General features: G+C 33.8%; 64 protein-coding genes, 1 tRNA gene and 2 pseudogenes (2 of these 67 only partly in view). 29 read left to right on the forward strand and 38 right to left on the reverse strand.

The annotated features are described in order from the left end of the window. Positions 1-370, forward strand: the 3' portion of a protein-coding gene (locus tag DSQ20_RS06795) for a hypothetical protein (protein ID WP_179365061.1). It extends 11 nt beyond the left edge of the window; 370 of the gene's 381 nt are visible here — the last part of the coding sequence; its start codon lies beyond the left edge, outside the window; the stop codon is at positions 368-370. A 72-nt stretch (positions 371-442) separates the two neighbouring features. Beyond that, positions 443-730, forward strand: a complete 288-nt coding sequence (locus DSQ20_RS06800; protein WP_007550878.1) for a hypothetical protein — start codon at positions 443-445, stop codon at positions 728-730. A gap of 4 nt (positions 731-734) precedes the next feature. Here the strand turns inward: DSQ20_RS06800 and DSQ20_RS06805 are convergent, their stop codons facing one another. Both DSQ20_RS06805 and DSQ20_RS06810 read right to left on the reverse strand, forming a co-directional pair. Continuing rightward, positions 735-1,670: an ABC transporter ATP-binding protein gene (locus DSQ20_RS06805; protein ID WP_179365062.1), complete on the reverse strand. Its 936-nt coding sequence runs from the start codon at positions 1,668-1,670 to the stop codon at positions 735-737. A gap of 70 nt (positions 1,671-1,740) precedes the next feature. After that, positions 1,741-2,238, reverse strand: a complete 498-nt coding sequence (locus tag DSQ20_RS06810) for a pentapeptide repeat-containing protein (RefSeq protein WP_179365063.1) — start codon at positions 2,236-2,238, stop codon at positions 1,741-1,743. A gap of 175 nt (positions 2,239-2,413) precedes the next feature. Between DSQ20_RS06810 and DSQ20_RS06815 the strand changes: the two genes are divergently transcribed. Genes DSQ20_RS06815 through DSQ20_RS06825 form a run of 3 tightly spaced genes read left to right on the forward strand, consistent with a single transcriptional unit; the run spans position 2,414 to position 4,507 of the window. Continuing rightward, on the forward strand, positions 2,414-2,929 hold the full coding sequence (locus tag DSQ20_RS06815) for a hypothetical protein (RefSeq protein ID WP_007550881.1): 516 nt from the start codon (positions 2,414-2,416) through the stop codon (positions 2,927-2,929). Positions 2,930-2,934: 5 nt separating this feature from the next. Then, on the forward strand, positions 2,935-4,221 hold the full coding sequence (gene aspS / locus DSQ20_RS06820; protein ID WP_179365064.1) for an aspartate--tRNA(Asn) ligase: 1,287 nt from the start codon (positions 2,935-2,937) through the stop codon (positions 4,219-4,221). Positions 4,222-4,258: 37 nt separating this feature from the next. Next, entirely contained in the window at positions 4,259-4,507 is a 249-nt protein-coding gene (locus tag DSQ20_RS06825; RefSeq protein ID WP_007550883.1) for a hypothetical protein, read from the forward strand. A 423-nt stretch (positions 4,508-4,930) separates the two neighbouring features. Here DSQ20_RS06825 and DSQ20_RS06830 read toward each other — a convergent pair whose 3' ends face one another. Genes DSQ20_RS06830 through ilvB form a run of 4 tightly spaced genes read right to left on the reverse strand, consistent with a single transcriptional unit; the run spans position 4,931 to position 9,666 of the window. Next, a complete protein-coding gene (locus DSQ20_RS06830; RefSeq protein WP_179365065.1) occupies positions 4,931-5,944 on the reverse strand; it encodes an isocitrate/isopropylmalate dehydrogenase family protein in 1,014 nt (337 codons plus the stop codon). Between the two features lie 31 nt (positions 5,945-5,975). Next, on the reverse strand, positions 5,976-7,490 hold the full coding sequence (locus DSQ20_RS06835) for a 2-isopropylmalate synthase (RefSeq protein ID WP_179365066.1): 1,515 nt from the start codon (positions 7,488-7,490) through the stop codon (positions 5,976-5,978). Next, positions 7,487-7,969, reverse strand: coding sequence for an acetolactate synthase small subunit (gene ilvN / locus DSQ20_RS06840; RefSeq protein WP_007550888.1), 483 nt, complete (start codon positions 7,967-7,969; stop codon positions 7,487-7,489). Before ilvN ends, DSQ20_RS06835 begins: the two co-directional genes overlap by 4 nt. An 8-nt stretch (positions 7,970-7,977) precedes the next feature. Further along, entirely contained in the window at positions 7,978-9,666 is a 1,689-nt protein-coding gene (ilvB, locus tag DSQ20_RS06845; protein ID WP_179366349.1) for a biosynthetic-type acetolactate synthase large subunit, read from the reverse strand. Positions 9,667-9,896: 230 nt separating this feature from the next. On the opposite strand from ilvB, the gene DSQ20_RS06850 reads away from it, so the two are divergent. After that, entirely contained in the window at positions 9,897-10,304 is a 408-nt protein-coding gene (locus DSQ20_RS06850) for a nuclear transport factor 2 family protein (RefSeq protein WP_179365067.1), read from the forward strand. A 16-nt stretch (positions 10,305-10,320) separates the two neighbouring features. Here DSQ20_RS06850 and DSQ20_RS11015 read toward each other — a convergent pair whose 3' ends face one another. The 4 genes and pseudogenes from DSQ20_RS11015 to DSQ20_RS06865 all read right to left on the reverse strand — a co-directional run bounded on the left by DSQ20_RS11015 (position 10,321) and on the right by DSQ20_RS06865 (position 12,789). Next, positions 10,321-10,656, reverse strand: a complete 336-nt coding sequence (locus DSQ20_RS11015; RefSeq protein WP_370464202.1) for a pentapeptide repeat-containing protein — start codon at positions 10,654-10,656, stop codon at positions 10,321-10,323. After that, positions 10,619-11,392 (reverse strand): annotated as a pseudogene (gene lsrF, locus DSQ20_RS06855) (3-hydroxy-5-phosphonooxypentane-2,4-dione thiolase); the annotation flags it as partial. The pseudogene lsrF and the gene DSQ20_RS11015, both read right to left, overlap by 38 nt. A 37-nt stretch (positions 11,393-11,429) precedes the next feature. After that, entirely contained in the window at positions 11,430-12,458 is a 1,029-nt protein-coding gene (locus tag DSQ20_RS06860; protein ID WP_179365069.1) for a zinc-dependent dehydrogenase, read from the reverse strand. 37 nt (positions 12,459-12,495) lie between these two features. After that, positions 12,496-12,789, reverse strand: a complete 294-nt coding sequence (locus tag DSQ20_RS06865) for a V-type ATP synthase subunit F (RefSeq protein ID WP_179365070.1) — start codon at positions 12,787-12,789, stop codon at positions 12,496-12,498. An 89-nt stretch (positions 12,790-12,878) separates the two neighbouring features. Between DSQ20_RS06865 and DSQ20_RS06870 the strand changes: the two genes are divergently transcribed. Beyond that, on the forward strand, positions 12,879-13,178 hold the full coding sequence (locus DSQ20_RS06870; protein WP_048109860.1) for a hypothetical protein: 300 nt from the start codon (positions 12,879-12,881) through the stop codon (positions 13,176-13,178). Between the two features lie 2 nt (positions 13,179-13,180). On the opposite strand, the gene DSQ20_RS06875 is transcribed toward DSQ20_RS06870, so the two are convergent. Then, positions 13,181-13,432, reverse strand: coding sequence for a hypothetical protein (locus DSQ20_RS06875; RefSeq protein ID WP_007550897.1), 252 nt, complete (start codon positions 13,430-13,432; stop codon positions 13,181-13,183). A gap of 50 nt (positions 13,433-13,482) precedes the next feature. Continuing rightward, entirely contained in the window at positions 13,483-13,785 is a 303-nt protein-coding gene (locus DSQ20_RS06880) for a hypothetical protein (protein WP_007550898.1), read from the reverse strand. Positions 13,786-13,819: 34 nt separating this feature from the next. On the opposite strand from DSQ20_RS06880, the gene DSQ20_RS06885 reads away from it, so the two are divergent. Further along, positions 13,820-14,569 carry a metallophosphoesterase gene (locus DSQ20_RS06885; RefSeq protein ID WP_179365071.1) on the forward strand — a complete coding sequence of 250 codons (750 nt, stop codon included), beginning with the start codon at positions 13,820-13,822 and terminating at the stop codon, positions 14,567-14,569. Positions 14,570-14,639: 70 nt separating this feature from the next. Here the strand turns inward: DSQ20_RS06885 and carB are convergent, their stop codons facing one another. The 5 genes from carB to DSQ20_RS06910 form a co-directional block, all read right to left on the reverse strand. Beyond that, complete coding sequence (gene carB / locus DSQ20_RS06890) at positions 14,640-17,774, reverse strand: carbamoyl-phosphate synthase (glutamine-hydrolyzing) large subunit (protein ID WP_179366350.1); 3,135 nt, start codon at positions 17,772-17,774, stop codon at positions 14,640-14,642. A gap of 116 nt (positions 17,775-17,890) precedes the next feature. Beyond that, positions 17,891-19,003, reverse strand: coding sequence for a glutamine-hydrolyzing carbamoyl-phosphate synthase small subunit (gene carA, locus DSQ20_RS06895; protein ID WP_179366351.1), 1,113 nt, complete (start codon positions 19,001-19,003; stop codon positions 17,891-17,893). Positions 19,004-19,124: 121 nt separating this feature from the next. Next, positions 19,125-20,318: an AAA family ATPase gene (locus DSQ20_RS06900; RefSeq protein WP_179365072.1), complete on the reverse strand. Its 1,194-nt coding sequence runs from the start codon at positions 20,316-20,318 to the stop codon at positions 19,125-19,127. Continuing rightward, a complete protein-coding gene (locus DSQ20_RS06905; protein ID WP_179365073.1) occupies positions 20,319-20,813 on the reverse strand; it encodes a hypothetical protein in 495 nt (164 codons plus the stop codon). Beyond that, positions 20,801-21,358: a hypothetical protein gene (locus DSQ20_RS06910; RefSeq protein ID WP_179365074.1), complete on the reverse strand. Its 558-nt coding sequence runs from the start codon at positions 21,356-21,358 to the stop codon at positions 20,801-20,803. The genes DSQ20_RS06905 and DSQ20_RS06910 overlap by 13 nt, the downstream gene beginning before the upstream one ends. Positions 21,359-21,517: 159 nt before the next feature. Here DSQ20_RS06910 and DSQ20_RS06915 point away from each other — a divergent pair, with 159 nt between their 5' ends. Together DSQ20_RS06915 and DSQ20_RS06920 are read left to right on the forward strand one after the other, a co-directional pair. Further along, positions 21,518-22,678 (forward strand): TrmB family transcriptional regulator, encoded by a 1,161-nt coding sequence (locus tag DSQ20_RS06915; protein WP_179365075.1) that lies wholly within the window; start codon positions 21,518-21,520, stop codon positions 22,676-22,678. Between the two features lie 25 nt (positions 22,679-22,703). Continuing rightward, positions 22,704-23,156, forward strand: coding sequence for a RidA family protein (locus DSQ20_RS06920; RefSeq protein WP_179365076.1), 453 nt, complete (start codon positions 22,704-22,706; stop codon positions 23,154-23,156). Between the two features lie 20 nt (positions 23,157-23,176). On the opposite strand, the gene DSQ20_RS06925 is transcribed toward DSQ20_RS06920, so the two are convergent. Both DSQ20_RS06925 and DSQ20_RS06930 read right to left on the reverse strand, forming a co-directional pair. After that, positions 23,177-24,229, reverse strand: a complete 1,053-nt coding sequence (locus DSQ20_RS06925; protein ID WP_179365077.1) for a DHHA1 domain-containing protein — start codon at positions 24,227-24,229, stop codon at positions 23,177-23,179. Between the two features lie 46 nt (positions 24,230-24,275). Next, on the reverse strand, positions 24,276-24,470 hold the full coding sequence (locus tag DSQ20_RS06930) for a hypothetical protein (protein WP_179365078.1): 195 nt from the start codon (positions 24,468-24,470) through the stop codon (positions 24,276-24,278). 116 nt (positions 24,471-24,586) lie between these two features. Here DSQ20_RS06930 and DSQ20_RS06935 point away from each other — a divergent pair, with 116 nt between their 5' ends. After that, entirely contained in the window at positions 24,587-25,750 is a 1,164-nt protein-coding gene (locus tag DSQ20_RS06935; RefSeq protein WP_007550913.1) for a citrate synthase, read from the forward strand. Between the two features lie 3 nt (positions 25,751-25,753). Here the strand turns inward: DSQ20_RS06935 and DSQ20_RS06940 are convergent, their stop codons facing one another. Next, on the reverse strand, positions 25,754-25,960 hold the full coding sequence (locus DSQ20_RS06940; protein ID WP_007550914.1) for a hypothetical protein: 207 nt from the start codon (positions 25,958-25,960) through the stop codon (positions 25,754-25,756). 76 nt (positions 25,961-26,036) lie between these two features. On the opposite strand from DSQ20_RS06940, the gene DSQ20_RS06945 reads away from it, so the two are divergent. Then, positions 26,037-26,417, forward strand: coding sequence for a hypothetical protein (locus DSQ20_RS06945; RefSeq protein WP_179365079.1), 381 nt, complete (start codon positions 26,037-26,039; stop codon positions 26,415-26,417). Positions 26,418-26,734: 317 nt separating this feature from the next. Continuing rightward, on the forward strand, positions 26,735-27,349 hold the full coding sequence (locus DSQ20_RS06950) for a plastocyanin/azurin family copper-binding protein (RefSeq protein WP_179365080.1): 615 nt from the start codon (positions 26,735-26,737) through the stop codon (positions 27,347-27,349). A 21-nt stretch (positions 27,350-27,370) separates the two neighbouring features. Here the strand turns inward: DSQ20_RS06950 and uvrC are convergent, their stop codons facing one another. The 4 genes from uvrC to DSQ20_RS06970 all read right to left on the reverse strand — a co-directional run bounded on the left by uvrC (position 27,371) and on the right by DSQ20_RS06970 (position 34,633). Then, positions 27,371-28,957: an excinuclease ABC subunit UvrC gene (gene uvrC, locus DSQ20_RS06955; protein WP_179365081.1), complete on the reverse strand. Its 1,587-nt coding sequence runs from the start codon at positions 28,955-28,957 to the stop codon at positions 27,371-27,373. Between the two features lie 11 nt (positions 28,958-28,968). Beyond that, positions 28,969-31,785, reverse strand: coding sequence for an excinuclease ABC subunit UvrA (uvrA, locus tag DSQ20_RS06960; protein ID WP_179365082.1), 2,817 nt, complete (start codon positions 31,783-31,785; stop codon positions 28,969-28,971). After that, a complete protein-coding gene (uvrB, locus tag DSQ20_RS06965) occupies positions 31,772-33,724 on the reverse strand; it encodes an excinuclease ABC subunit UvrB (RefSeq protein ID WP_179365083.1) in 1,953 nt (650 codons plus the stop codon). The genes uvrA and uvrB overlap by 14 nt, the downstream gene beginning before the upstream one ends. Before the next feature lie 276 nt (positions 33,725-34,000). Further along, entirely contained in the window at positions 34,001-34,633 is a 633-nt protein-coding gene (locus DSQ20_RS06970; RefSeq protein WP_179365084.1) for a pyridoxamine 5'-phosphate oxidase family protein, read from the reverse strand. Positions 34,634-34,707: 74 nt separating this feature from the next. Between DSQ20_RS06970 and DSQ20_RS06975 the strand changes: the two genes are divergently transcribed. Further along, positions 34,708-34,932: a hypothetical protein gene (locus tag DSQ20_RS06975; RefSeq protein ID WP_179365085.1), complete on the forward strand. Its 225-nt coding sequence runs from the start codon at positions 34,708-34,710 to the stop codon at positions 34,930-34,932. Positions 34,933-34,980: 48 nt separating this feature from the next. Beyond that, entirely contained in the window at positions 34,981-35,406 is a 426-nt protein-coding gene (locus DSQ20_RS06980; RefSeq protein WP_179365086.1) for a hypothetical protein, read from the forward strand. Position 35,407: 1 nt separating this feature from the next. Here DSQ20_RS06980 and DSQ20_RS06985 read toward each other — a convergent pair whose 3' ends face one another. The 3 genes from DSQ20_RS06985 to DSQ20_RS06995 form a co-directional block, all read right to left on the reverse strand. Continuing rightward, positions 35,408-35,644 carry a hypothetical protein gene (locus tag DSQ20_RS06985; RefSeq protein WP_179365087.1) on the reverse strand — a complete coding sequence of 79 codons (237 nt, stop codon included), beginning with the start codon at positions 35,642-35,644 and terminating at the stop codon, positions 35,408-35,410. Positions 35,645-35,694: 50 nt separating this feature from the next. Beyond that, entirely contained in the window at positions 35,695-36,798 is a 1,104-nt protein-coding gene (locus DSQ20_RS06990) for an LLM class flavin-dependent oxidoreductase (protein ID WP_007550924.1), read from the reverse strand. Between the two features lie 100 nt (positions 36,799-36,898). Continuing rightward, a complete protein-coding gene (locus DSQ20_RS06995; protein ID WP_007550926.1) occupies positions 36,899-37,843 on the reverse strand; it encodes an iron-containing alcohol dehydrogenase in 945 nt (314 codons plus the stop codon). 36 nt (positions 37,844-37,879) lie between these two features. Between DSQ20_RS06995 and DSQ20_RS10810 the strand changes: the two genes are divergently transcribed. Together DSQ20_RS10810 and DSQ20_RS10815 are read left to right on the forward strand one after the other, a co-directional pair. Beyond that, on the forward strand, positions 37,880-38,626 hold the full coding sequence (locus tag DSQ20_RS10810; RefSeq protein WP_255458185.1) for a glycerate-2-kinase family protein: 747 nt from the start codon (positions 37,880-37,882) through the stop codon (positions 38,624-38,626). A gap of 110 nt (positions 38,627-38,736) precedes the next feature. After that, on the forward strand, positions 38,737-39,171 hold the full coding sequence (locus tag DSQ20_RS10815; RefSeq protein WP_255458186.1) for an MOFRL family protein: 435 nt from the start codon (positions 38,737-38,739) through the stop codon (positions 39,169-39,171). A 230-nt stretch (positions 39,172-39,401) separates the two neighbouring features. On the opposite strand, the gene DSQ20_RS07005 is transcribed toward DSQ20_RS10815, so the two are convergent. Then, the gene (locus tag DSQ20_RS07005) at positions 39,402-39,821 is read right to left on the reverse strand and encodes a universal stress protein (RefSeq protein ID WP_179365088.1); all 420 of its coding nucleotides are present in this window, start codon (positions 39,819-39,821) and stop codon (positions 39,402-39,404) included. Positions 39,822-40,185: 364 nt separating this feature from the next. Here DSQ20_RS07005 and DSQ20_RS07010 point away from each other — a divergent pair, with 364 nt between their 5' ends. Then, complete coding sequence (locus DSQ20_RS07010) at positions 40,186-40,431, forward strand: Lrp/AsnC family transcriptional regulator (RefSeq protein ID WP_179365089.1); 246 nt, start codon at positions 40,186-40,188, stop codon at positions 40,429-40,431. Further along, positions 40,432-40,671, forward strand: coding sequence for a hypothetical protein (locus DSQ20_RS07015; RefSeq protein ID WP_007550932.1), 240 nt, complete (start codon positions 40,432-40,434; stop codon positions 40,669-40,671). Here the strand turns inward: DSQ20_RS07015 and DSQ20_RS07020 are convergent. After that, on the reverse strand, positions 40,664-41,626 hold the full coding sequence (locus tag DSQ20_RS07020) for an exonuclease (RefSeq protein ID WP_179366352.1): 963 nt from the start codon (positions 41,624-41,626) through the stop codon (positions 40,664-40,666). The genes DSQ20_RS07015 and DSQ20_RS07020 overlap by 8 nt on opposite strands. Before the next feature lie 76 nt (positions 41,627-41,702). On the opposite strand from DSQ20_RS07020, the gene purN reads away from it, so the two are divergent. After that, entirely contained in the window at positions 41,703-42,320 is a 618-nt protein-coding gene (gene purN / locus DSQ20_RS07025; RefSeq protein ID WP_179365090.1) for a phosphoribosylglycinamide formyltransferase, read from the forward strand. On the opposite strand, the gene DSQ20_RS07030 is transcribed toward purN, so the two are convergent. Then, positions 42,317-42,637, reverse strand: a complete 321-nt coding sequence (locus tag DSQ20_RS07030) for a cupin domain-containing protein (protein WP_048109880.1) — start codon at positions 42,635-42,637, stop codon at positions 42,317-42,319. The two genes, purN and DSQ20_RS07030, sit on opposite strands and share 4 nt — an antisense overlap. A gap of 1 nt (position 42,638) precedes the next feature. Beyond that, positions 42,639-42,923 (reverse strand): antibiotic biosynthesis monooxygenase, encoded by a 285-nt coding sequence (locus DSQ20_RS07035; protein ID WP_179365091.1) that lies wholly within the window; start codon positions 42,921-42,923, stop codon positions 42,639-42,641. Positions 42,924-43,024: 101 nt separating this feature from the next. On the opposite strand from DSQ20_RS07035, the gene DSQ20_RS07040 reads away from it, so the two are divergent. Both DSQ20_RS07040 and DSQ20_RS07045 read left to right on the forward strand, forming a co-directional pair. Beyond that, complete coding sequence (locus DSQ20_RS07040) at positions 43,025-43,888, forward strand: bifunctional 5,10-methylenetetrahydrofolate dehydrogenase/5,10-methenyltetrahydrofolate cyclohydrolase (protein WP_179365092.1); 864 nt, start codon at positions 43,025-43,027, stop codon at positions 43,886-43,888. Further along, positions 43,878-44,447, forward strand: a complete 570-nt coding sequence (locus DSQ20_RS07045) for a 5-formyltetrahydrofolate cyclo-ligase (RefSeq protein WP_048109883.1) — start codon at positions 43,878-43,880, stop codon at positions 44,445-44,447. Before DSQ20_RS07040 ends, DSQ20_RS07045 begins: the two co-directional genes overlap by 11 nt. On the opposite strand, the pseudogene purD reads toward DSQ20_RS07045, so the two are convergent. Beyond that, a pseudogene (purD, locus tag DSQ20_RS07050) lies at positions 44,433-45,694 on the reverse strand (phosphoribosylamine--glycine ligase). The gene DSQ20_RS07045 and the pseudogene purD sit on opposite strands and share 15 nt — an antisense overlap. Before the next feature lie 192 nt (positions 45,695-45,886). Here purD and ileS point away from each other — a divergent pair. From ileS to DSQ20_RS07080, 6 genes are all read left to right on the forward strand, one after another. Next, entirely contained in the window at positions 45,887-49,084 is a 3,198-nt protein-coding gene (gene ileS, locus DSQ20_RS07055) for an isoleucine--tRNA ligase (protein WP_179365093.1), read from the forward strand. An 86-nt stretch (positions 49,085-49,170) separates the two neighbouring features. After that, positions 49,171-49,755: a DNA protection during starvation protein gene (gene dps, locus DSQ20_RS07060; protein ID WP_179365094.1), complete on the forward strand. Its 585-nt coding sequence runs from the start codon at positions 49,171-49,173 to the stop codon at positions 49,753-49,755. Between the two features lie 98 nt (positions 49,756-49,853). Continuing rightward, positions 49,854-50,183: a hypothetical protein gene (locus DSQ20_RS07065; protein WP_007550975.1), complete on the forward strand. Its 330-nt coding sequence runs from the start codon at positions 49,854-49,856 to the stop codon at positions 50,181-50,183. A gap of 40 nt (positions 50,184-50,223) precedes the next feature. Next, positions 50,224-51,330, forward strand: coding sequence for a succinate--CoA ligase subunit beta (locus tag DSQ20_RS07070; protein ID WP_179365095.1), 1,107 nt, complete (start codon positions 50,224-50,226; stop codon positions 51,328-51,330). Further along, positions 51,327-52,244: a CoA-binding protein gene (locus DSQ20_RS07075; protein ID WP_179365096.1), complete on the forward strand. Its 918-nt coding sequence runs from the start codon at positions 51,327-51,329 to the stop codon at positions 52,242-52,244. The genes DSQ20_RS07070 and DSQ20_RS07075 overlap by 4 nt, the downstream gene beginning before the upstream one ends. A gap of 31 nt (positions 52,245-52,275) precedes the next feature. Further along, complete coding sequence (locus DSQ20_RS07080; protein WP_179365097.1) at positions 52,276-52,443, forward strand: 50S ribosomal protein L40e; 168 nt, start codon at positions 52,276-52,278, stop codon at positions 52,441-52,443. 1 nt (position 52,444) lies between these two features. Here the strand turns inward: DSQ20_RS07080 and DSQ20_RS07085 are convergent, their stop codons facing one another. Further along, positions 52,445-52,693: a hypothetical protein gene (locus DSQ20_RS07085; protein ID WP_179365098.1), complete on the reverse strand. Its 249-nt coding sequence runs from the start codon at positions 52,691-52,693 to the stop codon at positions 52,445-52,447. Between the two features lie 92 nt (positions 52,694-52,785). Between DSQ20_RS07085 and DSQ20_RS07090 the strand changes: the two genes are divergently transcribed. Next, positions 52,786-52,875, forward strand: a tRNA-Val gene (locus tag DSQ20_RS07090). A 118-nt stretch (positions 52,876-52,993) separates the two neighbouring features. Here DSQ20_RS07090 and DSQ20_RS07095 read toward each other — a convergent pair. The 5 genes from DSQ20_RS07095 to DSQ20_RS07115 all read right to left on the reverse strand — a co-directional run. Next, positions 52,994-54,130: a site-specific integrase gene (locus tag DSQ20_RS07095; RefSeq protein WP_179365099.1), complete on the reverse strand. Its 1,137-nt coding sequence runs from the start codon at positions 54,128-54,130 to the stop codon at positions 52,994-52,996. Between the two features lie 146 nt (positions 54,131-54,276). Then, the gene (locus DSQ20_RS07100; RefSeq protein WP_179365100.1) at positions 54,277-54,828 is read right to left on the reverse strand and encodes a hypothetical protein; all 552 of its coding nucleotides are present in this window, start codon (positions 54,826-54,828) and stop codon (positions 54,277-54,279) included. Positions 54,829-54,833: 5 nt separating this feature from the next. Beyond that, entirely contained in the window at positions 54,834-57,020 is a 2,187-nt protein-coding gene (locus DSQ20_RS07105; protein WP_179365101.1) for an ATP-binding protein, read from the reverse strand. Then, positions 57,013-57,543, reverse strand: coding sequence for a hypothetical protein (locus DSQ20_RS07110; protein WP_179365102.1), 531 nt, complete (start codon positions 57,541-57,543; stop codon positions 57,013-57,015). Before DSQ20_RS07110 ends, DSQ20_RS07105 begins: the two co-directional genes overlap by 8 nt. Positions 57,544-57,610: 67 nt before the next feature. After that, a protein-coding gene (locus tag DSQ20_RS07115) for a hypothetical protein (protein ID WP_179365103.1) crosses the window boundary here: on the reverse strand, positions 57,611-57,671 show its 3' end. It continues 209 nt past the right edge of the window; the window shows 61 of its 270 coding nt (coding positions 210-270); its start codon lies off the right edge, out of view — the gene reads right to left on this strand; it ends in the stop codon at positions 57,611-57,613.

Genomic DNA, 57,671 nt, shown 5'->3' on the forward strand with positions numbered 1-57,671 from the left:
AGAATATGTAAAAATCTGTGATGAAATATCAGGAATTAGTCCGTTTATTAGATTTGTAGGCATAGTTGGAAAGGGAGGAGAGCTCTTAGCATACAAAAGAAGACCAGAGTTGATCCCACTTTTAGATGCAAAAAATACCCAGTACCAGTTTTCACACATTGCAATAAAAACAGACTTGGAAGAATTCTTTGATAAAAATCTTGGAGAAGTTGAATTTGTATGGGAGGAAAGAAAAAAAGTTCAGACAATATCATTTGCGATTAAAAAAGTTAGAGTATGGATATCAATTGATAAAAAAGTAATACGTTCAGAGATGCTACGAATAATTGATTCATGCTTGCCAATTGTAAAAAAACATGCAAAGGTATAGACCACAATTTACAAAAAATAGATTTTAGAATACGACCATTAACTTTTTTAGAATATTTATTTTAAGAAACCCATGGAAGAAATTGATGAAATTAAAGAGGTAATAAATAAAATAAACATGAGAAATTCAGGTTCTAAAGATTATCAAAAAATGAAAATTGAGGAGTTAAGTGCAAATATGAGAGAGGTTATGAAGTTTCAACAAGATATAATTCAAAGAATTGAAGATTTTGAGGTAAAAGGATTACAACATGATTTAACAAATTATGCAAAGACTATTTGCAAAAACACAACAGAAAGAGAAATACTAAAAATTCAAGACGTTTATCTAAAAAAAATTGAAACGGAATATTTAAAATAAAAAATCATAGTGGAACATCATACAACCAACAGCGAACATAGCCAGTATCTGTTTTAAATTTGGGTGGAACCATTTTACATTTATCTATTGCAAGTGGGCACCTCTCAATAAATCTACATTGAGTTGCAGGTTCCATAAGACTAGGAGGATTACCTTTGATGTATTTAGGAATATTTCCTTTTAATGTTGGAATTGATTCCAGTAGCCCCTGAGTATAAGGATGCTTTGGATTTTTGTAAATTTCATAAGAGGAACCAAACTCTACCATTTGCCCACCATACATGATTCCAATTTTATCAGCAATTTCAGATAAAACTGCCAAATCATGTGTGATTAACATAATTGACATTCCGTCTTTTTTGAGTTTTTTCAAGAGGTTAATAATTTGAGCCTGAATCAAAACATCAAGTGCAGTTGTAGGTTCATCAGCAATTACAAATTTTGGTTCAAGCAATAATGCCATAGCAATTATCACTCTTTGTTTCATTCCTCCACTTAGCTCATGAGGATATTTTTTTAAAACAATATCATCCAAACTGACAGAATGCAGTGCGTTTAGAATTGTATCATCAAAGTTTCCTGTAAAATTATGTTGGTTTAGAACTTCAACAAATTGTTCACGAATGGTAAACACAGGATCAAGAGAATTCATAGCTCCTTGAAATATCATTGAAATTTTTTTCCATCTGAATTTTCTAGTAAAGTCAGATTCAGATATATCCAATATCGAAGTATCGTCTAGAATTATTTTGCCATTTGCTTTACCTCCCAAAAGCATTCTAACAATAGAAAGACCCAAAGTGCTTTTTCCACAAGCACTTTCACCTGCAATACCTATAGATTCGCCGTCGCTTAAATTAAAATCAACGTCATCTACTGCATATACTGGACCCTTTGATGTATGATATTGAGCTGAAAGCCCATTGACGATTAATACCACGTATTTAGTAAAATCAAACTAGAATTTCTGTCTTGCACTAAATAGTTAAAAAATTTAGCCATAAAAAATATCACCATAATTTACCATATTTTTGTAATAATGTTTTTGCATCACCAATTAAGGTATCTAATGTATGAGAATCATAATTTGTACCTGTAAAATCAGTGTCAGTAAGAATTGCACCATCAAAGTTAGTATGTCTTAGATTCACTCCGCTAAGATTTGCATTGGTCAAATTAGCACTTCTCAGATCAGCATAAAACAAGTCAGCCCCTCTAAGGTCAGCATCTTGAAGATCTGCACCGTATAGTTCGGCGTCCCAGAGTTTTGCATTGGAAAGATTTGTGCCTCTCATATTTGCACCTCGTAGTTTGACATAAAACAAGATTGCATTATGGAGATTAGCCTCGCTTAAATCACTACTACTCAAGTCAGCATTATGGATATCTCTATTTTGAAGATCAACACCACACATAATTGAATCAGACATATTTCTTCCAATGAGATCTTCATAATCAAAATTAATGTTGGTAAGATTTCGTTTTCGAAAAACATCAGATGAATTCATACAACATAGCAAAAGACATCACATTTGAATTTAGATAAAAACATGTTAGAGTGATTTTTTACTAAGGCGATCAATTAACCAAATTTGCTTATGAATAGATGAATGATTCAAAGATCAGTAATTGGATTCGCTAAGGGATATAAACAACTTTACAGAAAGAAAAAAATCGATTCAAATGAAACTACCAATATGTAATTTTGATGCAAAAAATGCAGTGCTTTGCCCAAAATGTGAAAACAATGTAGAAACAGGGATAATTACAAAGGCAGATGCAGATGCATCAATTATTCTTGCAAAGTTGGCAAAATCAAATCCAACTATCGATAAATTTTCACTTTATTCATGTAAAGAATTCAATGGAAATTATGTACTGGCACTAGCCAAGAACGACATTATGGTGATTCGACAAAGCCGTGTACTCTATAGATTACTTCAAGATCAATTCAAAGGAAAAATATGGCTTGTAGAAGCTGATGAAGATGATAAAAAATTCATAGAAGATTTATTTTTTCCAACAAAAATTTTGTCAATTAATTCAGTTTGGGCGCCTGGTGGAGTCCAAAAGACAAAGGCAGTTGTATCTGGAAAATGGACCCCAAGATTTCCAATCGATACAAATAAGATAATTCAAATTGTCAAAAATGCCCGAAACCTTGACATTGAGATAGAATTTGAAGAAAAAAGACGGTGAAAATAGTGGGATTTGTTAAAACTCATGATATTATAGAACTAGACACCACACTCATTGGAAAAGAAGTGGTGCTTGGGGGATGGGTAGAGGATCTCCGAAAATTAGGAAAAATGACATTCATCACACTAAGAGATGTTTCTGGAATTTCTCAAATCATAGTAAAGGGTGAGTTAAATGATAATCTAGGAGAAATAAACCGTCAAAGTGTAATTAGTGTAAAAGGAATAGTACAAGAAACAAAGGCAAGAGATTTTGCTTTTGAAATAAAGGCAGAAGAGATAGAAATTTTAGCAAAAGCGATTCACCCATTGCCAGTTGATCCAATTGGAAGACTAGAAAGCAATATCGATACAAGATTGAATCATCGTGCATTAGATATGAGAAATCAGAAAACTGCATCAATTTTCAAATTAAGACATTTTGTTTTAGAAACATTACGTAAAACTTTATCAGAAAAAAAATTTATCGAGATCACAACGCCAAAAATAATTGGCAGTGCAAGTGAAGGGGGTGCAAATTTATTCTCATTGGATTATTTTGGCAAGACAGCATATCTTGCACAAAGTCCACAGCTATACAAAGAACAAATGACAATAGGGTTAGAAAGAGTGTATGAGATTTCAAATTTCTATAGAGCGGAAAATTCACATACAGGTCGTCATCTTAGCGAGTTTACAAGTGTGGACATTGAAGCTGCGTTTATGGATTACAATGATGTAATGGATATTTTAGAATCACTAGTAATGGAAGTTTACAAAGTAACTTCCGAGAAATGTAAAAAAGAACAAGAAGAAATTGGACATATAATTGAAATTCCAAAATTCCCTTTTGAAAGAATAACATACACTCAAGTTATTGAGGAATTAAAAAAAGCAGGGGAAAAAGTAGAGTTCGGCGATGACTTGCTTGATTCACATCTAAGAATAATTGGAAAGAAACACCCAGGATTTTATTTCCTAACAGATTGGCCAATGAAGTTAAAACCATTTTACATTAGAGAAAAGGATGAAGATCCAAAATTGTCACGCTCATTTGATCTTCAATTTGGATATCTAGAGTTATCTTCAGGAGGAACAAGACTTCATAATACCGACGTACTAAAAGCAAGACTCAAAGAACAGGGTCTTGATCCTGCTCAATTTGCTGACCATCTGCAGACATTTGATTGGGGAATGCCTCCACATTCAGGTTGGGGAATGGGTTTGGACAGATTAATGACCACATTAATTGGCATAGATAATGTTAGAGAAGTTGTACTGTATCCAAGAGATCCAGACAGATTGAGTCCATAAATTCAGATTTTTATTATAAAACAACAACAGAAATTACATGATAGAACAAACTGATGCAAAAAAAGTAGTAGAAGTGATAGGAAATAATCTGATAGGAGTCTCACATGACTCCAACAGCTTTCAAAAATTACCAGATTCTTTTTGGGGCTATTTTGCAAGAGGGCATGATACAAAAGGGACATTTGGCGTGATAGTCACTTATTCAGAAGACGGAAAGGATGTGGATGAGTTAATCAAAATGTATGAAGAGTGGGCTAACAAAAATAAAAGTAAAGAATCCAAATGAATTATTTGGTTTCTTTTAGGAGCTTTCTATACTCATGACACTCTTTACAAATAGGCTTTCCCTTGTACTTTGGATTTCCATCTGTGATTTTTAAAGTGCCTTGATTTATTTTACAAATAACACAAAGAACCATCATTAGATTTTGGAATCAGCAATTTATAAAAATTGGCAATTTGTTTAATTATGAAATAAAGTACGCTTACAAAAGAAGTAACAACTCTGAAAATGGATAAACAAGTTAACAAAATAGACATAAATCAATCTTTAAAGTTTTTAAAAATGCCAACCAGATAATCAAATTATTTACACATTTGAGAAGTTAATTAAAAATAAGAGTATCATTTATGGATACAAATCAACAAGCATTTTTGTGGATGGTAAAAACTCAGAAAAAAATTCATGAAGAATACATTGAGAGAATATCTAAAGCATATTAGTAATTGCCTGAGTAAATTCGGATGTAGATTTTGTACCACCTATATCTTTAGTTTTAACACCAGTTTTTACTAAATTAAAAATCGTAGATTCTAATTTTTGTCCAACTTCAAGACATTTTGAATCATTATTTTTTGCACCAAGCCAATCAAGCATCATTTTGATAGATAAGAGAAACGATGAGGGATTTGCAATATTCTTTCCAGCAATATCAAATGCGGCTCCATGAACTGGTTCAAATAAGGCAAAATTATCGCCAATATTTGCTGCAGGTGCCATACCTAATCCACCAACAACTTGAGAAGATTCATCAGATAAAATATCACCAAACAAGTTAGTAGTTACTATAACATCAAATTGTTCAGGTTGACGAATTAGATTCATTGCACATGCATCAACATACATTTGTTCAAATAAAATGTCAGGATAGTTTTTTGAAACTTCAGTGCATGATCTAGCAAATAACCCATCAGTAATTCGCATGACATTTGATTTATGAACACATGTAACTTTTTTCGTAGAATTTCGTTGTTTTGCAGTTTCAAATGCATATTTTGCAATTCTCTTAGATGCATTTTCTGAAATTATTCTTAATGCAACAGCTGAATCCCCCAAGCTAAATTCCTTACCAGTGTAAAGATCCTCGGTGTTTTCTCTAACAATCACCATATCAATATCATCTCGCAATGCAGGCATATGTGGGTAAGATTTTGCAGGTCTAATGTTGGCATACAAATCAAGTATCCTTCGTAAAACAACAATGACATCAGCAGCTGATTCGCCAACTGGGGCCTTCAAACATGCATCTGATTTTTTTATAGTATCAACTGTTTCATCAGGTAATGCTTTACCTGATTCTTTAAGGGCTTTATCGCCAGCTGATAATTTTGTAACATCGAATTTTAATCCGAGCTTGTCATTTATGGCATTAATCACAGAAACTGCAGATTCAGATAATTCAGGACCAATTCCATCACCAGTAATTAATGAAATTTTATACATAATAGAACATTATCTCAATACAATTTTAGGATTATCTTACCTGTTTTTCCTGAAGCATTTTTTTGAGCATTATTCTATTAATCGCATCAATCACTGCCTTAACAGATGTTGTTACAATATCTTCACCAACAGATTTTGCTGAGACTTTGTTTCCAAAAGCATCCTCTACTTTTACTGTAACCTCACATAATGCACTAGAACCACCAGAAATTGATGCCAATCCATAATCTTTAATTCTAATTTCAGAAATCTTTCCGGTAATTTTTTGAATGGCATTTAATGCAGCATCTACTGGACCGACTCCATAATCAGTTCCAATGTGATCCTGACCGTCAATGTTTAATTTTACAAATGCATAAGGCATTGTTCCAATTCCAGTTGAAACTGAGAATCCAGTTAGCTGAACAATTCGTTTGAGTTCTTTTTCTCCCAATACATCACTTGCAATTGATAACAATTCAACATCTGTGATTTGTTTTCCAGCATCACCTAATGTTTTGACTTTGTCTAAGATTTGTTTAGATTGTTCTTCTGTAGGTTTTACTCCATATTCTGCAAGCATCGCATTCATTCCATGAATTCCAGCATGTTTTCCAACTTGGAGCCATCGCTTTCTTCCAACTAATTCAGGACTGATTGGCTCGTATGTAAGCGGATTGCTTAGTACACCGTGTGTATGAATACCGGACTCATGACCAAATGCGTTTGTTCCAACTATTGCTTTGTTTGGTTGAACAATAATTCCCACAGTCTTTGAGATGAATCGTGATGTATCATAAATTAATTCAGATTTGATATTAGTCTCATATTTTTTCTCAAATGGAAGACATTTCAAAGCCATTGAAAATTCTTCTAATGATGCATTTCCTGCTCTTTCTCCAATTCCATTAATTGTTACATGTGCACAAGAAGCTCCAGCATGAATTCCCGCTAATGAATTTGCAACTGCCAAACCAAAATCATTATGACAATGAACACTTACCGGAAGTTTTGTAACCTCCACGGTATCTTTTGTTAATACTGCCATGTATTCAGGAGTAGAATATCCAACTGTATCAGGAATGTTGACTCTATCAGCTCCTGCTTTTGCAACATCACCAAATACTTTTTTTAAGAATTCTCGGTCAGTTCGGGTAGCATCTTCAGCTGAAAACTCTACTTGAAGACCTCTTGATTTTCCATACTCTACTGCTTCTATTGCTTTTTCAAGTGCTTGTTCTCTTGTCATTTTGAGTTTGTATTGTAAGTGAATATCAGAAGTTGCAATGAATGTGTGAATGTAATTTAATCCTGCATCAACTGCAGCATCAATATCATTTTTAATGGTTCTAGTCAATCCAGCAATCTCACACGATAATCCTGCAGCAACAATCATTTTGACAGCTTTGAATTCACCTGCAGAAATTACTGGAAACCCTGCCTCAATTGCATCAACCCCTAATTCATCTAGTTTTTTTGCAATTGCTAGTTTTTGATCTGGTGATAAGGAGACTCCAATTGTTTGCTCTCCATCTCTTAATGTTGTATCAAAAATTCTAATTTTCATGCTCCGCTCCTCTGTAAAGCGGCAACACCAGTTCTGGCAACATCAATGATTCCAAATGGTTTTACCAATTCTTCAAATGCTCTAATTTGATCAGGTGTAGCAGTCAATTCTACCATCATGGAGTCTTTTCTGACATCATGAATTTTGCCACCATACGCATTTGCTAATTTGTTTACTTCCATACTATCATTAGCATTACCGAGTTTTATCTTAAAAATACTTAGTTCACGATATACTGTTTTGTGCTCATCTAAGTGCCTTACTTCTAATGTATCAATCATTTTATCAAGTTGCTTTACAATTTGTTCAACTTGTTTTTCATCACCATACGTGGTAATTGTCATTCTTGAATATTCAGGATTGTCAGTGACACCTACGGAAATGCTATCAATGTTGAAATTTCTGGATCTGAAAAGATGAGTAACTTTAAACAAGATTCCAGGTTTGTTTTCAACTAATAAAGTAAGAATTGCCCACATGATGATCACTAAGATGGTAGAATCATATCCGCAAGAGAAGTTCCTGGAGCTACAAATGGTAACACATCTTCTTCAGGATCAATTGGAATATCAATAACAGTTGCAACATCACTTTTCAATGCTGTCTTTATTGCTTTATCTAATTCATCCATCGATTGTGCACGTATACCTTGAGCACCGTATGATTCTGCAAGTTTAACATAATCTGGACATTTTCCTTGATCAACTCCAATCATTCTTCGATTATAGAAAGTTCTTTGCCATTGTGCGACCATTCCCAATGTAAAATTATTTAATAAAAATACAATGACTGGAATATCCTCTAACACTGCAGTTGCAAGTGAATTTTCGGTCATACTAAAACTACCATCTCCTGCAATATCCACTACAGGAACATCAGGTCTTGCAACTTTAGCACCGATTGCAGCTGGAAATCCCCATCCCATAGTTCCAAGTCCAGTAGAACTAAAGAAAGTACCAGGTTGAATTACATCATAAAATAAAGATGCCCACATTTGATGTTGACCTACTTCAGTAGTTACAATAGAATCACGTGGTAAAACTTCTCTAAGTTTTCTCAATATTTTTGCAGCACCCATTTCACCTGGATGTAATTTTAAATGTTCTTTCCAGTATGCTTTGGTTTCTTTAACATGTTTGATCCAAATATTTTCTTCGTTTCTTTTAACAGCTTTTTGCATAAGCATTTTAACCATGATTCTAAGTGATGCACGTACATCACCTACCACTGCAACAGATGTTGTTTGATTTTTACCAATTTCAGCTGGGTCCACATCCATATGAATAATTTTTAGCCTCTTCTCAAAGGCTTCGAATGTTCCAACAGACCTATCAGAAAATCGTGTGCCTATAGCTAAAACACAATCAGCTTCAGTCATCATTTTATTTGCTTCCGCGTGACCATGCATTCCGATTGGACCTAATGATAACGGATGATTTTCAGGAAATGCACCTTTTCCTTTGAATGTAGTAACAACTGGGATCATAAGTAATTCAGCAATAGATTGTAATTCAGCAAATGCTGATGAAATAATTGTACCACCACCAGCTAAAATAATTGGTCTTTCTGCACTAAGCAACATCTCAATTGCTCTTTCAACATGCATGATATCAGGATCAGTCCATGGATGATAACCACGAATTTTGAATTCATCAGGAAAAACCATGGATGCCTCTTTTTGTTGGACATCTTTTGGGACGTCAATTAAGACAGGTCCTGGTCTACCTGTCTCTGCAATGTAAAATCCTTTTCTGACCATTTCTGGGATATCTCCAGGAGTTCTTGGTTGAAATGCATATTTTACAACAGGGTTTGCCATACCAATGATATCACTTTCCTGAAAAGCATCTTTTCCAATCATTGCTACTGGAACTTGACCTGTAACTGCAATCATTGGAGAAGAATCAGCTTGGGCAGTGGCAATACCAGTTAGAATGTTAGTAGCGCCAGGTCCAGATGTAGCAAAACACACTCCTGGTTTTCTACTTACTCTACCAAATCCATCAGCCATATGTGCTGCAGATTGCTCGTGTCTTACCAAAATATGTCTAATATCACATCTTGCAAATTCATCATACATTGGAAGGTTTGCACCGCCAGGTAAGCCAAATACTTCTTTGACCCCTTCTTTTTCCATAGCTACCATTAATGCTCTGGCGCCTGTCATAGTTTCCATTTTATTCAATCAAATCTTTCTCCATAATTTTAATGTGTTAAAATTCTGAGCACGTTTTACAGCACTAGATTAACTAGTGATAAAACACCCAACTTGTAACTTGTCTTTGTGCTCATTGAAATTCAAAAGTATTGTGGCATAGATAATTAATAAAGATTATCAGAAAAGTACCAGTGTTTTTAGACGTAGTTACTCCAGAAGACTTAAACTGATAATTTCTTACATCATAAATGACAATTTTGTCTGAAAATGAAGAAATCATTAGAATAATTGAAACACTTTTTGAATCAGGAAAGACAAAGGACTTTACATCACTTAGAAATATTCATCTTAACGATTCTAAATTTTCAAGTTTTAGTGACTTACCACCATATGATCTAAAAGATTTTCAAACTACAATTGAATTAGAAGAATTAAGATTTGTAAGTATTTCAGATTATGACTATCAAATAAAAAATCCAAAGATTAGTGTATTTGGAGATACTGCAGTGGTTGCATTAGAATTAAAACAAAAAGGAATGTTGGTCGATAACAAAGCATTCACAGGAGAGCATATTTCAATTGATGGGAGAGCAACTTTCGTGTTGATAAAGTATCCAACATGGAAAATTGCACATATTCATTTATCTAAAATATAAAATTATTTTTTATTTACTACAGGTTTGTTTTGATTAGGTTTGTTTTGATTAGGTTTGTTTTGATTAGGTTTGTTTTGATTAGGTTTGTTTTGATTAGGTTTGTTTTGATTAGGTTTGTTTTGATTAGGTTTGTTTTGATTAGGTTTGTTTTGATTAGGTTTGTTTTGATTAGGTTTGTTTTGATTAGGTTTGTTTTGATTAGGTTTGTTTTGATTAGGTTTGTTTTGATTAGGTTTGTTTTGATTAGGTTTGTTTTGATTAGGTTTGTTTTGATTAGGTTTGTTTTGATTAGATCTTTCATTTCGAAGTGATTGATATAATTTGTAGGCTTGATCAACATTTGAATTTCCATGTACAATAGATCTAACTGCTCTAATCATTGCTACGGGATTATCAGATTGCCAGATATTTCGACCCATATCAACACCTACTGCGCCGCCTTTGATTGCATTGTAAGTTAATTGTAAAGCATCTCGTTCAGGAATCTTTTTTCCACCTGCAACGATTATTGGGACTGGACAAGATTGAACTACTTTTTCAAAATTTTCACAATAGTATGTTTTAACAATATGAGCGCCTTGTTCTGCAGCAATTCTACATGCCAATGAAAGATATCTAGCATCTTTACCAAGTTCTTTACCTACGGCAGTAACTGCAAGTACAGGAATTCCGTATTCTTCAGCTTCATTAACTAATTTTCCAAGATTTACAATTGTTTGATGTTCATATTTTGATCCAACAAAGATAGACATTGCAAGGGCACTGGCATTTAGTCGGATAGCATCTTTGATACTAACGGTGATCTCTTCTTTTGACAAGTCTTCACCAATAATACTAGAGCCTCCAGAGACACGTAAAACCATCGGTACATTAGTAGAGGTTGGAACTGAAGTTCGCTGTACACCACGTGTGAGCATTAGTGAATCACAATATTTCAATAGTGGTTCAATTACTTTTTTCGGGTTTTCTAATTTTTCAGTTGGGCCTAAAAAGTATCCATGATCAACTGCTAACATTAATGCGCGATTATTTTGTGGTTTAATTATTTGTGAAATTCTATTTTTTAATCCCCAATCCATGTATCTTCGTTTTTGAAAGAATAAAAATACCTTTCTTAAGCCTTTCTTATTTTGTGATAATTATTTTCATTGCATTATCTCCACTTTTAGCATGATCAAATGCTTTTTGAGACTCCGAAATTGTATATGTATGAGTAACCAATTGTTTCACATCTATTTCAGATGACTCTATCAGTTTGAGAGCTTCCTTAGTATCATTATCAGATGCAGCATAACTTGTTACCAGAGTAATTTCTTTAGAATAAATTTTATTCATATCTAAAATGATTTTAGAGTCTTTCGAAGGAACACCAAACATCATAACAGCGCCACCTTTTCGTACCATGTCTATTGCATCGTCTAATGCTTTTAGACTGCTAGTTGCAACAATTGCAACATCTACACCACGTCCTTCAGTATGATCTAAAATTTTTTCTTTTCGTTTTTCGTCAAGAGAGTGGATTGAATCAGTAATGTTAAATTTTTTTGCAAATTTCAATCGAAATTCATTAACATCAAAGCAGAAAATCTTTGAGAATTTTTTGGATTTAGCAAGCATTACGTGCATCATTCCAGTTGGTCCAACGCCAAAAATAGCAACAGAATCTCCTTCACGATAAGAGTATTTTGTCCATGCCCTAACACAACATGCTAATGGTTCAATCATTGCAGCTTCTTCAAAACTCATAGAATCAGGAATATTTAGCACACCACCGTGGTCTACATTCCATTGTGGTACAACATACTCTTCAGATAAACCACATGGAGATAGATTTGTTTCATAATATTTTGGACACATTGTTTCATTACCATGATTACATAAGTGACAAGAGTAACATGGTACATGATGATGAGTAAATACTCTATCTCCTTTTTTAAATGCAGTAACATTAGAACCAACGTCCAGCACAATTCCTGCAGGTTCATGACCTAGTCGCATTGATGGTTGTCCATATTCCCCAAATACTTTTTCCAGATCAGACCCACAAATCCCACATGCATGCATTTGAACCAAAATATCACCAGAACTCAAAAGCGGCTGTTCTGTTTCGTTAATTGAAATAACAGATGGTTCCTTGACAGATGCAGTTTTCATATCAAAACTTTAGAATATTGAATATAAGTAGATTAAATTATACACCAAGTATCTTTTTGAGCATTAATCTATAATCAACTTCAGATTTTTCACTTCCTGCTGAAGGTAATGCAAAGACTAGAGTGGATTTTTCTGCACGAAGCTTGGTTAGTTCATCACTGATAGATTCAGTCATGTCATCACTTACCAATACTAATCCAACGTCAGAATCATCAGTTAGTTTTTTGATTTCGTCTAATGTCTTTTTAGGAGAATCAGATATCACACCAGGTACACCAGCTAACTGAAAGCTCGTAACAAAGGATTTGCTTCCAACAGTAAATATCTTCACAGTACAAAATTTTGTTTATTCTAATTTAACCCTTTTTGGTAGGCAGTGGATCAGGAAAGATTGATTTAGCATAAGACTTCAAAGAAGATATGGTAGAAATTGACAATCAAAAAAACGTCTATCTATTCACACATGGACGAATGGATCTACAAGAAAAAGCAATCACAGCCCTAGTCTCAAAAGGATTCTCGAAGGAGAAGATCATAATGGCAGTTCCAAACAAAGTTGGAAATGTTGGTGATTACATGGCTATGCTTTGGATGCCACCTACACCAGATCATATAAAAATTCAACACATAACCAAAGTTGAACAAGTAAAACCAGAAGGAATGATAGGGTTATGGAAAGGGGTTTCTAAAGATGATATCGATACTGTTTCACTAGGATAAACTTAAGAAAATCCAGCCCCAAACTCATCGCCTTTTTGAAGTGGATCACCAGAATCAGAATTTTTTAATTTTAAATAAAGTAGTGATTCGTAAACCAATTTTAATGAATCATCTTCGTTTAGATTTGAATTTGATTTTACATCGTCTTTGTATTTTTGAAGTTTCTGAACATTTTGTTCATCAACAGAAATTCCATCAGATTCCATCATTGTTGCAATTTTTTCAATTAATGAATTGTATTGATTCTCATCCATAATTATTTGGTATTTTTTCCTGGTTATTAACAAGTTCTAATTTAGTATTATTATAAATCAGAAATCAATCCTGAAAGAAAAACACTATACTCATCATCAGAAAAGATAATTTTTTCAATTTTGTTTTCTCGTTGTGCTAAATACACAGATTCCAAATGATAGCAAGTTGTTTTTTCATTTAATCGTCCAAAATAATACCCATTGCATGAACAATACTCGGCATCAGGATCTAACCAATGCTCCTTGCTTTTTCCTACTACTGTCCAAATCTTTCTTTGACTTGGTTCAAAGAGATGTAATTTAACTCGATTTTCAGAAACAACAGATTTAATTCTCTCAGAATCTTTGTTCACAAGAATTTAATCCAAAGTCCATCGTATATCTTTGATGCCAAAAACAAGAATAATGCCATTAAAACCAATAATGGTTTTAGAAGGAGAAAAAAAGAATCTCATAATAACAGATATCCATATTGGTTTTGAAAGCATATTTGCATCAAATGAAATTTTTATTGGAAAGAATTCTTCTATCAATGAAACAATATCAGAATTATTAGATGTAATTGAATTAGAAAAACCAGATTCTCTGATTTTACTAGGGGATGTAAAATCAAGTATTAAAAATATTTCAAAGAGCGAATGGGATGATGTTCCATTATTTTTTAAAAAAATCCAAGAAAAATGTCACATAACATTAATTCCTGGAAATCATGATGCAAATATTCAGAGACTTATTCCTGAAAACATTTCAATGATCAGTGCTACTGGAATGGTAGAAGAAAACATTTTACTTACACACGGACATACAATGCCTTCAAAGAATTTTTCTCATGTTGACAAAATTATAATGGGTCATGTACATCCAGTATTTTTTCAAGAGGATTCATTATTAAATGGACAAAGAGTTTGGGTGACAATGAAAACAGAAAAACAAAATATTTTTCCAAACAAATCGGGAGACATAGAGATTACGATAATTCCATCATTTAACAGATATTTTTATGCAACACATAAAAAAAAATATAAAAAATCCATTTCACCAATAATAGAAAGAATCAAACATGTATCAACGGCTAAAATAATTACGTTAGATGGGACGATTATTGGGGACGAATCAATGATTGATCAAGTATTATGAAATATACATCAAGAAAATATTTCAACATAAATGAAATTCAAAATAAAATTATAAAATTCATTTCTTAAGATTAATCAATTTTATCATATGGTTCTATTGGGTCTCTGGTTGTTTTATTATCTTTAAGCCATTCCAGAGTCTTTACAAAAGAATCAGCAAGTTCAATGGTAGTAAGAACAGGAATCCCTAATTCCAAAGATTTTCGTCTAATTTGATATTCATCTTCAAGCATTCCAACATATTTTTCAAGTGTTGATGTACTTGGAATATTTATGATGAAATCTATCTTTCTATCATAGAGTAAATCCGCAATGTTTGGTTTTCTTGTAGGCTCAGATATTTTATGTACAACTTCAATATCACCTATTTTTTCTTCAAAAAATTCTGCAGTGTGTTCTGTTGCTACGATTTTAAATCCAAGACCCTTTAATCGCGCAATAGGTTGTAGTAATTTTTCTTTGTTTTGAGAACCACCAACAGTTACTAGCGCAGTACCTGTTTTAGGAAGAGTATACCCTGCAGAAGTAAGTCCTTTGGCTAGTGCATCGTAAAAACTCGTACCAAAGCATGCAACCTCACCAGTTGATTGCATCTCGACACCTAATGTAATATCTGCTCCCTCTAATTGCATAAATGAGAACTGTGGTACTTTGATTCCAAAGTTGTGAATTTTTTGCCATTTATTTTCAGGCATTTTAGGTAGTGGCTTACCCAAGATTGCCTTTGCCGCAAGCATAATTAGATTTGTCTTAACAAGTTTAGATACAAATGGCATAGAACGTGATGCTCTTATGTTTAATTCAATTACATAGACATGATCATCATGGATTAAAAATTGTAAATTGAATGGCCCCTTAACATTAAATGTTTTTGCAATCTTTATAGAATATTCAGTTATGGTATCAATAGTTTTATTGTTTAATCGCCATGGAGGAATACACATCATAGCATCACCAGAGTGAACGCCTGCGCTTTCAATGTGTTCAACTATTGCTCCAATTATTACATCAGTGCCATTACTAACTCCATCAACATCAACTTCAAGTGAATTTAACATGAATTTTGAAATCACTACAGGATGATCAGGAGATACATCAGTTGCTTCCTTAACATATTTTTTTAGTTCATCTTGAGACCAGACAACTTTCATTGCAGCTCCAGACAACACATAGGAAGGTCTAACAATTACGGGGAATCCTACATCATTTGCAAAGTTTTTGGCTTCTACAACATTTGAAAATGCCTGCCATCGAGGTTGTTGAATGTGTAATTTATCTAATTCAGCACTAAATTTAGAACGGTCTTCTGCTCTATCAACATCATTTGCACTAGTACCCATAATGTTAACACCCAGTTTTGCAAGACCCAATGTAAGATTATTTGCAGTTTGGCCTCCAACACATGTGATAATTCCTTTTGGGTTTTCAAATTCAGCAATATCTAAAATTCTCTCCAAAGTCAATTCTTCAAAATACAATCTACTGCAAATATCATAATCAGTTGAAACGGTTTCAGGATTACAATTTACTACTGAAACATTTTTTTCTCCATTTTCTTGCAAACCCCAAACCATGTTTACAGTGCCCCAATCAAATTCTACACTACTGCCAATACGATATGGTCCAGCACCTAGTACAATTACTCCTTTTTCATCAGGATTAACGGTAATATCATTTTGATTCCCACCATATGTCAGATATAGGTAATTTGTGACCGCTGGCCATTCAGCTGCAAGCGTATCAATTTGCTTTACAGATGGTAAAACCCCTGCTTTTTTGCGTATTTCACGTACTTCTTCAGGAGATTTATCTTTAGCACGAGCAATTTGCTTATCAGAGAATCCCAATTTTTTTGACTCCCAAAGTAAAGGAGTTGAAAGTTCTTCTTGTTTTAATTTAGATTCTACATCTACGATGTTTTTGATCTTTTCAATAAACCATGGATCAATTGAAGATAATTTGTAAATTCTTTCAACTGAAATTCCAATTTTGAGGGCAGCTGCAACATAATACAAAATCAAATCATCAGGATGAGATAGTTTATCTTCTATTTGCTCTTCATCAAATGTTTTCATGTTTGCTCTGTTTAAAACAAGTCCGTCATTTCCAATGTCAAGCATACGTATTGCTTTTTGTAATGATTCCTCAAAGCTTCTTCCCACTGCCATAACTTCACCAACTGATTTCATTGTAGGACCAAGTTTTCGTTTTACAAGATCAAATTTACCAAAATCCCATCTAGGATGTTTACACACAATATAATCTAACGATGGTTCAAAACAAGCAGTAGTGGATTTGGTGATTCTATTAACTAATTCAGGGAGAGTATATCCCAATCCAATTTTGGCAGACATGTATGCTAATGGATATCCAGTTGCTTTGCTTGCAAGTGCAGAAGAACGAGACAATCTTGGATTAATTTCAATTGCAACATATCGGTCAGAATCAGAATCTAATGCATATTGAATATTACATTCTCCTACAATTCCAACATGTTTTGTAGCACGTAATGCTGCTGTTCGTAGCATATGATATTCGTGATTATTAATTGTCTGAGAAGGTGCAACGACAATATTATCACCGGTGTGAACTTTCATAGAAAGAACATTTTCCATATTACACACAATAACATTATTTCCATCCCAATCTTGCATTACTTCATACTCTATTTGCTTCCAATGTCCAATGTATTCTTCAACTAGAACTTGTCCCACAAGACTTGCACGTAATCCACGCTCTACAATTTCATGTAATTCAATTTCATTGTAAGCTACTCCACCACCCTTACCTCCAAGTGTATATGCTACTCGAATAATTACAGGATAACCTAGTTCCTGAGCTATTTCCTTTGCATCTTTAAAATTAGTAACAGTTCTACTTTTTAGAACTGGAACATTACATTGGGTCATAGAGTCTTTGAAGAGCTGACGATCCTCAGTTCTTTGAATTCCGGGGATTTGTGTACCTAATACTTTCACGCCATACTTTTGCAGTATACCTGCCTCTGCAAGATTAATACCACAATTTAGAGCAGTTTGACCACCATATGCCAACATAATTCCATCTGGTCTTTCCTTTTCGATAACAGATTCTACATACTCAGTATTAACAGGTAACAGATACACATTATTTGCAAATCTAGTATCTGTTTGGATTGTTGCAATGTTTGGATTGATTAGAATACTTTGCAGTCCATCTTCATGTATTGCTTTGAGGCATTGGCTTCCGGAGTAGTCAAATTGACGGTCGTTTTTAGCGACTCTCGCCGGCTTCTCCGATTTTTATTGCCCCACTACCAAGTACAAGAATTTTTTTTATCGACTCATTTTTTGGCAGATTTGCCTTCCTCCATAAGGTTCTTGAGCTCTTCAAAGACGAATTTACAATCATAAGGTCCAGGTGCAGCTTCAGGATGAAACTGAACTGCAATACAATTTTGTTTTTTGTGTTTGATTCCTTCGACTGTTTTATCGTCTGCGTTTGTAAACCATAAAGTAAATTCAGATGTTTTCAATGATTCAGGAGTTATTCCATAACCATGATTCTGACTTGTAACATAGACTTGATTATTTTCCAAATTAACACACGGTTTGTTTTGTCCTCTATGACCATATTTTAATTTGTAAGTTTGAGTGTTGCCTGCAAGACCAATAATTTGTGCACCTAAACAGATTCCAAGAGTAGGAATATTTTTTTCAATTAATTTTTTTGCAGTTTCAATAGTATCTGGACAATTTTGAGGATCACCAGGACCATTGCTAATTACAACACCGTTAGGATGATATGACATTATTTTTTCAAAAGATGTATTCCAAGGCAATCTTATCACTTTGTATCCCAATTCACGGATGTTTCTTAGTATAGCATTTTTTGTACCAGTATCAATTACAACAACAGATTTTTCTTCAGAACCATAAACTACTTCGTGTTTTGTAGATACTACATCCATGAATTGTTCAGAATTATAATGAGTTGCATTGGCAAGTTGTTTTTTGACTTCTTCTACATTAATTTCAGTATCAGAAACTACTAATGCTGCCATTTTCACTCCACCTTGACGAAGATTTTTTGTTACTGCTCTAGTATCAATTCCTGAAATTCCAGGAATTTTTTCATTATACATCCACTCATCTAAAGTCATAGACATATTCCAATGGCTAGCAGATAAAGAAAGTTCATGTACAACTAAGCCACGTATTTGGATTTTATTAGATTCAAAGAATGTTGAAATTCCATCTTTATCGGTAAGTGATGGATCAGGAACACCATAATTTCCCACAAGTGGGTAAGTAAGAGTAAGAATCTGACCACTGTAGGATGGATCAGTTAGAGTCTCAGTATAGCCTACCATTCCAGTATTAAAGACAATTTCACCAAAAACAGTCGTAGAATAACCAAATCCTTTACCATCTAAAACCGTGCCATCATCAAAAATTAGCTTCCCAAACTTGTTTGCGTGGACTGATTTCTTTGTAGTAATTGTGACCCTCGACGAGTACTTTTGATTCTGGATTTAAGTTTTTTGAAGGTTGATCGCTAAAAAAATAAAATAGATCTTAAAGGGCGCGGAATTCTTCACTCCACTTGTGGTATGCACGTACCATTTCAAGTGAAACACTTGGTTTTCTTCTTTCCATTATTGCCTTAAAGTCTGCAGTTGTGAGTTCACGTGGTTGTATTGGAGCTTCACCTTCTACTGGTTCATGATAATCAGGAGAATTGAATATCTCATGAACTGCTTTGATTTGTGCTGCCTGACAAACATCTTTGATATCACTTGCACTATAACCGTCAAACAATTTTGAGAGTTCTGCCACGTTGACTCTAACAGCGTTTTTTAGTGGAGCAGTATATTGTTGAAATAGATTCTCTCTTGCAGCTTGAGTTGGAAGTGAAACATAAATTCTTTTTTGGAATCTTCTAAGAAATGGCCAGTCAAGACTCCATGGTTTGTTTGTAGCGCCAATTACGTAAAGCATTAAATCCTTACCTTTTCCATTAACACCATCCATCTCAGTTAAGAATTGATTTTTAGTTCTTACTTCTCCACCAACTTCACTATTTCTAGAACCTAAAAGAGAATCAACTTCATCTACAAAAAGAATAACAGGTTTACCTTCTTTCTCTGCATATTTTCTTGCCATTACAAATAATTTTGAAACATTCTTTTCAGCTTCTCCTAACCATTTACTCATCATAGATGCTGCATCAACATTAATGAAGTAACCGTCCATTTCATTAGCAGTTGCAGCAGCTAACATAGTCTTTCCAGTTCCAGGTGGACCATAAAGTAGCATTCCTTTTGGCCAGCCTAAAGGAAATAGGTCGGGTCTTTTTGTTGGATAAACAATGGATTCACGTAAAGCATTCTTTGCATCATCCAGCCCAATAACTTCACTCCAAGTAACATTAGGCTTTTCTTTCATTACAAGATCTTCAAAGTCATTTTCATCAGTTTGTCTTTGTACAGAAGCTTGTTGTTCTTTAGGAGAAGCGTTAGGGTCAACTGCAGGCTCGACACCGCGTGATTCTTGAAGTGCGGTTATTCTGTTATGGTATGAATTACATCTATCTTTGTAAATTGGATTAAGTTTGCTAGTAGGATAAAGTTGTATTAGTTTTACAAGCGCATCGATTGCATGTTGGTAATGAGTAATAGCCATGCCTCGTGCTCCTTGGGAGTCAAACTTGATTGCCTCAGAAGCATACTTGCTTGCATTATTTTCTAATTCTTGTGGGGCTAAACTCATCTATATCACTTGTACAGTATCCCCTTGAGATTTTTCTTGGTATTTGGAGGTGTTAATTGGTGTAGTAAAATTGGTTAAATTAAATGAACCATTTTTTGATTCAACATCAGATTCATCAAGATATGATTTTTCAAGATCAGATTTTTCTGAAATTTTTGAGTGCATATTTTTGACTTTGTTAATAGAATCTTCAGCGGATAAAATTAATTCAGAGATATCATCATCAACGCTTTCCATGGACTGTGCAGAGTCGCCTATTATCGAAACAAAATGCTGTAAAATTAAACGCGTTTCTTTTTTATCTTCATATTTACAAAGCATAAAGTTAGCCAATCCAACAATTTTATTTATATCCTGTAATTCCTCCAAAGTCAATTTATCAATTTGAACACCAGATTCAGATAGTTTTTTTTCAATTTTTGCAGATATTGATTGAATATTAGAGATGTCTTTTGGTAAATCAGTTTTAGGGTTAAGAAAATTCAAGTATTGCATGCTTTAGAAAAATCAAGATTAGGATACTGCTTATTTATTTTAGAGTCCACCATCAATTTTACTTCATTTAGGATCAAAGATGATTCAGTATTTGACTGGCTAAAATCAAATCTAGCCTCAGTAAGAATTGCAGAATCTAAAATTATACTACCTAAGTGGACTGATAACTCTGAGAGATTTTTACTGCAAATAGGAAGTAAAGTATAAAGCTGAGCGCTGACAGTTCGCATCATAGGGATTAAAGGTAAAAGTTTAGGAATACTGGTAATACCAGAGATAGAGTTAATTTTCTTGTGTATTTTAGAGAGAATTTCTAAAGAAAATGAAATTGTTCTTTCAAAATCAAGTGCTCTAACACATGTATGGTCATCATTATCTAGTTCTAGATATACTCGGTTTGATTTTTTTATCTCTGCCTTTTTTCTTTTTAAAGTATCCATTATATCACCCAACAAATAATTAGAATATTCCAGTCTAGGAACAATAGTAACTGTCTGGAATACACCAGAACATTCGTTTCTAACAAGATTAGGATTAACCATCATGCCATATTTTCAACGTAGATTTGATATTTCAGGACGGTGTCACAATTTTACCAGTAACCGCAGTAACACCACCAAAGAGTTACAATTTTGAATTTTTTTGAGTATTTGTGTAAAGGAATTTAGCTTTCAATATTACCTAATCAGATGTAAATGGGAATCATGGTAAATGAACAAGCGTTAACTGTAAGTCTTGAAGAATTTGGACTAAGCAAATACGAGGCTCAGGCATATGTTGCCCTCATATCAAAAGGCACGATATCCGCAAGCGAGCTTGCATATTATTCAGATCTTCCAAGAACCAAGATATATCCAACTCTATTAAAGCTAGAAAGCAAAAAATTAGTTATTATTTCAAAAAGCAAACCAATTATGTGTACAGCAACTGCACCTGAAGACGCTTTTGATTCAGTAATTCATGAACAAATTAACAAAGTAAATGCAATGAATGCTTTGATTTCAAATTTAAAAAAGGCAAGTGAAGAAAGCAGAAAATCACGAGGGTCAGAAGAAAAAAGATATGTCCATATTAGCGCAAACAACGTACTTGAACAATTAAGAATGATGGTTGATGGATCAAAATCTTCTATCAACATCATGGTTGATCAGTGGGGTTTAGGATTACTTGCAGAATGTAAAGAACAATTACTTTCAGTGCTACGTAGAAATTTAGAAGTAAAGTTATTGTTACCGTCAACTCAAATTGGTTCAGAATCATACAGAGCAATACCAAACGAAGTAAAAATTAGATCATCAGATATTATACAAAATTGTTTTGTATTTGATGAAACAGAAGTATTAATGATTGATGATGAAAATGGAAAAGGGGCGATATTTTCCTCTACTGAAGTATTAGGAGCAAATCAAAATAGAGTTTTTGCAGATATTTGGAGGAATTCAGTTAAAACAGATGCTCTTGCAGATATGACAAAAAATGAAGCACAGGAAGTATACAAAATTATTCGAATTATAAATGAAAATGGATTGACATACATTCTAAATTCAATCATGGTTTCAAAAAAACCCGATCTAGATATGCTCAAACTACTTGAAAAAAACGGGATTCATTTAAAAAACAAATCACTAGATGAAATTATCGAAATTATTGATGCGGCATTACAAATTATGTGTTCAGGACATGTAAATTTTGATGCAAATACCAAAAACATAACAATTGAATCAAAATTAAACAGCGGGCATTCTTTGCCATGGGCATATGTCTTAGACGGTTGTCTTCAAAAACAAGGATTCAAAACAAGAACAGTATATCAAAATAATCAAACCAAAGGCGAAAAGGTCATCATAAAAATAAGTAAAAACTAAAATCATCTGAATTAAACCATAATTCATGATAGAGGAAAAAATAAAATCAATTGGAATAAACATTCCAGTTCCGCCAACCCCCGCTGGTTCATATATCCCACTAGTAAAAACTGGGAATTTGTTATATGTTTCAGGACAAATTCCATTACAAGATGGAAAAGTAGTATTTACAGGAAAAGTGTCAGATGAAAATATTGAAACTGCACAAAAATCAGCAAGAATTTGCGCAATAAACATACTAGCACAATTAAAAAAAGAGCTAGGAGATCTAGAGAAAATTTCTAGATTTGTAAGACTATCTGGATTTGTGAATTCAGTACCAGAATTCACACAACATCCAAAAATAATCAATGCTGCATCAGATTTACTTTATGAAATATTTGGCGATGTTGGAAAACACACCAGAATTGCAGTTGGCGTATCAAGCTTGCCACTCAACTCAATGACAGAAATAGATGCAATAGTAGAAATTAAATAAAAAATAATTAAATTTTAAATTTAGTTCAATTTTTTATTAAATTCTGTAAGGAATTTTTTAATTTTGGGTTTTGGAATTACTGCGCCACATGCTTTATCATGTCCCCCACCAGAGCCTCCAAGTTCAGTTGCAAGCAGATTAACAATTTGACCCAAATGAATTTTACAAGATTTTGAACCTCTAACTGAAACAGCATAGATGCCGTGATCAACTCGTTCTTTGTATGCAACACCAACATCTTTTCCAGATAATCCTAAAACAAAATTAACAGCACCGCTTGCTCCAGAGTCCATAATTTCCATATATCCAATATTTTTCATGGTTTTCATTCCTTTTTTGACTTTGGCAATTATCTGAGCTAATTTGTCAACCTGAATTTGTGCAAACTCAAAAGTATTGGGAATTTCATGTGGGAATTTAGATTCTGCCAATTCCTCTACTAAATACAACAAGTAATCAGGATCTTTTTGATGTCCCACTATGTTGTAGGTAAGAACAGTTGCGTTGATTAAAGCAAATTGCCTATCATAGATTTGAAGTAATTTGGAACCAATTGGCCTATCTTCCATATAATCGGTAATAGCTGCACATGCTGCAATGAATGGAGCATGATCAGAGAGTTTTGATTTAAATGCATTATAGACTTGAACTGTGGTACATTCGTTGATGTCATGAATCATTTTAACTTTAATTTTTTCTAGAGCTTTTGTAATTTCTGGATCAATATCATGATGATCAATGTAGGTTACAGATACATGATTCTTTTTTAGAGTTTTTAGTAGTTCAACAAACTCATCTTGATTCTTTTTGCTCAGGCCTAAATCACAAATGTATAGAGACTTTAATTTTTCATCTGCACAAACTTTCTGGATAGCTTCCATCTGGCCTGGATAATCAACTAAAACAGAATCACCGCCAAATGCTTGTCTAATCAAAGCTGCTGAACTAATTCCGTCTGCATCTTCTTTATGAGATATACAAATTACTTTGGTTCTTTGTTGAGTAGGTTTTGTTTTTTTCACTATTTTTTTCTTTGTAGGTTTTACAATTTTTTTTGTCTTTGATGAAACCATTATTGTCGATTCACTTACATGCCCTCATTTAAATCAAGAATGAAATCTACTGAGATTCACGTGATTCTTGTTTTATGCTTTGATTTGCTAAAGATGTGGAATTTACAAATGCATCATAAAATGATACACCATCTAGTTGAGTTTGAATATCAATCTCTTGAATTTTTAGTAATTCGTCTTCAGATGCAGTTAAAACAAGATTATCGAGTTTCTCTAAAAGTTCTCTTTCTGAGGGATTCATAATTTTTATCAAAAAATAATCATTTATGAGCCAGAGTTGTCAGATTAGACTAATTACTAAATTTCATAGACGTGTTTTTCGCATAAATATAATAAAAGATTTCACAAAGTAAAGATGTGGAGACAAAAAACATAGGCTTACGTGGAATTGAGGTTGCAGATACCAGAATCTCAAACATAGATGGAGAAAAAGGCAAGCTGATTTATCGTGGCTATGACATATTAGAACTCACAAAAAGATCAAGTTTTGAAGAAACAGCATATTTGTTATTGCATGATGCTTTGCCAACCAAAGAGCAATTGTTAGAATTTAAATCCAAATTAAGCGATGCCAGATGGATTACAAAAAGAATGCAGATAAACATGGGAAATTGGAGAAAAGATGCAGATCCTATGGACATGCTACAAGCATTTGTGGCAGCACTAGCTGGGTATTATGATGAAGAATTTGCAACTAAAGAAGCAAGTTATGACCGAGCAATCAATCTAATTGCTAAAGTACCAACTATAATTGCGAGTTGGCAAAGAGTAAGAGACGGATTAGATATAGTAGATCCTGATCCAAATTTAGATCATGCGGCAAATTTTTTGTATATGATGTCAGGTGAAAAACCAGACGACGAGATTGAAAAGATTTTCGATACTTGTTTAATTCTTCATGCAGAACATACGTTTAACGCATCTACATTTGTTGCAAGACAAGTTGCATCAACTAGAGCACATATGTATTCAGCAACAAGTGCAGCAATCGGTGCATTAAGTGGAGAACTTCATGGGGGTGCAAATACAGAAGTGATGAAGATGCTTTTAGAAATTGGTACAATAGATAATGTTGTTCCGTGGATTAAAGAAAAAATGAGTAAAGGTGAAAGAATTATGGGCATGGGTCATGCAGTATACAAAACATATGATCCTAGAGCACAGGTTCTTAAAGAATTATCAAGAAAACTTGCTGCAAAGACGGGGGACCCATGGTATGCAATTACAGAAAAAGTAGAAACAACTACAATTGAAGAAATGAAAAAACAAAAAGGAAAAGACATCTATCCAAATGTGGATTTGTACAGTGCATCTCTTTACTATATGCTAAAGATACCAATGGATCTCAATACTCCAATTTTTGCAATATCAAGAGTAGTTGGATGGGCTGCACATATCATCGAAGAAAAATTTGCAGAAGCTGCACCAAAGCCTGCACTTTACAGACCAAAAGCAGTATACGTTGGAAAATATTGCGGACCAGAGGGTTGCGAATACAAATCTCTGGATTTGAGAAAATAGTTTTTAATTTCTAGTATTAAGCCATTCTTTTGCTTTAGAATTCACATCGTGTTTGTATAATACTTCAAAAACCATATCATAAAACGAGATACCTTTTTTCTGCGCCTGATCATCTAGCCAACGAATACCATCAGCAAGTTCAGGATCATATTCGGAAAATTCTACAAGTTCATCAACCATTTTTGAAAAAAATGTGTGTGACTCTAACATATGTTAATCTTTGAATCTTTGATCATAAGGGCGGGATTCAAAATATATAGACAAAAAACCACTTTTTGGTTGACAATTGGAGCATATTTTATTTTTTGACGGGGATTCAAAGAGAATTTCATGGGTCATTCAAACAGATAATTCAATTGTAGAACAAAAAAGGGAACATGTAGAAATTTACTTGGATAAAGTAACAAATCAACAATCAAAATACATCGGATTACATATTGGGATATTTTGGGGAATTGGTACATTTATCATAAAAAATGAAGATATTGTAAAAATAACAACTGACGATAAATCAGTGTTTGAGCATTTAATTTCAAATCAAAAAAGTGATGATGAATTCATTGAAAAAAGAACTTTTTTCATCAGACAATTAATTGAGCAAAGAAAATTAAAAATTAAATATGAATTAGTAGAATCTGAGAAAAATTTAGCTGCTAAAAAAACATAATGCAAAGGTGCTTAAGACCAAAAACGGGAGTTACTTGGTGACAGCTCCATCGCATTATTAATTTATGAAATGTATCAAATCATAAAAGAAATACTTGTTCAATATGATTGACTTTAGTTTAAATCAATTAAAGCGATCATATGAGATTTTCAACGTATGTTTTAGATTTGTGTAATTTTTTGAAGAAAGTTGCAGACACACATAAATTAAAAATAGTTAAAAAATAAGATACTACTCAAATATTGTAATTATTTCAAAATATGAACGTAGAAACAAAGATTAGATTTATTTAGCTTGAAAAAATCATGTGATCAATTATGGCAAACATAGACAAAGCAGCAATTGCATTTTCTATTGCAATTGTAGCTGTAGGTGTAGGTTTTGCCGCATATGCAGGATATGCGCAAGATATCGCTCCAGTTGCTAAAGCCCCAGTAATTGCAAATACTGAACCAAAAACGCAAGTTGATCCAATGGCAAGCATTGCAGAAAAGGTGAAAAGCGCTGCGGCTACAACAGAAAAAACTACAGAGCTTAAAGAAGAGGTAAAGATGGAAACTGAACCAGCTCCACCAGTTGAAACTGAACCAGTTGAAACTGAACCAGCTCCACCAGTTGAAACATCTGAACCAAAAACAGTTAGCGTAATAATTCCAGCTGGAACTTCATCTCCAGGTTGTGAAACAACTAATGAGTGTTATACTCCAGCATCAGTTACAATCAATGTAGGTGATACTGTAGAATGGGACAATGTAGATACTGCTGCACACACAGTAACAGGTGGCAGTCCAGCTGATGGCCCATCAGGAGTATTTGACAGTAGCCTAGTCATGGGAAAAGCAAAATATTCACATACATTTGATAATGCAGGATCCTATGATTACTTCTGCATGGTACACCCATGGATGGTTGGAAAAGTTATAGTTAACTAAGCAAGAATATTTTCTTTTTTCTTATTTTATTTTATTTTTACGTATTGTTCTATTATATGCAACACCAAATCTATGAGTTTCATCTCTAGCATGTTGTAAAATTTTCAATGAGGGTTTATCTTTTGAAATAATAGTAGGATTTTTTTGATTTGGCATATACACTTCTTCATTTTCTTTAGCAAGTGAAATACAATCAAGATTCAATCCAAGTGATCGTAATGACTTTAATGCAGCGTTTAGTTGACCCTTTCCACCATCAACTAATATCAAATCAGGTAACTGGGAATTTTCTTCAAGTAATCTAAGATATCGCCGTTTGATTACTTCACTTATCATTGCAAAATCATCTCTTCCAGAAACTGTTTTAATTCTAAATTTTCTGTAACCAGATTTATCTGGTTTCCCATTTACAAATCTAGCCATTGAACCAACAGCAAATTCATCTCCATGATTTGAAATATCAAAGCATTCTATGATATTTGGTATGGTAGAGAGATGTAAAAGTTCTTTTAATTCAATGAGACCTAAATTACTTCCTTTAGAATGAATTAAAGAAATATTTTTCAAAATTAAATCAACAATATTCTTTTTTTTACCACGTTTTGGATAAATTATTTTAACTGAAAAACCTGCTTGCTTTGAGAATAAAGATTCTAAGAGTATTTTGTTTTTAGGAAGAGTACTTACGTAGATAAATTTTGGAATTTTGTGTACTGTATAATATTGAAATAAGAAATTTGAAAAATCATTATCCCCAACAAGATCAAAAAAGAACTTGTCACTATCACGCATTACTCCATTTATCATTCTAAAATTCATCACAGTCACAGTTTGATCTTTATCAGCAATTCCAAAATACTCTTCATCTGAATTTTCAACATATTCCATTTTTTGTTTTGTTTGAAGACTATCTAATCTAATCAATGTATCTCGAATATCCTTTGCACGTTCAAATTGTTGGGAGGCAGCAGCCTGAGACATCTCTTCTTTTAATTTCTCTGTAAAGATCTGAGTTTGATTTTTTCCTTTTAGAACTTCTTCTAATGCAGATACATGATCTGTATATTTTTCCTGGGCGTCTTTAAATTCACATGGGCCTTCACAATTACCAAGATGATACTCAAGACATACTTTTTTTGGTAATTGTTTACAGATTCTAATTTGAAATGCTTTTCGCAGAGTACCAATTGTAAGCAGTTTAGAGCTTCCGTGCATAAATGGTCCAAAGATTTTACCACTGCCTAGAAACTTTCCATTACGAGTTCTTCGTGCAACTAGCAATCGAGGGTATTTTTCATCCGAAATTCTAAGGTAAGTATATCGTTGTTGATCTTTTAATTCAATGTTAAATTTTGGTCTGTATTTTTTTATCATGTTAGATTCTAAAAGAAATGCTTCACTTTCATTATCAGTTAATACAAATTCAATATCAGAAATATGTTCTACTAATTTTTGTGTTTTATAATTTTGGTTTTTTAGAAAATATGATCTTACTCTATTTTTTAGATTCTTTGCTTTACCAATATAGATAATTTTTTCATCAGAGTCTTTCATCAGATAAATCCCAGGATTTGAAGGAATGTGAATTTTTGAGATGTCAAAAGTCATTATTTTAGTCATCATTTGAGTAATTTTTTAAGATATTTTCCAGTATAACTTCCAGGAGCTTTTGAAACTTGTTCAGGAGTTCCAACAGTCACTATCTTACCACCTTCATCACCACCCTCTGGTCCCAAATCAATTAACCAATCAGAATTTTTAATCACATCCAAATTATGTTCAATTACCAATACAGTATTTCCTAAATTCACCAATCTGTTTAGAACATCAAGTAGTTTTTGAACATCAGCAAAATGTAATCCGGTAGTAGGCTCATCAAGAATGTAAAATGTTTTTCCAGTTCCTCTTTTTGATAATTCAGATGCAAGTTTTACTCTTTGGGCCTCTCCGCCAGATAATGTAGTTGATGATTGTCCCAATTTTATATATCCCAATCCAACATCATAGACGGTTTGTAGTTTTCTTTTAATTGAAGGGATATTTTCAAAAAATTGAAGCGCTTCGTAGACAGTCATATTCAAAACATCAGAAATATTTTTTCCTTTATACAAAACTGAAAGCGTTTCAGAATTGTAACGCTTTCCTTTACATTCATCACATTTTACATAAACATCAGACAAGAACTGCATCTCTATTTGTTTTACACCATCGCCTTCACATGCAAAACATCTTCCATCAGCCACATTAAAAGAAAATTGTCCCAAAGAATATCCTCTTTCTTTTGCTAACTCAGTATTTGCATATAGTTCTCTAATAGGAGTAAAGGCACCAATGTAAGTTGCAGGATTAGAACGAGGAGTTCTACCAATTGGGGATTGATCAATTGCTATAACTTTATCAATATATTCAAGACCTGAAATCCCACTATGAGATCCAGATTTAATATTGGATTTATAAAAATAATTTTCAAGGGATTTTAATAAAATATCATTAATCAGAGTGGATTTTCCAGAACCAGAGACACCAGTTACTGAAACAAACAAACCAAGAGGAATTTCAACATCAATACTCTTTAAATTATTTTCAGATGCGCCTTTAATTACCAGAGTTCCAGAACGATTACGAATTTTTCCATCAAGTTTTATAAGAGAATTATTTTTTAGATATTCTCCTGTTATAGATTTTTTATTATGAAGTATTTGTTTTACAGTTCCCTCAAATACTACGTTACCGCCATGAACTCCGGCACCTGGACCCAAATCAATAATCCAATCCGAATTTCGCATAATTTCTTCGTCATGCTCTACAACAATGACTGTATTTCCTAAATCTCGCAGCTTTGTTAGCGTTTTAATGAGGCGTTCATTATCACGCTGATGTAATCCAATTGTTGGCTCATCAAGTACATACAAGACACCAGTAAGATTAGAACCTATTTGAGTTGCCAATCTAATTCGCTGAGATTCTCCACCAGATAGTGTTGAGCTTAATCTATTCAATGTAAGATAGTTTAACCCCACATTCATTAGAAATTCTAATCGTTCTTTGATTTCCTTTAGTACGTCTTTGGCGATGTATTGTTCATTCTCAGTTAATTGTAATGTAGAAAAAAAATCATAGCAGTGATCTATGGACAAGTCACATACATCCATTATTCCTTTATCATTGATTTTTACTGCAAGCGATTCTGGTTTTAATTTTTTTCCATTACATGCAGTGCAAGGAGTATCTCGCATGAATTGTTTTAGCCATTCACGTTTAGATTCAGAATCGGTCTCCATAAATGACCGCTGGAGATTGACAAGTACTCCTTCAAAGGCATCAGTGTATTGCCAAGATGAATCACCAGACTTTGATTGATATTTAAAATCAATCAAATCATTTGAGCCATATAAAATAATTTTAAGATGTTTTAGAGATATTTTTTCAATGGGGGTCATTAAATCAAAACCAAATTTTTTACCAACAGCTCTTAACGCTTGTTTTCTAAATGCAGAAAATCTTCCACTCCAGGGAACAATTGCGCCATCTAAAATTGATTTACTTTTATCTGGAATTACAAGATCTTCGTCAAATTCCATCTTCACTCCCAAACCATTACATGCTTTACACATTCCAAATGGGGAGTTAAATGAGAAGGTTCGTGGTTCTAGCTCACCAATTGTCAAACCACAGTAAGGGCAAGCATTATTTTGAGAAAATATCTTTTCAGATTTATCAGAAGAAACCATAACATCACCTTTTGATGCTTTTATTGCAGTTTGTATTGCTTCAAAAAGTCTAGATCTTTCAGATTTTTCTGCCTGAATTCTATCAACTACAATCTCAATATTATGCCATTTTTGTCTATCAAGTGGAGAAATTGGCTCATCAAGGCTTAAAATTTCCCCATTTAGGCGTATTCTAGAGTATCCATCTTTTTTTATCTGTTCAAATAATTTTTCATACGTTCCTTTTTTTCTTTGAACAATTGGAGATAAAATCAAAATCTTTTGATCAGCAAAATCTCTGAGAATAGAATCACATATTGTTTCAACGGATTGACTGGAAATTTTTCGTAAACAATTCACACAATAAGGAATTCCAATTCTTGCAAAAAGTAGTCTCATGTAATCATAAATTTCAGTAGTGGTGCCAACAGTAGAACGTGGGTTTTTGCTTGTTGTTTTTTGTTGAATAGATATTGCAGGTGAAAGACCTTCAATAGAATCAACATCAGGTTTGTCCATCATTTCAAGAAATTGTCTTGCATATGCAGAAAGAGATTCAACATAACGTCTCTGTCCTTCAGCATAAATCGTATCAAAAGCTAAAGTTGATTTTCCAGAACCAGATAACCCACTAATTACAACGAGTTTATTTTTTGGAATGTCTACATCAATATTTTTTAAATTATGGTGTCTTGCACCACGAATTTTTAATTTATTTTCTGCCATCTTTAAATTTGATCTCTTTTTCCAGTCTTTTTATTCTATCTCGACATTCAATTGCTCGCTCAAAATCTAATTCTTCAGAATATTTTTTCATTTGGTATTCTAACTCTATAATATCAGTAGCAAGATCATGAGTTGATTTCAGTTTAGATTCATCTAATGTTGTAACTTGTTCAGGAACTGACTTTATGATAGTCTTGGGAGTGATGTTGTGTTCTTTATTGAATTGTATTTGTTTTTCTTTACGCCTTTTAGTTTCATATATTGCATTAGACATGGATTTTGTAATAGTATCAGCATACATGATTACTGTTCCATTTTCATTTCTTGCCGCTCTTCCAAAAGTTTGAATTAAACTAGTAAAATTTCTGAGGAATCCTTCCTTGTCTGCATCAAGTATTGCAACGAGGGAAACTTCAGGGATATCCAATCCTTCTCGTAACAAATTAATTCCAACTAGAACATCAAATTCACCTAATCGTAGTTGTCGAATAAGTTCTGTCCTTTGTAATCCCTCGATTTCAGAGTGCATGTATCTTACTCTAACTTGCTTTTTGGAGAGGTACTCAGCTAGGTCTTCAGCCATACGTTTTGTCAAAGTTGTGACTAAAACGCGTTCATTTTTGACGGATCTTTTAGCAATTTCCTGGATTAAATCATCCATTTGATCTTTAGTAGATCTAATTTCTACAACAGGGTCTAATAGACCAGTTGGTCGTACTAGTTGTTCGGCAATTTGTGAAGATATTTTTTTCTCATAATCACTGGGAGTTGCAGAAACAAAAATAGTATTTTTTAGATAATTTTCAAATTCTTCAAATTTTAATGGTCTGTTATCATATGCACTAGGTAAGCGAAAACCATATGTTACTAGTTGTTGTTTTCTTGAATAATCACCTTTGTACATTCCATGTAGTTGTGGCAATGTAACATGTGATTCATCAATAACAAGCAAATAATCATCACCAAAAAAATCCATCAGGCAAAATGCTTTCTCACCAGCTTTTCTTCCATCAAAATGTCTTGAATAATTTTCAATTCCTGAACAATAACCTAATTCTTCAATCATTTCTAGATCATATTTTGTTCTCATCTCTAATCGTTGTTTTTCTAGTTCGTTGAGTTCAGGCAATCTTTGTTTTAGTTCATTTTTGATTGAGATGATAGCCTTTTCTCTAACATCTTTTGCTATCAAGTAATGTTTGGCCGGAAATATTTTCATCTGAGTTATGGTACGTTTTTCTTTAAGCGAGATATGATCTAACAAAGTTATTTTTTCTACATCATCACCAAACATTGAAATTCGAACAATATCTTCAGAATATGCAGGAATGATATCTATAGTATCACCTTTTACTCTAAAATTTCCAGGAGCCACTTCAGTATTATTTCTTTCATATCGTGCATCAATGAATTTTTTTATAAGATCATTTCTTTTTATAACATCACCAGCATTAATTGTAATTGCTAAATCCTCCCAATCTTTGGGATTACCAAGTGAGTAAATACAAGATACGGTAGATACAATAATTGTAGGCTCGCCAGATAGAAGCATTGCAGTTGCCTCTAAACGCAGTTTTTCAATTTTTTCATTAATCTGAGTGTCTTTTTCAATATATGTATCGGTCTGAGGCAGATAACTTTCAGGCTGATAGTAATCATAGTATGATACAAAATATCCAACATTGTTTTTTGGAAAAAACTGTTTTAGTTCAGAATAAAGTTGTGCAGCCAAAGTCTTATTGTGAGAAATTACTAGTGTGTTCTTTCCAGTTCTTGCAATTACATTTGCAATTGAAAATGTCTTTCCACTTCCTGTTACACCTAATAGTGTCTGAACCGTTCCTTTTTTTACACCTGAAACTAAAGTGTCAATAGCTTGAGGTTGATCACCTGTAGGCTCATATTCAGATACAAGTTCAAATTTATGGATTTGTTGCAACAGTTACAATCGTCTAAAACTGAACTTATAGCTAACTATTCTCCAAGTATTACCTACGGTACACCATAATTTAGTGCGTGTTAGCACTAGTACCAGATTTTGATTTTATTTATTAATTAAAAATCTAAAATTTTGTTATGAAAAAGATGTGCATTGTTTGCAATTGTGAGTTTGAGAACAGAGCAAGTGATTATTGCTCATCTAATTGCAGCGTGGAAATGATAGAAAGCATCATATCAAAAAAAGAATCAGAATTCAAACCACATAACAAAGATGTTACCAAACGGGTTCATCAACCATCTGCAATCCAGAACTAGTAATTTCAAAGCCCATTATTTTCAAAGTTTCTTTTGCAGTTGGAGAATTTCTTTTCAGTATTTGTTGTGCCAAATGAACTCTACTTTCAGGACGCATGTTTTGTCCAATTTTGTATTTACCTGAAAGAACTTCAGGAATAACTTTGATAACTGCTACTGCATCTAAAACTCTCATAGAAGATTGGATCGGATCATATCCACCCTCAGGCTGATATTTTTTCATTAAGCCATTTAACGCAAGTGTTTTTTCTTCCTTGTTTGATACTAGTGATGCGGTACCTTTGATTACAACGCTGACATATAATGTATCAGCCAGAGATGCATCTTTTGGATCTTCAAAATATGAGGGTAAAAATTCCAACTCTCTATCGACTTCAAACCCAACTTTACAGTTTCTATTGATGTTATCTATTTTTTCACCTTTGATATGCGAATGCATGTATACAGAATCGTTTAAAAAAACAAAATTCATTGGGATTATCTGAGGATATCCATTCTCATCAATACTTGAAATACGTCCAACATGTTCTTGATTCAAAAATTCTTTAATTTTTTGGGGTGACTTTATTTGTAAAATTCCAACTAGTTGCAATAAGAGCAATTCTACTAATAATATTATAAATCCAGATCATTAATCGCTAAAATACAAGGTAATTAAAGAAAATTATGGACGATCCATATCTGAATGAATTAAAAAATGAGTTCAAAAAATATTCCTCAGAATTAAAAATATTAAAAAAAAATCTCTTAAAATCAACTTCTCCAGAGGAACAATCAAAAATTATAAAAAAAATAGATAAAGTTGCCAAAGAGATGGAAAAAAATCAAACACAGTCAGCTAAAGTAACAAAATCAAGATTAAAAGAAATCACTAGAACAAAAAAATTCTAAATGTGAAATAAGATTCCTAAAATATAGGACTAATGTAGAGAGTAAGAGTTGGACGAAAAAGAAGAAGAATGGATGGAAGCAACAAATTTAGTGCTTAAAACACTTGAAGATTGGGGATCAAATTCAAAATTCATTTGGTTTAGAGAGTTACACAGAATTTCAGATGTTGACAAAGGGCAATTAAGAAATATTCTCAATGAATTAAAAAAATCAAAAGATGTAAAACAGATGCATGGTACAAATAATAGAATATTTTTTTGTCTAAGTAAATACTATACAAAATGCCATGATGCAGAATTTAGATTTAAAGGAAAACCAATAATGCTAAGAGATGGAAGTAAAGTCAAAGTAATTCAAGGTGAAACAAACGCAACTGCACGTACAAGAAAAAGAATTGAAAAACAACACAAAAAACGACAAGTGAGATCATACACTAGAATGAAAAGTAAAAACAGGCGACCACATAAATCGTAATTTAATTTTGTGGAAGATTTTCTGCATTTCTGCGCATAAGATTGAATTCAGCACGTTTTAGTTTTGCAGATTCTGCAAGATCTTCAGTCATATCATAAAGATCATGGATTTCTAGATTTGAAACTATTTCATCTTCTTTTTGATCTTCCAAGTCCATCTCAATGTTAGATAAAATATCAATATTTTCTTCGAGAATTTTGATGCACTTTTTTATTGCCTCAGGAAGTTCGTCATCCATACCAATTAGCAAGTTATAGTATAGTAAATGATTTTCGATTTAAAACAGACTTATTTTTGGATTTGTTCACGCAGGTAAGGCATCACATGGCTTGCAAATTTATCAATTGAGCCAAAGTAATTCTTACCCCAGAATCTAATTACGAAATGGTTTACACCTGCTTTCATAAATCGTTCAAATGTAGGAATAATATCATCTGGAGTACCAACAGCAGTTGATGAGCGAGCAATTTTATCAGGAATTTTTGTTGCAGCCTCTCTCATTTTTACAATCCAAGATTGATCAGACATTGAATATTCTGTAAAGTATTTTACAAAATCAAACCCTTCAATTTCTTTAATGCCATGTACTCGTAAGACTTCAGGCTTGAACAAACTTACCTTTACAGCTTCTTTCATTTTTGCCCATGATTCTTCTGCATCTTCTGAAAAGTAAACGTCAATGTCAAGTGCATATTGGAACTTATCTTTTTCTTCTTGAGTACGATTATGTTTATTCATAGATGTTTGAATTTGTTTTGCATGATCTTCAAATAATTCAGGAGTATAACCAATTGGCAACCATCCTTCTCCTAATTTTCCAGTGAGTTCTAAAGTGCGAGTACCACCTGATGCCATGTAAGTTGGTGGATGTGGTTTTCTAATTGGAGGTGCTTGAAGACATGCACCTTCTAGTTTGTAATATTTACCATCGTAGTTTACAGTATTATCAGGAGTTGAACCATACAATGTTTTGATAACTTGAATTTGCTCTTCCCATTTTGAAACTGGTTTTTCAAATGGAATACAAAATTCTTTTAAATTTTGAGCTTCACCTGCACCAATTCCTAAAATTGCTCTTCCTTTTGAAACTCTATCAAGTGTAATTGCAGCTAATGCAATGTTTGAGGGATGTCTTCTGATTGCATCAGTGACACAAGTTCCCAGTTCAACATTATTTGTAACTGCAGCGATTGCAGAAAGCATTACCCAAGGATCTAAAACTATAGCATTTCTCCATTGGGGGACATTTGTGTGATCCATATAGAAAATAGAGTCATAGCCAGTTTTATCGGCAAGCATACAGGCAGTTAAAATTTGATCTTCAGAATATCCTGCACGGGCAACATTTAATCCGTTTTGAATACCGAACTTTAATGGCTTTTCAGTAATCATACAATTAGACTAAAACATTAGCATAAATAAGTTTAGTCAAAACGAGAATCGTTATAATGTATCAATAAAATAGAAAAAAAGTAAAATCCGTGTGGATTTTTTATAGATTACCTGATTTAATATCCTCTAGACACTTGATGACATCTTGTTTAGTGATTGGAATTGGATTTGGATCCAAATGTCCCCTGTCAGTCATTACAGTATCTGCTGCTTCTGATACGTCAGCCTTTAGAGTCAATCTATCAAAGCCAAGTTTAGCCATGGCTTCTTTGAATCTATCATAGAAGATAGATTTGTTATGCTTATGTGCAACTGTAGTACAAGAAGACAACGAGTATCCGTGTGGAATTCCTTCATTTGAGAACACATATGACAATGCATGTCCAAGTGTAGTTGAACAGTTACCAAATCCAATACCAGAAAGCATCGAACCATAAGGATAGTTTTCCGGTTTGTCATTCATAATTGCATCATAGAGTATCTCAAATGCTTGTTTACACATTGTTCTTGTAAAGTCATTACCGAGTTTGCTGTCATAGCCCTCAGTTGCTTGTGCACATGCATCACAAACAGAGCTTTTGATGACTTGTTCTGGAGTACCATCCATAAAATACGAATCGACTACAGCCATGTCAGCAAGAAATCTGTCTTCTCGCAATAGCTTCTTTTTTCCATCAAACTTCAAAACGCAATAGGTTGTCATTTCAGCTCCTGTTCCAAATGTAGTTGGAATTAAGATTTTTTCTTTTTTCATTTCAGGTGCAGCATATTTTACTACATCCATTGAACTGCCTCCTCCTAATCCAATTAGCACTGAAGGGTTCTTGTCTTTGAATTTTGAAATAACAGTATTGACATCATCAATTGATGGTTCAGGTGTTACTTGATCATACAGTAAATAGTCCTTAATCCCCATTTTACCAAGCCATTTATCAGAAAGTTCTGGAGGAACGGTTGTAACAACTAGGGCGTTTTTTGGGTATTCTGTTTCACCAAGTGCATTTTTTCCAAAATTAATTATTTTTGGAATGCGTACTGTGTGCATAAATCTAACCATCATTGATTATTATTATATCTTGGCGTGAAAAAGAAACGTATGATTATTCAAAATTATGAAGAATTGGCAACATCAGAAAAGAAGATAGATTGTTTGAAGATTCTAGAGGAAGGACTAAAAGCTGCAGACCCAGAAAATATTATACCAAAATTTGTCACTCCAGAAGAAATTAAAATTAACGGAAAAACTATCAAACTAAACAAGTTTTCTGGAATCTATACGGTGGCATTTGGAAAAGCAGGAGATTCCATGACACGGGCACTAAATGCCATAATTCCAATAAAAAACGGCATCATAGTAATCCCAAAAGGTTCAAAATCAAAAATAAAAGGTAAAAAATTTCAGATTTTTAATTCTGGACATCCAAAACCTGATCAGACAAGTATAAAGGCAGCAAAAGAAGTGATAAAATTTCTACAAAATAGAAGAGAAGGAGAATTAGTGATTTATTTGGTCTCAGGGGGAGGATCATCATTACTTGCAATTCCTGATGACATAACATTGGATGATAAAATCTACGTGACCGATCTGCTGCTAAAATCAGGATCTACAATTCAAGAGTTTAACTGCATTAGAAAACACTTATCAAAAATCAAGGGTGGCAGACTAGTTGAAAATACTAAATGTCAAGGAATTGGACTAGTCATGTCAGATGTTGAAGGAGATGATCTTTCATCTATTGCATCAGGGACAACATACATGGACGATACAACATTTTTAGAGGCACTAAACATAATCAACAAGTATAAATTAAAAATAAAATCCCATTAGAAATTTTACAAAGATTAGAAGATGGATTTAAAGGAAAGATTCCTGAAACACCAAAAAAAGCACTGATTGAAAATTACATCATTGCAAACAATAAAAATTGTCTTGATGCAATGGAATTAAAAGCTAAAGAGCTTGGATATAAAACAAAAACGATACAGATATTTGGTAACATAAAAGATGCTACACAAAAAATTATGGAAAATATTTCAGATGAACAAAAAACTTGCCTAATATTTGGTGGTGAACCGACAGTTGAAGTAATCGGGAAAGGAGCAGGAGGAAGAAATCAAGAGTTAGTTTTAAGAATTTTAAAGAATGCACAAAACATGAAAAAAATTGCTATTGCATCAGTAGGTACAGATGGGATTGATGGAAATTCATTATTTGCAGGAGCAATAATAGAAAATATCAAAATTGACGAGTCAATAATTAAAGAATTTTTAAAAAATAGTGATTCTGCAAGATTCTTTCAAAAACAAAAATGCAATATTCGAACTGATTTTACCCATACGAATCTTATGGATATAGGCATGGTATTGAAATAAATTTTCAATTACAGACTGATTGCTGTTCTTTCTTTGAATGTTCTTTTCGCATTCTAGCTATAACTGCAGCTAATTGCGCTTCATGAATTTCATCCAGAGTTTCGCACATAACACTCACATAAAATACTGAAACTTAAAGATTTAATGAGATTTTATAAGATAGATCAATCAGGAATTATACATTATTAGAGATTCATATTATTTCTAAATCATTAAAATTTTTAACTTGTTTATTTTATTACAGTCACGGGAGCCTTTGCGGTTTCAACAAGATAACTTGAAACGCTTCCCAAGAAAAGACGTTTTAAAGTGCTTTTACCTTTTGCTCCAATTACAATCAGATCGTGTTTGTATTTCTTAGCAAATTGTTCAATATCATATGCAGGATCAGAACCATAAACTAACTTCGTTGTAAACGGTATACTTTGATTAATACATCTGTCTTCTGCATCCTTGATAAATTTCTGAGATTTTTTTGCTAGAGATTTTTTGACTTTGTCTTTAGAGTGCCCAATAATGTGAACTGGGGGAAGCGTTGCAACATGAAGAATAGTTATAGAAGAATTATCATGACTAGCAAATTCAATTGCCTTTTCCAAACCTCTTATAGAATTTGGAGAACCATCAATAGGAACAAGGATTTTTTTCATGGTTAAAGTGAATTTTTACTGAGATTTATGTATACGAGATGAATTTCATTTTAAAAAATAAGATAGTAATGAAAAATTAGTGATTATAAAAAATCAGAGTTAAAAGATCTATTGTTAGGATAAAATATTCATCAGATATTAGTACTTAAAATACATATGAAAGATGTAAAAAATTATTACAATTGTTTAAAACAAATTCAAAAAATAAACGTTTTTTTAATAAAAAATATGTTGGTTTGAAATACTATAATCGCCAAATCATATCATGAATAAAAAAAGTATGAGCAAATGCGATAATCCATCTTGTGCATGTGGTTGCCATGAGGGATCAAATTATAGACGGGGAAGGATAAGAGGATAGATTATGGAAATTGCATATATTTTGATACAGTGTGATTTAGGTTCTGAAGAGCAGATCATAAATCAAATTATGCAAATTCCAGAAGTAAAAGAGGTAAGAGGAACATATGGAATTTATGATGTTTTTTGCAAAGTTCAAGCAGACACAAAAGATTCGCTTGATAATTCAATTACGAATAAAATTAGAAAAATTCCAAAAATTCGCTCAACCATAACACTTCATTACATACCATCACAAGGGGGAAAGTAGATGCTAGAAAAACAATTCAACCCAGATTTATTGTATAATAGAATTGTTCATTATTACATGGATAAGAAAGGATATTCAATAGACAAGGCAAATTCAATTGCCCAATCGGTAGTAAAAAGAGAGGCTCAAAGAAGAATATGTAAAAATGACAAATGCAAGCATTTCTCACATGATCACATTAGAAATTCTGAAACATGTTTAGTATTAGATTGTGATTGTGGAAAATTTCAAACTAAGTAAAGTCATCTAAAGAATTTTCACGAAGTGGTTGTGCACTAATTCCAAGTGTTCTTAGATGTGCTGCAAACTCTTCAACAAATCCATGTATAGTGTAAACTTGTTCCGCTTCAGAACGAATTACCAAGTCCACTAATTCATTAAAATCACAATGATCACTCATAATTATTGAATAATCTGAACGTCGTCCAAATGCAAATCGAGGAGATTGCGCCCAACCACTAAAACCTATAGTCACTGCACCATACTTTGACTTCATATCTTTGAGAAATTGATTCTTTTCAGACATTAACGGAGCTATCATTACCCACGGTTTGTTTTTCAATAATCCATTTTTTTCTGCTTCAGTATGACCGATTCCATCATTTAGAGAAATACCAAGTTTCTGGTGAAGTGCATTCATTTGTTTTACAGAATCATGAAAATACAATGGTCCCCAATGACCAAAAAGTTGAGTAATAGTTTGAGCTTTTCCTAGCTGATAGCCCAATAAAATTACAGGAATTCCTTTTCCATAAAGTTCTGAGATCAATTCATTGACTTGTTTTTGAATAACATCTAATTTTGGAAATACAAATTCAGGTAAACCAAATGTACATTCTGTGATTAGTGTTTTACATTTTGGAATTATTCCACCTTTAAGAAATCCTCTATCTCGCGTACAAATATCTCCAGTGTAAAAAATATCATCAAAAAGCAGACTTTTTGCACCTAAAATATGCCCACTATCAATTAATGAAAAATCAACAATATTTTGTACGTGGTTTTCCATCTTAAAACCTCTGAGATTTGCAATCTCACTTGTCTCAATTGAGGCAAGTATAGTACCGCCATTTTTGGATGGAAGATGATCAGAGTGTGCATGGGATACAAAATTTACTCCCATTGAATCAGTTTTTTTAGGATCCAAACTAACACGCTTACCTTCAGTCTCACATAGTATTCCATTTTTGGTCATTCGAATACGAGGAGACAATGTCAAACAAAATAATTGGATTTGATATAAATTGCAGGTTTGATCTACTATTGACTAGTTGCTAAATCTAGGAATTTTAATTTCAGGACGTGGGAGCAACATGGAATCCATTCTAAAAGCAATTAAACGTAAAAAAATCCCAATTAACCCAGCTATCATCATATCAAACAAACCTGATGCAAAAGGTTTGAAAATTGCACAAAAAATGGGCATAAAAACAGAAGTAATTGAAAGTAAAAATTTCAAAGGTAGTAGATTAGATTATGATAAAAAAATCATATCAACTCTAGAAAAACATGGGGTTACACCAAAAAATGGGTTGATTTGTTTAGCTGGATTTATGAGAATAATTAGTCCTGAGTTTGTTAAAAAATATAAAAATAGAATAATCAATATCCATCCAGCTTTACTTCCATCTTTTCCAGGATTGGATGCTCAAAAACAGGCAATTGATAATGGTGCAAAATATTCAGGATGTACTGTACATTTTGTTGATTCTGGGGTAGATACAGGGCCAATAATTTTACAACTAGTAATCAAAGTAAGAAACAATGATACAGAAAAAACATTATCAAAGAGGATTTTAGCAAAAGAGCATAAAGCATATCCTGAAGCTGTAAGGTTATTTGCTGAAAATAGGATAAAAATTGTAGGTAGAAAAACTATAATTTCCTAAGAATCCAATCCACTAAAAAAATACAATACAACTAATTCTTTTGAATTGCCATGGAAAAAGTGAGGAATTTTTTTCTCTACAAAATACATTTTATTTTCAGAAATCTCATAGTCTTTGTTTTTTATTTTTAAAAAACCGTTACCTTTGATGACAAAATATACTTCATCACTATCGTGTGGTTCTTGAGTGTCTTCTTCTCCAGGTTGCAATACGAGTACACCTGTAGCTAAATTTTCTTTATTGATAAAAGTATGAAAGTAGTTATCACTTTTTTTTATTTTTTCAATGTATTTGTTTACGTCAAAAACCAGGTTCATTTTATTGTGAGACTACAGTATAAAATTTAGGTTCAGGTAATTTTTCCATAAAGGATACAGCCATGGAATGAAGTTTTTCATGTTCAGGACTTTGATGCATTTTACTGAATTTTTCAAGATTTTCAAATTCAACTAATATCCTATGTTTACCATCTTTAGTTTCCAAAAGGCGTCTATTTACAAAACCATCAAATTTTGAAACTATTTTATTTGATTCTGAAAACCAATTTTTAAAGCCATCAAGAGATTCAGATTTTATTTGAACGTCAGATATTACTACAAACATAAAATAACTTCAATTTAGTTCCATAATTTCCTTTCTAAGATTTTCAATTGTAGATTAAGTTATTTCAAGGATTAAATATCTACAAGTTAGAATTAATCTTAATGACGGGCATAAAAATAGATGGTAAAGAAATTGCTCAGTCAGTAAAAGATAGAGTTAGAAAAGCTGTTGAAGAATTAAAAAATCAAGGGATCAATCCATGTTTGGCAACTGTTCTAGTTGGAGATAATCCAGCATCTGCTACTTATGTCAAAAACAAGCACAAAGCATGTGAAGAAGTCGGAATTATCACCAAAGATTTCAAGTTTGCTTCGGAAATTAGCCAATTAGAATTAAATAAAAAAATTGATGAGCTAAATAACGATAAAACAGTTCACGGAATTTTAGTACAACTGCCATTACCCAGTCAATTAGATGAATTTTTTACAACATCAAGAATTTCACCTCTAAAAGATGTGGATGGTCTAACACCACATAATGCAGGGTTACTAGCAATGAAAAAAGCTGCACTTGTGGCATGTACACCATTAGGAGTAATGGAAATGTTTGATTATTACAAGATAGATTTGGATGGAAAAAATATAGTTTTAATTAATCGAAGTAATTTAGTTGGAAAACCGCTATATCATTTACTTTTAGCAAGAAATGCAACTGTGATTACATGTCACTCTAAAACAAAGAATATCAAAGAATTATGTCAACATGCAGATATTATAATCACAGCTGTTGGAGATAGAAACAAGTTCACATTAACACCAGATATGATAAAAAAAGATGCAATAGTAATTGATGTTGCAATATCAAGATACAACGAAAAATTAGTTGGAGATACAGATTATGAACAAATTATTCAAAAAGCATCATATGCAACGCCTGTTCCAGGAGGGGTAGGACCTATGACAGTCGCAATGTTATTGAAAAATACAATAACAGCTGCATCATTAAGTAGTCAAATTGAAAGATAATTCAGAAAAAACATCATTAAGAAAATTTCTTCTTGATAAAAGAGATGGTACTTCATTTGATTTAATGAAAATCATAAGCAAAGCAATACAAAAAAGACTAAAAAAGATTGATTCGTTTAGAAATGCAAAAAAAATAGGGATGTATTATCCCATCGGAAGTGAAATAATGACACAAGATATCATCCAAGAGGCACTAAGTGAAGGAAAAGAAGTATTTTTGCCCAAAGTAGTTGGAAAAAATATAGAATTTAGAAAGATTGAGAGTGTTAGCAATCTAGAAAATGGGGCTTTTGACATAATGGAGCCTCGTAATGAATGCCCAATGGATAACAACCTAGACATCATATTGGTTCCAACAGTAGGAATTTCACAAAAGGGAGTAAGATTGGGGTACGGTCACGGATTTTATGATAGATTTTTAGCTGAAAATAAAGTTGAAACAATTTCGATAACAATGGAAAAACAAATAGTAAAAAACATACCAGCTTCAGAACACGATATAACAATTAATTGGATTGTTACTGAAGATAGAATAATCGATACATCAAAGATACGATAGACCTTTTTTACCAATATCCATTCTGCAAAATTTGCTTGGCCAAGTGATTTTATCTACTGCAGTATATGCATTTGAAATTGCAGAAGATAATGTATCACCAAGTGCAGTAACTCCTAATACTCTACCACCATTTGATAGAATTTTTCCATTTTGCTTTTTTGTTCCGGCATGAAAAACAATAGCATTTTTTGGAATCAAATCAAATCCAGTTATTTCTTCACCTGATGGATAAGATTCAGGATATCCTTGAGATGCCAAAACAATACAAACAGCTGATTGATTTTTCCATTTTGGTGCAGGCATAGAAGATAATGTACCATCTACACTTGCAACAAAATAATCATACAAATCAAAATCCATCCTCATCATAATGGGTTGACATTCTGGGTCACCCATACGTGCATTAAATTCTAAAACATATGGTTCATTGTTTCTAATCATTACTCCGGCATAAAGGAATCCTTTGAAAATAATTCCCTCATTTTTCATTGATTGAATTGTTTTATTGATGATTTTTTTTGGATCTTTTCAGCAAGGACATCATTAATGACAGGAGTTGGAGAATATGCACCCATACCTCCGGTATTAGGGCCTTTATCATCATCAAAAATTCTTTTGTGATCTTGGCTTGACGCCATAGGTATCGCAGTTACTCCATCACATAATGCAATGTAAGAAGCTTCAATTCCATCAATTCTCTCTTCCACAATAATTCTATTACCAGCATTACCGAATGCCTTTTTTACCAATATTGAATTAATTGCTGCGATTGCTTCATCAGAGCTATTACAAACTATTACTCCTTTTCCAGAAGCAAGGCCATCAGCTTTGACTACAACATTATAATCAAGAGATTTTACATATTCTTCTGCTTTTTTTGGATCATCAAAGATTTCAAATTTTGCTGTTTGAATTCCATTTCTTTTCATGAAATTTTTTGCCCAGATTTTACTAGATTCTAATTGTGCTGCATTTTTAGAGGGTCCAAAAATTTTCAAATTCATTTGACTAAATTTATCAACAATTCCTGCTGCAAGTGGAATCTCAGGACCAACTACAGTAAAACAATTATTCTTTTTTGCAAAGTCTGCAAGGGAATCAAGATCATCAACATTAATTGAAACATTATTTTCAGTTCCACCATTTCCAGGTGCAGTAAATACAGTATCAATCTTTGGACTTTGTGATAATTTCCAAGATAGTGCATGTTCTCGTCCACCCGAACCAATGACTAAAACATTAACCAACAAAAATTATCTTTCACTCAATTATATAATCCAAGTTATCAAAATGTAAAAATTACATTTTTAGATAATTTAGTATTTTAGTTATTTTACTCATTGGATGCGAATCAGCGTGAAACTAACTAGTACAAGAATTGAATAAGAATGAGAAAATCAATTTAGCTTTATAATGCCACACCTATATCAGAATTCAAGATGGAACTTTCATCAAAATTTGATGCAAAATCAATCGAGTCAGAAATTAAAGCATATGTCAAATCAATCGACATTGAAAGATTAATCTTTGAATCAGACAAGCCTGAAAAGATCATGTTTATTGAAGGCCCTCCAACTATGAACGGAATTCCACACGCAGGACATCTTAGAGGGCGGGTAATCAAAGATCTTTGGTACAGATTCAATACCTTGAAAGGAAAAAAAATTGTATTTAATGGCGGTTGGGATACACAAGGGCTTCCTGTGGAATTACAGGCAGAAAAAGAACTTGGAGTAACTGGAGGTAAATCAGAAGTTATTGAAAAAGTAGGAATCGAAAAACTAGTTGAAGAGTGTAAGAGGATTGTAAAAAAATTCAATACGAAATGGGTAGAAGTAGATGAATTACTTGGAATGTCATTTAATCACAACAAAGCATATTGGACTTATCGAGATGAATTTATTGAAAGAGAGTGGCAGATACTAAAAAAAGCACATGAAAATAAAATATTAGAAGAAGATTTCACAGTAATTGCTTATTGCCCTAGCTGTCAAACATCACTGAGTCATGCAGAAGTCAATCAAGGATATGAAGAAGTTAAGGATCCATCATTATACTACAAAGTTAAACTCAGAGATGAAGACACATACCTAATTGTTTGGACTACAATGCCTTTCACATTAGTTACAGATGCAATGGTGGGATTGAATCCAGACGAAGATTATGCGTGTGTCAAAGTAGAAAACGAAAAATGGATCATAGGAAAAACAAGACTCGAAGAATTTTTCAAAGAAGTAAATATTGAAGGATATGAAATTGTAAATACTATAAAAGGTTCAGAGTTTGAAGGAAAAAAATACATTCATCCACTTTTAGATTTAATTCCAGGATTAGATGAATGTGCAAGAGAAAATAATTTCCACGTAGCAGTATCAGAAGAATTTGTAGACGCTACAACAGGTAGTGGGTTGGTTCATTTATCCCCTGCAAACGGTGAGGAAGATATCAAAATTGCAAATAAAAGAAAGGTCAAAGTGTTCAGCCCAATAAATGATCAGGTAAAGTTCACTAATTTAGCTGGAAAGTATGAAGGTATGTTTGTCAGAGATGCTGACAGAATAATTGTAGACGATCTAAAGGAGCGAAATGCATTAGTAAAGATAGGGAAAATCAAGCACAAATACCCGCTGTGTTGGAGATCTCATCACCCAATTGTATGGCTAGCACGAAAAGGATGGTTTTACAAACTAGATAGATTAGATGACAAAGCAATCAATGCAGCAGAAAGCGTAGAGTACTTTTTCGAACAACCAAAAAACAGATTTTTAGGAATTATCAAAGAAAGGCACCCATGGTGTATATCGCGAGAAAGAATTTGGGGATGCCCATTACCAGTTTGGATATGCAATGATTGTAAAAAACAAAATTGGTTTTTTACAAGAAAAGATATTGTTGAATCAGCTGCAAAATTACCAGATGGTCCAAATTTTGAATTACATCGTCCTTGGATTGATAACATCATTATGAAATGCAAACATTGTAGCAGTACAAATACAAAAAGAGAAGAATATGTACTTGACACATGGCATAACAGCGGTTCAGCTCCATATTCATCATTAACAGATGAAGAATATTCAAAAAGTATTCCAGCTCCATTTTTCACCGAAGGTATTGATCAAACTAGAGGATGGGCATATACCCTATTGATAGAAAATGTGATTCTAAATAATGGGCCAATTCCACCATTCAAGTCATTTTTGTTCCAGGGGCATGTACTTGACGAAAAAGGTGGTAAGATGAGTAAAAGTTTAGGAAATGTAATTGATGGTGAAGAACTACTAAAAAAATACCCAACTGATTTGATCAGATTTTATTTTATTTGGAAGGCAAGCCCGATAGAACCACTTAGCTTTAGCACTGATGAATTAATGTCAAGACCATATCAGGTAATAAACACGCTATTTAATTTACATCTGTATTTTAAACAAAATAGCGAGTATGATGAATTTGATGAAACAAAAACCATTTCATGGGCAAAAGAAAATGGATTGTTAACCTCGCCAGATATTTGGCTTGTATCTAAATTACAAAAATTAATTAAAAAAATCACTGAACGTAACGAATCTTGCAAGTTCCACGAAGCTGCAAAGTCTATTGATGATTTTATTATAAACAATCTAAGTCAAATTTACATCCCAATTACTAGAAGCGAATTATGGGATGATGATGAATCAAAAAAGAACAGAAGACTGGCAATTTATGCAGTACTAAGCGATGTTCTCAGAACATTAGATATCTTGATTCATCCGCTTTGTCCATTTACTAGCGAATATCTCTATCAAACAGTATTTGACGGAAAAAAGAGCATATTGCTTGACAAATGGCCACAATACCAAGAGACCCTAGTAAATGAAGAGATTGAAGAATCATTTGACATCATGAAAGATGTTGTTTCAATTTCATCAGCTGCAAGAATGAAAGGAAAATTAAAACGAAGATGGCCACTCGCTGAAGCATTAATTTGTGTAACTAAAGGTCAAAAGAAAAAACTAGAATCACTTTCCAATTTACTAATGTCACAGCTAAATGTAGAGAAATGTACAATTTATGAGACAGAAAAAGAATCAGGATTAAACCAAATCTTAGAATTAAAACAACTAAACTTACCGCTGATATCAGTAGTTGAATTAGAACGAAAAAAAATTGGTCCAAAAGCAAAACAACATATGGGAAAACTGGTCAACATGTTTTCTGAAACTAACAAAGAAGAGATCATAACATCACTTCAAAAACAAGGACATTATGATTATGAAATTGACGGAGAAAAAATTTCATTAGACAAAGATGATTTCATAATTGATTTTGATGCAAAAGAAGAATTTGCAGTTTCAAAAAGAGACAACTACATTGTATTCATATCAACTTCAAGAAATAAAGAGATGATGGCAAGAGGATTAGTAAAAGACATTGCAAGACGACTGCAGACTCTAAGAAAAGAGAGAGGATATAATCCAACAGACATTCTAAATGTTGCATCAATACTTGATTTAGATGAAGAGTCATTGGAGATGATTAAAGAAAAATCAGAAGATTTAGCATTTTTAGTCAGAGTCAAAAAAGTAGATTTTGTAGAATCATGCAAGGAATACAAAGACGATGATATTGATGGTCAAAAAATAAGAATTTCAGTAGAATAAGTCAGTCAAATTAACCCTCGTTTATCTAAAATCATTTTTTGAAAAATGCAATATTTTTATTAGAACACCTAACTTGACAAGCAGATATGTCCGATTCAAAAATCCCAGTTGTTGGAATCAATGTTCTAAAACAAAATGGCTTGGACGTAGAGGAACTAAAAAAACTATTGATTCAAAATGCATCAGTAGAATTTACTGCCTACTACTACTTTACCAATTTGAGGGCACATTGTACAGGCTTGGAGGGCGAAGGACTCAAGGGAATTATCGAAGATGCAAGATTAGAAGATCTTAGCCACTTTGAAGCATGCATTGAGAGAATTTACCAGTTAGGAGGCTCACTTCCAAATGACGCTACACAATTCATCAAAATGTCAGGGTGTGAGTTCTTACAGCTTCCAGCAAATCCAACAGATCACAAGGCAATACTAGAAAAATGTCTCAAAGCCGAACAAGGAGCAATTGTAAATTGGGACAAGGTATGTAAAATGACTTTTGGAAAAGATCCTACAACATACGACATTGCAAAAGATATTTTGGCAGAAGAGATCGAACATGAGTCTTGGTTCCTAGAATTAATCTACGGAAGACCATCAGGACACATGAGAAGAAAATATTCTGGAGAAAGACCACATACCAGAAAACATTCTAGAGCACTTGATATGGCATAATAGCCAAATCACACTCTTTTCTTTTAATTAAAAATGAACCAACTGGTTAGCTTTTAGTTAAACCTGTATGATAAATAGAAAAAACGCATAGTAATGGTATGGTAAAACAGATTAGTCTTGATGCTTGGCAAATTCAACATTTAACAGATCTCTTAAAAAAAGGCTCAGATATTGTTGCAAAGACCAACAAGCCAATTGTATTGTACAGACAAACACTAGAAGAAGAAGAAGATTCGTATGAAGAAATTGTATGTACCATCACCAAAGATTATGTCATTGAACAATTAGTCACATCAGGTGGAGTTATAGTTCCAAGTTTTCATCAACAATATGTTTTTACAATTGAAGAATTTCCTCAAGAGTTATTGAGAAAAAGTCGTGATCGATTTTTACAGATAATTGATTTTCTAGAAGAGCAGCTAAATTAGCCTCATAATTAATAAAGATCGTAAAATTGTTGGCTTTTGTATGCGTCTATTAGAGTTTCAAGCAAAAGAGTTGTTCAGAAACTATGGAATTAATCTCCTTCCAAGCAAAGCATCTACAACTATAGAGGAAGGCAGGAAGCACGCAAAAGAATTAGGATATCCATTTGTAATTAAAATTCAAGTTCCCGTAGGAGGTAGAGGAAAAGCCGGAGGCATTCAAAAATGTCAAAATGATGACGAATTTGAGTTAAAATATCCACAAGTTTTAGGCTTGACGATTAAAGGAGAAAAGGCAAGAGCAATTTTACTTGAAAAGATGGCAGATATCAAAAAAGAGTTGTACCTGTCATTATTTTTGAATCGATCAAAAAGATGCTATACAATTATTGCATCGCCTGAAGGAGGAGTTGAAATTGAATCAGTTAAAAATCAGATTATTAAAGAAGTTGGCCTAGGTGAAGTTTCAGATCAAGTAGCAAGAGAAGTTGCAAAAGAGATGAAACTAGAAGGTAAAGCTGCAGATGACTTTGTAGACATATTACAAAAGTTAGCAAAACTTACAGTTGAAAAAGAAGCCGAGCTTGCAGAGATAAATCCGCTAGCAATTATGCAAGACGGTTCATTGATGGCACTTGATGGAAAATTTGTAACAGATGACAACAGCAACTTTAGACATGATGAATTACAAAAATATCAAGAAAAAACAGAGATTGAAGAGAGAGCAGAAAAAAGTGGATTTTCACTTGTAGAATTAGATGGAGATATTGCAGTTGTTGGAAACGGTGCAGGACTAGTAATGTCTACACTAGATATGTTATCTGATAACGGAGGCAAGCCAGCATGTTTTTTGGATGTGGGAGGTGGTGCAACAACTGATTCAGTTTATGAAGCGCTAACATTGATTAGCAAAATGCACAGAGTCAAAGGAATTTTAGTTAATCTTTATGGCGGAATTGTAAAAACTACAGTAGTTGCAGAAGCATTTCTAAAAGCATATGATGATAAATTGATCAACTTACCAGTGTTTGCAAGACTAAAAGGTACAGAATCAGACAAAGCAAAAGAAATGTTGAAAAATTCTAGAACAAAAATTTTTGATTCAGTAGAAGAAGCAATTAATGAAGCAGTTATGGGAATTAAAAGATGACAGACATTTTCAAAATACTAAAAGGCACTCCTGAAGATTCAGATTACAAGAAAAAAGGGGTAATTGTTCAAGGCATCACTGGAGCATATGGTTCACTTCATGCAAAAAACATGATAACTTATGGAACTAACATTGTTGCAGGAGTAACTCCAGGAAAAGGTGGTCAGAAATTTGAAGACAAGGTTCCAATTTACAATACAGTTAAAGAAGCAGTTGATGCAAGTGGTGCAAAAATTTCAATTATTTTCGTTCCAGCAAAATTCTTTTTGGGAGCTGCAAAAGAGGCACTTGAAGCAGGAATCAAACTACTAGTTGCAATTCCAGAACATGTTCCAGTTAGAGACACAATGGAAGTATTAGATTTAGCAAACAAAAAAGGTGCCGTTATTATTGGACCCAACACTCCAGGAATAATGATTCCCGAATTAATAAAAATTGGAATCATGCCAGCAACTCCATTTAAGGCAGGAAAGATTGCTGTGTTATCAAAAAGCGGAACATTACTTTATGAAATTTCAGATGCACTTACAAGTGCAGGATTTGGACAGTCAATAACAATAGGAATTGGAGGAGACCCAATTAACGGAACTAGAATGATCGATGCATTTGAGATGGTAAAAGACATTCCAGATTTAGAAGGACTAGTAGTAGTTGGAGAAATAGGAGGAGATTCTGAAGAAATTTTGGCTCAACGAATTATAGATATTGGATTCAAAAAACCAACTGTAGCATACATTGCAGGAAGAGCTGCTCCAAAAGAAAAGAGAATGGGGCATGCAGGAGCCATAGTGATGGGAACGTATGGTTCTGCAGAATCAAAGGTATCAATGTTTAACAAGGCAAACATTCCAGTGGCAAAAAGACCGTCTCAGGTGCCAGTACTATTAGCAGGAAAAATGCAACAATCCGATTAGAATAAAAGAGAGAGATTAAGGAGAAAATTATATGCCTATAACAGACCCAGAGAAAAAACGTATTGCACAAGCTGCACGTTTGGTGATGAAGATTTGCTTTAACTGTGGTTGTAGAAATGACATCAATGCTAGCAGATGCAGAAAATGTAGAAATCCATACTTGAGACTAAAGAACAGAAATCTCGGCGTCAAAAAGTGAGTTAGAAATTCATCAATCTTTGCCTATATTCAACAATTGCTGATCTTATCTTGTATTGATATTCAGAGATAAATGGTCTAACAGCATTTTCGTTTTCCAATTCCTCAAGGGATAGTTGCAAGTCATCAGGTAGTTGGTCATTCATTTGATAGAGTACTTTGGCAGCTTCTGTGTATTGTCCCAAATTAGCAGCATACTCAAATGCTAGTTGCATTCTCTCAATTAGAGCATCAAATTCATGTAAAGACATGTTTGACTTTTGGAATTTTACTAGAAAAGGTCAAGGTTATCATAATATACAAAACCTAAAGGCAAAAAAGACGCTTGTCTTGTAATTTCATTGGACCGGTTGTCTAGTGGTTAGGATGACGCACTCACACTGCGTATGGAGAAATCCCGCAAAGGTCGAGGGTTCAAATCCCTCCCGGTCCACTTCCACTGTGAGTTCAGACCCCTTTCTGATGATTCTCCAAAACAACTTTGCCGTTTGGCAGTGTTCCAACGAATGTCCATCCACTTGAAAGAAATTCCTCTACCTCTTCGCTTGTCACTACTTTTTGAACTGGTTTGTTTTACCGATGTTCAGTCTCTGAAACACCTCTAGTACTTGACCAAGTTCTTCAGGAGTAGCATTTTGAATTGTATCTTTCAGTGCCTCTTTTTGTTTTAGAACTGGATTTTCTTTTTGCAACTCTAGATCAAGAAGTTCTTCTGAACGAGAAAACGCATCGCGCATCTCCTTCATCATAATTTCAGGAAGAATTCCCTTGTTGGTTGTGTAGCGCTGTTCGATTGTAGCTTTGTGGCCCATGAAAAAAGACCGAAAGTCTCCAGCAATTTTTCCGCGAGATTCCGAAATAAGTAACTGGGTATCAAAGTAACATCTTAGATTGTACGGCCTCCATTTGAATTTTGGACGTAGTGTATTTCGTATCTCTCTGCTTATCTGTCTTGTCGGCAGAAATGGTTTATTGTTGTTTTTTCCTCTGTTTGTTTTGTATATGTAGTCAGGAGCAACAACAGGGGAATCACCGTTAAGTGACTCTCCACATTCAAGTCGGTCATTTAGATATGCAATGATCTTCTTTGTTGCCAGCGATGTCGAGAATGTAAAGTATTGATGTCTTGTTTTTGAGAGTTCACGTCTCACAATTATTCTGTTAGGAGTGTCAATGCATTTTACAGTGCCCTGATGAATTACGATGTCAGGTAGATCCTTAATTCGCAGTCCTTCGGTGCCATCATGATTTCCTATGACTTCTGGACGTAGTCCAGATTTTGCCATCAGTGAAATCATTACAGATGTGCGCAGATTAGATTTACAATCAATCTCAGACATCTCCTCAGCATTTGGAACTCGTTCGTTTTGCAGTGTAGGTGTGTAGTCAGGATTTTTCACTTTGATTTTTCTTTTTATTTCGACGTCAAAACTCCTAAGCCAAGATTTTACAGCCTTTAGAATATCTTCGATGTAACCAGGAGAGTAATTTTGTTCTTCTAACCAAGTTACTGAATCTTCCAAGATGTTAGTCATTGTTCTCAGGTCGTTCATTCCAAGTTCTGCAATTTCCATTGGAGACTTTCCAATAATTTCACAGAATCTTGATAATCGTCTGATTTTAACCTCTGCGGTTATAGGACTTCCACGAGCAATGTTGTCATGCCATCTTCTGATGTTTGTATTCATCAATAGACGCGCATATTTGGAAATCTTCTTTTGTTGTTTGGCAGTGTCGTTCGTTATCAGTAGTTTTTTGTTTCCCATATCGGTCAGCCTCTCGGCGACTTCATCGGAAATGTTACGCGAAACTCCTATTTCACTTTTGATCAAACTTAGATGTTGACCTCCGAATCATTCAGTTTTCTGTGATGCATTGCATCCGGAACCACTTCTGAAATGTCTCTGAGAAATCCTTGGGTCTCTAGCAGTTCTTTTGATATCTCGTTGTCAAGTCTGTCAAGGTCTTTGTTGATTTGCAGAATGTCATCATCCATCCCAAGCATTTTTTCTGTAAACTCTATAACTCCCATCTCTTGGTTTTGTTCAATTGCATCTGTGACGTCTTTTGCACTTTGATAGACTTCAGAAGACATGTCCTTTCTTTCGCTCAGCTCATCCATGACGCGTTTGAACAAAGCGTCTTGAAAGTCATCCATGTTCTGTCTTGAAAAGTTGTCAGGTGCAAAGTTGGTCCTGTAGTGCGGCTCTGCATCTTTGAAAGGAGAAAGGCTGTTTTCGCTTTTTTCAATTTCATGTCTTAGTTTTTTGTGGTACTCGTCTTCGGGTTGAGGAAGCACCCTGTAATGCTCCATGTAGTCCTTGACAGGAAAATATCCTCCCCTCTTGATTGGGGCACCGATGAATTTCTTGCGCTTGTAGGACAACTAGCCTATTCTCCCTCGTTTCTGTCTTGATTCTGATCTGAATTGTTGTCAGGCACGAAGTTGTCTTGATTTTGGTCGATTCTGCTTGATTCTGAGCCACTTACTGTGCTCCCTCTTTTCATCTCTCTTAGAATTTTCACATAATCCCTAGCCATCCCAAGCCAAATTTTATTCGCAGGCAAATCCAACGAACCAATCTTTGATTTTATTTTTTCAAGATGATCTTCGTCAGTGTACAGCAAGACAAGTTCATCGACCAAGCCGTCTGCAAGTACAGACGCTTTTGACTCTACGTCAGAAGTAGACTTTTCTATCTCTACGGCAATTCTTTTTTCTCCTTCTGCATATACATCGACTCGTCTGTTGTCAGATATCTTAAACTCGCTTCTTGCAACGTACCCCAAGTCTTTCAGTCCGATGTACACCAAGAACTGCAAGTATCTGTGTTCGTATGACGGTATCTGGTTGAACAAATTCCAGAATGCAATTCGTGACGGATTTTTTCCAAGGCTTTTCAAAAGCAACAATGCTTTTCTTGTCAAAATGAAATGAAGTTCCTCTCTTTCTATTTTGAATCTTGCAAACTCTACCAGACCTCTTGACTTTAGCTGTGATTTTGCAATCTTCATTCTCTCAGGTGAAAGATTCAAAGACGTTGCGACTCTCTTTTGAAAGTCCCAAGGATGTTCAAGCAAGTGGTTCAGTACAAGCCATGCGTCTTGGCCGACTTCCGGCGTCTTTGCTTTCTTGTTGTCGATGTGTGCAAGAAACATTCTGGATTCTATCTCTCTGCGCTTTGATTCCAGTCTGTCAACAAACGGTCTTGATCTGAAAAGAATTTCAGACTCTGCTACCAATCCTCCTTTGTCCATCATGGGAGTTTTTAGAATAAACGAGTCAGTCCTTCCAAGAACTTTGCAGCACCACATTCCTTTTTGCAACTTACCAAGGACTTTTGATTCATCTCTGTCCATTCCAAGCGATGACCCCAAGTGCTGACGTTGTTCAAAATCCGGGATGTTTCCAATTATCATAGTACCTGCGTTGTCCTTGAAAGCGCCAAGCAACAGGTGGCTCATCTGGGTTGCACCCAAAATTGAAAGCCCAAATTCACGGCCCATGCTCACAAAGGTGCTCATCGGCGGGGCTGACTTTTCAATAGATACTGAAGATAATTCCTGCCTTGACATGACATGGTGCGCCTCATCTAGAATAATCATTGTAAAGTAGTCGTTCATGCTTTTATCGTAGGTAAACTTCCGATTGAACCTCTCCTGAGAAAACAGTCTACGGTAAAACTCCCACATCAGAATTGTCTGAATCAGAATGCTCGAGTCCTCAAACAACAATGGAAATGTTCTGATGATCACCCTGCCATGAAACAATTTTGAGATGTCCCATCCAAACTGACAGTTGAAAACTTTGTCAAACGTTGTATTGATTGCCTTTAGTCTGTTTCTTGCTGTTGCAGAGTAGTCGTCTCTCTTGTTTGAGCTTTCGTACTTTGAATCCAAAAGATCAATTACGTCTTGCAGTGTGAAATTTCCGTTCTTCTCTTCGTCGAGTTCTTTGAGGTGCTCTACTATGTGGTTGGGAGTTGCAGTGTAAAGGCCTGTCGCGTGAGAGATTATGTCAAGAAATATTTTCCACCATAGTTCTTTTGGCATGCCGGGAGGAGGGTTTGTAAAAGGAGCATAACGAATTTGATTCCAATCTATGACATATGTGTCATCGTACATTGCACAGAGATTTTTGTAATCGTCTTTTACGTCAAAGCATATCCAAAAAATATCCCCAGTTGTAATTTCGTAAATGAATTTTAAAATCAGAGTTGACTTTCCCGTTCCGGCTCTTCCGACTACCTGAATGTTTTCTGAGAGATTGACTCGCGATAAAAAGAAGTTGTGCATTTCAACGTCGCCAGACATCACGTTTCCAATTTCAATGAATTTTTCTTGTTCAGAATCTTCCTTGCTTGGAAACTTCATCACGGGATTTTTTGATTTGAGAACATGAGCTTTGTATTTTATTTCGACTAAATCTGAAATCCAGTTTTTTGTTATCTCGTTTTGTTCATCGTTTGAATAGAGCATCGACTCCAAAAGCGACTCTATTGAATTCTTGTCGATGTCAGGAAGCACTGAGATCTTGTCTTTAATCTCGTCAAAATACTCTGAATCAATTTCACTCACGTCGTCTCAACTCCCAATTGAGATTTGCAACATCTCTGTCCCTTGGATATACTGTCCTGTATGCAGTTAGAACGTCAAGGCCTACATCGGTAATCTCCATCCATAGAATGCGCTTCTTTTGGACGTAGCCTAGTTCGGCCAGTTCAGATATCGTCCTTTCAATGGCAAATTTTGGCATGTGGGTGACAGAGTGAAGCCCATGTGTCCAACATATTCCTGAAAACACAGAAACTAGAATCTTAAACTGCTGCTTTGAGAGCGGAACCTTCTCTTTGAGGCAGTCTACGCAGATGTTCTTTTGTTCGAATCGGACAAAGCACTCAGAACAGGTTTTGTGCTGTTGTTCTTGGCATATCGTGATCTTGTCCGGGTCTACTTTTATTCCGCATACATCACAAAAAACCTGGTAGCGGTTGTTGAAATTTCCTCCCTCTGTCTGAAACATTTCAGTTCCGCCAAGTTCTTTCTTTGGAGCAACAAACCATCGTTCTCCCATAAGAATACGGCCTTCGTCTTTACTCATTGTCAACAACCATCTGTTCTTTTTTTATCCAATTTCTTCTGATGTCATCTCTCAGAAATTTCAAAGTTCATCTAAAATCCTCCGCGTCATAGTATTCGTCTTCGATTCTTCCACGAAGATTTCTTTCA

This window comes from Nitrosarchaeum sp. AC2, from assembly GCF_013407385.1.
GTDB classification, from domain to species: Archaea; Thermoproteota; Nitrososphaeria; order Nitrososphaerales; family Nitrosopumilaceae; genus Nitrosarchaeum; species Nitrosarchaeum koreense.

Bases quoted from the DNA above. Each gene is read 5' to 3' on its own strand.
- DSQ20_RS06800 (WP_007550878.1), top strand. From the start codon at position 443: ATGGAAGAAATTGATGAAATTAAAGAGGTAATAAATAAAATAAACATG.
- DSQ20_RS06810 (WP_179365063.1), bottom strand. From the start codon at position 2,238: ATGAATTCATCTGATGTTTTTCGAAAACGAAATCTTACCAACATTAAT.
- DSQ20_RS06815 (WP_007550881.1), top strand. From the start codon at position 2,414: ATGAAACTACCAATATGTAATTTTGATGCAAAAAATGCAGTGCTTTGC.
- DSQ20_RS06825 (WP_007550883.1), top strand. From the start codon at position 4,259: ATGATAGAACAAACTGATGCAAAAAAAGTAGTAGAAGTGATAGGAAAT.
- DSQ20_RS06830 (WP_179365065.1), bottom strand. From the start codon at position 5,944: ATGTATAAAATTTCATTAATTACTGGTGATGGAATTGGTCCTGAATTA.
- DSQ20_RS06835 (WP_179365066.1), bottom strand. From the start codon at position 7,490: ATGAAAATTAGAATTTTTGATACAACATTAAGAGATGGAGAGCAAACA.
- ilvN (WP_007550888.1), bottom strand. From the start codon at position 7,969: ATGTGGGCAATTCTTACTTTATTAGTTGAAAACAAACCTGGAATCTTG.
- ilvB (WP_179366349.1), bottom strand. From the start codon at position 9,666: ATGGAAACTATGACAGGCGCCAGAGCATTAATGGTAGCTATGGAAAAA.
- DSQ20_RS06850 (WP_179365067.1), top strand. From the start codon at position 9,897: ATGACAATTTTGTCTGAAAATGAAGAAATCATTAGAATAATTGAAACA.
- DSQ20_RS11015 (WP_370464202.1), bottom strand. From the start codon at position 10,656: ATGGAAATTCAAATGTTGATCAAGCCTACAAATTATATCAATCACTTC.
- DSQ20_RS06860 (WP_179365069.1), bottom strand. From the start codon at position 12,458: ATGAAAACTGCATCTGTCAAGGAACCATCTGTTATTTCAATTAACGAA.
- DSQ20_RS06870 (WP_048109860.1), top strand. From the start codon at position 12,879: ATGGTAGAAATTGACAATCAAAAAAACGTCTATCTATTCACACATGGA.
- DSQ20_RS06875 (WP_007550897.1), bottom strand. From the start codon at position 13,432: ATGGATGAGAATCAATACAATTCATTAATTGAAAAAATTGCAACAATG.
- DSQ20_RS06885 (WP_179365071.1), top strand. From the start codon at position 13,820: ATGCCAAAAACAAGAATAATGCCATTAAAACCAATAATGGTTTTAGAA.
- DSQ20_RS06900 (WP_179365072.1), bottom strand. From the start codon at position 20,318: ATGAGTTTAGCCCCACAAGAATTAGAAAATAATGCAAGCAAGTATGCT.
- DSQ20_RS06905 (WP_179365073.1), bottom strand. From the start codon at position 20,813: ATGCAATACTTGAATTTTCTTAACCCTAAAACTGATTTACCAAAAGAC.
- DSQ20_RS06910 (WP_179365074.1), bottom strand. From the start codon at position 21,358: ATGATGGTTAATCCTAATCTTGTTAGAAACGAATGTTCTGGTGTATTC.
- DSQ20_RS06915 (WP_179365075.1), top strand. From the start codon at position 21,518: ATGGTAAATGAACAAGCGTTAACTGTAAGTCTTGAAGAATTTGGACTA.
- DSQ20_RS06920 (WP_179365076.1), top strand. From the start codon at position 22,704: ATGATAGAGGAAAAAATAAAATCAATTGGAATAAACATTCCAGTTCCG.
- DSQ20_RS06925 (WP_179365077.1), bottom strand. From the start codon at position 24,229: ATGGTTTCATCAAAGACAAAAAAAATTGTAAAACCTACAAAGAAAAAA.
- DSQ20_RS06930 (WP_179365078.1), bottom strand. From the start codon at position 24,470: ATGAATCCCTCAGAAAGAGAACTTTTAGAGAAACTCGATAATCTTGTT.
- DSQ20_RS06940 (WP_007550914.1), bottom strand. From the start codon at position 25,960: ATGTTAGAGTCACACACATTTTTTTCAAAAATGGTTGATGAACTTGTA.
- DSQ20_RS06950 (WP_179365080.1), top strand. From the start codon at position 26,735: ATGGCAAACATAGACAAAGCAGCAATTGCATTTTCTATTGCAATTGTA.
- uvrC (WP_179365081.1), bottom strand. From the start codon at position 28,957: ATGACTTTTGACATCTCAAAAATTCACATTCCTTCAAATCCTGGGATT.
- uvrA (WP_179365082.1), bottom strand. From the start codon at position 31,785: ATGGCAGAAAATAAATTAAAAATTCGTGGTGCAAGACACCATAATTTA.
- DSQ20_RS06975 (WP_179365085.1), top strand. From the start codon at position 34,708: ATGGACGATCCATATCTGAATGAATTAAAAAATGAGTTCAAAAAATAT.
- DSQ20_RS06985 (WP_179365087.1), bottom strand. From the start codon at position 35,644: ATGGATGACGAACTTCCTGAGGCAATAAAAAAGTGCATCAAAATTCTC.
- DSQ20_RS06990 (WP_007550924.1), bottom strand. From the start codon at position 36,798: ATGATTACTGAAAAGCCATTAAAGTTCGGTATTCAAAACGGATTAAAT.
- DSQ20_RS06995 (WP_007550926.1), bottom strand. From the start codon at position 37,843: ATGCACACAGTACGCATTCCAAAAATAATTAATTTTGGAAAAAATGCA.
- DSQ20_RS10815 (WP_255458186.1), top strand. From the start codon at position 38,737: ATGGAATTAAAAGCTAAAGAGCTTGGATATAAAACAAAAACGATACAG.
- DSQ20_RS07005 (WP_179365088.1), bottom strand. From the start codon at position 39,821: ATGAAAAAAATCCTTGTTCCTATTGATGGTTCTCCAAATTCTATAAGA.
- DSQ20_RS07010 (WP_179365089.1), top strand. From the start codon at position 40,186: ATGGAAATTGCATATATTTTGATACAGTGTGATTTAGGTTCTGAAGAG.
- DSQ20_RS07015 (WP_007550932.1), top strand. From the start codon at position 40,432: ATGCTAGAAAAACAATTCAACCCAGATTTATTGTATAATAGAATTGTT.
- DSQ20_RS07020 (WP_179366352.1), bottom strand. From the start codon at position 41,626: ATGACCAAAAATGGAATACTATGTGAGACTGAAGGTAAGCGTGTTAGT.
- DSQ20_RS07030 (WP_048109880.1), bottom strand. From the start codon at position 42,637: ATGAACCTGGTTTTTGACGTAAACAAATACATTGAAAAAATAAAAAAA.
- DSQ20_RS07035 (WP_179365091.1), bottom strand. From the start codon at position 42,923: ATGTTTGTAGTAATATCTGACGTTCAAATAAAATCTGAATCTCTTGAT.
- DSQ20_RS07040 (WP_179365092.1), top strand. From the start codon at position 43,025: ATGACGGGCATAAAAATAGATGGTAAAGAAATTGCTCAGTCAGTAAAA.
- ileS (WP_179365093.1), top strand. From the start codon at position 45,887: ATGGAACTTTCATCAAAATTTGATGCAAAATCAATCGAGTCAGAAATT.
- dps (WP_179365094.1), top strand. From the start codon at position 49,171: ATGTCCGATTCAAAAATCCCAGTTGTTGGAATCAATGTTCTAAAACAA.
- DSQ20_RS07065 (WP_007550975.1), top strand. From the start codon at position 49,854: ATGGTAAAACAGATTAGTCTTGATGCTTGGCAAATTCAACATTTAACA.
- DSQ20_RS07070 (WP_179365095.1), top strand. From the start codon at position 50,224: ATGCGTCTATTAGAGTTTCAAGCAAAAGAGTTGTTCAGAAACTATGGA.
- DSQ20_RS07075 (WP_179365096.1), top strand. From the start codon at position 51,327: ATGACAGACATTTTCAAAATACTAAAAGGCACTCCTGAAGATTCAGAT.
- DSQ20_RS07080 (WP_179365097.1), top strand. From the start codon at position 52,276: ATGCCTATAACAGACCCAGAGAAAAAACGTATTGCACAAGCTGCACGT.
- DSQ20_RS07085 (WP_179365098.1), bottom strand. From the start codon at position 52,693: ATGTCTTTACATGAATTTGATGCTCTAATTGAGAGAATGCAACTAGCA.
- DSQ20_RS07095 (WP_179365099.1), bottom strand. From the start codon at position 54,130: ATGAATACAAACATCAGAAGATGGCATGACAACATTGCTCGTGGAAGT.
- DSQ20_RS07110 (WP_179365102.1), bottom strand. From the start codon at position 57,543: ATGAGTAAAGACGAAGGCCGTATTCTTATGGGAGAACGATGGTTTGTT.